This window comes from Aeromonas sp. ASNIH7 (genome assembly GCF_002903485.1).
In the GTDB taxonomy this organism is placed as follows: domain Bacteria; phylum Pseudomonadota; class Gammaproteobacteria; order Enterobacterales; family Aeromonadaceae; genus Aeromonas; species Aeromonas caviae.
The window spans coordinates 801,199-858,869 of sequence record NZ_CP026226.1 but is presented as its reverse complement, the minus strand read 5'-3'; the positions used below and the strand labels follow the sequence as shown (position 1 = coordinate 858,869).

49 protein-coding genes and 1 pseudogene (2 of these 50 only partly in view) are annotated in these 57,671 nt (G+C 62.0%); 29 read left to right on the top strand and 21 right to left on the bottom strand.

Going from position 1 to position 57,671, the window contains the following annotated elements; translation table 11 throughout:
• The 3 genes from C2U47_RS03815 to ptsG all read left to right on the top strand — a co-directional run.
• A protein-coding gene (locus C2U47_RS03815; protein ID WP_309295041.1) for a maltoporin crosses the window boundary here: on the top strand, positions 1-298 show its end. It extends 1,022 nt beyond the left edge of the window; 298 of the gene's 1,320 nt are visible here — the last part of the coding sequence; its start codon lies beyond the left edge, outside the window; its stop codon occupies positions 296-298.
• A gap of 91 nt (positions 299-389) precedes the next feature.
• Positions 390-1,355, top strand: a complete 966-nt coding sequence (locus C2U47_RS03810) for a MalM family protein (protein ID WP_193758865.1) — start codon at positions 390-392, stop codon at positions 1,353-1,355.
• 431 nt (positions 1,356-1,786) lie between these two features.
• The gene (gene ptsG, locus C2U47_RS03805) at positions 1,787-3,220 is read left to right on the top strand and encodes a PTS glucose transporter subunit IIBC (RefSeq protein ID WP_102948819.1); all 1,434 of its coding nucleotides are present in this window, start codon (positions 1,787-1,789) and stop codon (positions 3,218-3,220) included.
• 163 nt (positions 3,221-3,383) lie between these two features.
• Here ptsG and C2U47_RS03800 read toward each other — a convergent pair whose 3' ends face one another.
• The 4 genes from C2U47_RS03800 to map form a co-directional block, all read right to left on the bottom strand.
• On the bottom strand, positions 3,384-3,767 hold the full coding sequence (locus tag C2U47_RS03800) for a DUF3461 family protein (RefSeq protein WP_039039426.1): 384 nt from the start codon (positions 3,765-3,767) through the stop codon (positions 3,384-3,386).
• Positions 3,768-4,040: 273 nt separating this feature from the next.
• Positions 4,041-4,868, bottom strand: a complete 828-nt coding sequence (dapD, locus tag C2U47_RS03795; RefSeq protein ID WP_010673400.1) for a 2,3,4,5-tetrahydropyridine-2,6-dicarboxylate N-succinyltransferase — start codon at positions 4,866-4,868, stop codon at positions 4,041-4,043.
• A gap of 178 nt (positions 4,869-5,046) precedes the next feature.
• Positions 5,047-7,689, bottom strand: coding sequence for a bifunctional uridylyltransferase/uridylyl-removing protein GlnD (glnD, locus tag C2U47_RS03790; RefSeq protein WP_043152301.1), 2,643 nt, complete (start codon positions 7,687-7,689; stop codon positions 5,047-5,049).
• A 64-nt stretch (positions 7,690-7,753) separates the two neighbouring features.
• Positions 7,754-8,542: a type I methionyl aminopeptidase gene (map, locus tag C2U47_RS03785; RefSeq protein ID WP_043152303.1), complete on the bottom strand. Its 789-nt coding sequence runs from the start codon at positions 8,540-8,542 to the stop codon at positions 7,754-7,756.
• A gap of 358 nt (positions 8,543-8,900) precedes the next feature.
• On the opposite strand from map, the gene rpsB reads away from it, so the two are divergent.
• The 17 genes from rpsB (at position 8,901) to accA (ending at position 28,223) form a co-directional block, all read left to right on the top strand.
• Complete coding sequence (rpsB, locus tag C2U47_RS03780) at positions 8,901-9,629, top strand: 30S ribosomal protein S2 (protein ID WP_010673403.1); 729 nt, start codon at positions 8,901-8,903, stop codon at positions 9,627-9,629.
• Positions 9,630-9,733: 104 nt separating this feature from the next.
• Positions 9,734-10,615 (top strand): translation elongation factor Ts, encoded by an 882-nt coding sequence (gene tsf / locus C2U47_RS03775; protein WP_010673404.1) that lies wholly within the window; start codon positions 9,734-9,736, stop codon positions 10,613-10,615.
• Positions 10,616-10,686: 71 nt separating this feature from the next.
• Positions 10,687-11,421, top strand: a complete 735-nt coding sequence (gene pyrH / locus C2U47_RS03770; RefSeq protein WP_010673405.1) for a UMP kinase — start codon at positions 10,687-10,689, stop codon at positions 11,419-11,421.
• 95 nt (positions 11,422-11,516) lie between these two features.
• Positions 11,517-12,074: a ribosome recycling factor gene (gene frr, locus C2U47_RS03765; RefSeq protein ID WP_010673406.1), complete on the top strand. Its 558-nt coding sequence runs from the start codon at positions 11,517-11,519 to the stop codon at positions 12,072-12,074.
• 72 nt (positions 12,075-12,146) lie between these two features.
• The gene (uppS, locus tag C2U47_RS03760) at positions 12,147-12,923 is read left to right on the top strand and encodes a polyprenyl diphosphate synthase (RefSeq protein ID WP_039039427.1); all 777 of its coding nucleotides are present in this window, start codon (positions 12,147-12,149) and stop codon (positions 12,921-12,923) included.
• 27 nt (positions 12,924-12,950) lie between these two features.
• Complete coding sequence (locus tag C2U47_RS03755) at positions 12,951-13,808, top strand: phosphatidate cytidylyltransferase (RefSeq protein WP_029313939.1); 858 nt, start codon at positions 12,951-12,953, stop codon at positions 13,806-13,808.
• A gap of 67 nt (positions 13,809-13,875) precedes the next feature.
• Positions 13,876-15,072, top strand: coding sequence for a 1-deoxy-D-xylulose-5-phosphate reductoisomerase (gene ispC, locus C2U47_RS03750; protein WP_010673409.1), 1,197 nt, complete (start codon positions 13,876-13,878; stop codon positions 15,070-15,072).
• Positions 15,073-15,148: 76 nt separating this feature from the next.
• Positions 15,149-16,501, top strand: a complete 1,353-nt coding sequence (rseP, locus tag C2U47_RS03745) for a sigma E protease regulator RseP (RefSeq protein ID WP_043152308.1) — start codon at positions 15,149-15,151, stop codon at positions 16,499-16,501.
• A gap of 34 nt (positions 16,502-16,535) precedes the next feature.
• On the top strand, positions 16,536-18,959 hold the full coding sequence (gene bamA / locus C2U47_RS03740; protein WP_043152310.1) for an outer membrane protein assembly factor BamA: 2,424 nt from the start codon (positions 16,536-16,538) through the stop codon (positions 18,957-18,959).
• Positions 18,960-19,106: 147 nt separating this feature from the next.
• On the top strand, positions 19,107-19,619 hold the full coding sequence (locus C2U47_RS03735) for an OmpH family outer membrane protein (RefSeq protein WP_029313943.1): 513 nt from the start codon (positions 19,107-19,109) through the stop codon (positions 19,617-19,619).
• Between the two features lie 3 nt (positions 19,620-19,622).
• Positions 19,623-20,642: a UDP-3-O-(3-hydroxymyristoyl)glucosamine N-acyltransferase gene (gene lpxD / locus C2U47_RS03730; protein ID WP_039039449.1), complete on the top strand. Its 1,020-nt coding sequence runs from the start codon at positions 19,623-19,625 to the stop codon at positions 20,640-20,642.
• A gap of 24 nt (positions 20,643-20,666) precedes the next feature.
• A complete protein-coding gene (fabZ, locus tag C2U47_RS03725) occupies positions 20,667-21,128 on the top strand; it encodes a 3-hydroxyacyl-ACP dehydratase FabZ (RefSeq protein ID WP_010673414.1) in 462 nt (153 codons plus the stop codon).
• Positions 21,129-21,130: 2 nt separating this feature from the next.
• Entirely contained in the window at positions 21,131-21,922 is a 792-nt protein-coding gene (gene lpxA, locus C2U47_RS03720; protein WP_080988583.1) for an acyl-ACP--UDP-N-acetylglucosamine O-acyltransferase, read from the top strand.
• Positions 21,915-23,054: a lipid-A-disaccharide synthase gene (gene lpxB, locus C2U47_RS03715; protein WP_010673416.1), complete on the top strand. Its 1,140-nt coding sequence runs from the start codon at positions 21,915-21,917 to the stop codon at positions 23,052-23,054. The genes lpxA and lpxB overlap by 8 nt, the downstream gene beginning before the upstream one ends.
• Positions 23,055-23,132: 78 nt before the next feature.
• Positions 23,133-23,723 carry a ribonuclease HII gene (gene rnhB / locus C2U47_RS03710; protein ID WP_010673417.1) on the top strand — a complete coding sequence of 197 codons (591 nt, stop codon included), beginning with the start codon at positions 23,133-23,135 and terminating at the stop codon, positions 23,721-23,723.
• Positions 23,724-23,776: 53 nt separating this feature from the next.
• Positions 23,777-27,256 (top strand): DNA polymerase III subunit alpha, encoded by a 3,480-nt coding sequence (gene dnaE / locus C2U47_RS03705; RefSeq protein WP_010673418.1) that lies wholly within the window; start codon positions 23,777-23,779, stop codon positions 27,254-27,256.
• A 16-nt stretch (positions 27,257-27,272) separates the two neighbouring features.
• Entirely contained in the window at positions 27,273-28,223 is a 951-nt protein-coding gene (gene accA, locus C2U47_RS03700; RefSeq protein ID WP_010673419.1) for an acetyl-CoA carboxylase carboxyl transferase subunit alpha, read from the top strand.
• Between the two features lie 80 nt (positions 28,224-28,303).
• On the opposite strand, the gene C2U47_RS03695 is transcribed toward accA, so the two are convergent.
• Together C2U47_RS03695 and C2U47_RS03690 are read right to left on the bottom strand one after the other, a co-directional pair.
• Positions 28,304-29,695, bottom strand: coding sequence for an MATE family efflux transporter (locus C2U47_RS03695; RefSeq protein WP_010673420.1), 1,392 nt, complete (start codon positions 29,693-29,695; stop codon positions 28,304-28,306).
• A gap of 106 nt (positions 29,696-29,801) precedes the next feature.
• Entirely contained in the window at positions 29,802-30,707 is a 906-nt protein-coding gene (locus tag C2U47_RS03690; protein ID WP_010673421.1) for a LysR family transcriptional regulator, read from the bottom strand.
• A 496-nt stretch (positions 30,708-31,203) separates the two neighbouring features.
• Between C2U47_RS03690 and C2U47_RS03685 the strand changes: the two genes are divergently transcribed.
• On the top strand, positions 31,204-32,496 hold the full coding sequence (locus C2U47_RS03685) for an HAAAP family serine/threonine permease (RefSeq protein ID WP_029313944.1): 1,293 nt from the start codon (positions 31,204-31,206) through the stop codon (positions 32,494-32,496).
• 125 nt (positions 32,497-32,621) lie between these two features.
• Positions 32,622-33,902: an L-methionine/branched-chain amino acid transporter gene (gene yjeH / locus C2U47_RS03680; protein ID WP_029313946.1), complete on the top strand. Its 1,281-nt coding sequence runs from the start codon at positions 32,622-32,624 to the stop codon at positions 33,900-33,902.
• A gap of 43 nt (positions 33,903-33,945) precedes the next feature.
• Here the strand turns inward: yjeH and C2U47_RS03675 are convergent, their stop codons facing one another.
• The 4 genes from C2U47_RS03675 to C2U47_RS03660 all read right to left on the bottom strand — a co-directional run bounded on the left by C2U47_RS03675 (position 33,946) and on the right by C2U47_RS03660 (position 39,214).
• Positions 33,946-34,482: a GNAT family N-acetyltransferase gene (locus C2U47_RS03675; RefSeq protein ID WP_010673425.1), complete on the bottom strand. Its 537-nt coding sequence runs from the start codon at positions 34,480-34,482 to the stop codon at positions 33,946-33,948.
• 72 nt (positions 34,483-34,554) lie between these two features.
• On the bottom strand, positions 34,555-36,282 hold the full coding sequence (locus C2U47_RS03670) for an ABC-F family ATP-binding cassette domain-containing protein (protein ID WP_010673426.1): 1,728 nt from the start codon (positions 36,280-36,282) through the stop codon (positions 34,555-34,557).
• A 351-nt stretch (positions 36,283-36,633) separates the two neighbouring features.
• The gene (locus C2U47_RS03665; RefSeq protein ID WP_010673427.1) at positions 36,634-37,071 is read right to left on the bottom strand and encodes a PliI family lysozyme inhibitor of I-type lysozyme; all 438 of its coding nucleotides are present in this window, start codon (positions 37,069-37,071) and stop codon (positions 36,634-36,636) included.
• 112 nt (positions 37,072-37,183) lie between these two features.
• Positions 37,184-39,214, bottom strand: a complete 2,031-nt coding sequence (locus tag C2U47_RS03660; protein ID WP_010673428.1) for a M13 family metallopeptidase — start codon at positions 39,212-39,214, stop codon at positions 37,184-37,186.
• Positions 39,215-39,343: 129 nt separating this feature from the next.
• Here C2U47_RS03660 and tilS point away from each other — a divergent pair, with 129 nt between their 5' ends.
• Positions 39,344-40,678, top strand: coding sequence for a tRNA lysidine(34) synthetase TilS (gene tilS, locus C2U47_RS03655; RefSeq protein WP_010673429.1), 1,335 nt, complete (start codon positions 39,344-39,346; stop codon positions 40,676-40,678).
• Between the two features lie 42 nt (positions 40,679-40,720).
• Here the strand turns inward: tilS and C2U47_RS03650 are convergent, their stop codons facing one another.
• Positions 40,721-41,647 carry a GGDEF domain-containing protein gene (locus tag C2U47_RS03650; RefSeq protein WP_039039444.1) on the bottom strand — a complete coding sequence of 309 codons (927 nt, stop codon included), beginning with the start codon at positions 41,645-41,647 and terminating at the stop codon, positions 40,721-40,723.
• Between the two features lie 193 nt (positions 41,648-41,840).
• Here C2U47_RS03650 and C2U47_RS03645 point away from each other — a divergent pair, with 193 nt between their 5' ends.
• A complete protein-coding gene (locus C2U47_RS03645; RefSeq protein WP_010673431.1) occupies positions 41,841-43,793 on the top strand; it encodes a monovalent cation:proton antiporter family protein in 1,953 nt (650 codons plus the stop codon).
• 27 nt (positions 43,794-43,820) lie between these two features.
• On the opposite strand, the gene C2U47_RS03640 is transcribed toward C2U47_RS03645, so the two are convergent.
• From C2U47_RS03640 to C2U47_RS03615, 5 genes and pseudogenes are all read right to left on the bottom strand, one after another.
• A complete protein-coding gene (locus C2U47_RS03640) occupies positions 43,821-44,981 on the bottom strand; it encodes a patatin-like phospholipase family protein (protein WP_010673432.1) in 1,161 nt (386 codons plus the stop codon).
• A gap of 117 nt (positions 44,982-45,098) precedes the next feature.
• Positions 45,099-45,956: an alpha/beta hydrolase gene (locus tag C2U47_RS03635; protein ID WP_010673433.1), complete on the bottom strand. Its 858-nt coding sequence runs from the start codon at positions 45,954-45,956 to the stop codon at positions 45,099-45,101.
• 72 nt (positions 45,957-46,028) lie between these two features.
• Positions 46,029-46,610, bottom strand: a complete 582-nt coding sequence (locus C2U47_RS03630; RefSeq protein WP_010673434.1) for a TetR/AcrR family transcriptional regulator — start codon at positions 46,608-46,610, stop codon at positions 46,029-46,031.
• A 159-nt stretch (positions 46,611-46,769) separates the two neighbouring features.
• Positions 46,770-46,873, bottom strand: a pseudogene (locus C2U47_RS23605) (LuxR C-terminal-related transcriptional regulator); the annotation flags it as partial.
• Positions 46,874-46,991: 118 nt separating this feature from the next.
• The gene (locus C2U47_RS03615; protein ID WP_010673435.1) at positions 46,992-47,636 is read right to left on the bottom strand and encodes a response regulator transcription factor; all 645 of its coding nucleotides are present in this window, start codon (positions 47,634-47,636) and stop codon (positions 46,992-46,994) included.
• A gap of 158 nt (positions 47,637-47,794) precedes the next feature.
• Between C2U47_RS03615 and C2U47_RS03610 the strand changes: the two genes are divergently transcribed.
• On the top strand, positions 47,795-48,421 hold the full coding sequence (locus C2U47_RS03610) for a glutathione S-transferase (RefSeq protein WP_010673436.1): 627 nt from the start codon (positions 47,795-47,797) through the stop codon (positions 48,419-48,421).
• 63 nt (positions 48,422-48,484) lie between these two features.
• Here the strand turns inward: C2U47_RS03610 and C2U47_RS03605 are convergent, their stop codons facing one another.
• The 5 genes from C2U47_RS03605 to C2U47_RS03585 form a co-directional block, all read right to left on the bottom strand.
• Positions 48,485-50,608 carry an alpha-amylase gene (locus C2U47_RS03605; protein ID WP_010673437.1) on the bottom strand — a complete coding sequence of 708 codons (2,124 nt, stop codon included), beginning with the start codon at positions 50,606-50,608 and terminating at the stop codon, positions 48,485-48,487.
• Between the two features lie 206 nt (positions 50,609-50,814).
• Positions 50,815-51,981, bottom strand: a complete 1,167-nt coding sequence (locus C2U47_RS03600; protein WP_029313951.1) for a membrane protein — start codon at positions 51,979-51,981, stop codon at positions 50,815-50,817.
• Positions 51,981-52,352: a GtrA family protein gene (locus C2U47_RS03595; protein WP_010673439.1), complete on the bottom strand. Its 372-nt coding sequence runs from the start codon at positions 52,350-52,352 to the stop codon at positions 51,981-51,983. Before C2U47_RS03595 ends, C2U47_RS03600 begins: the two co-directional genes overlap by 1 nt.
• On the bottom strand, positions 52,349-53,407 hold the full coding sequence (locus tag C2U47_RS03590) for a glycosyltransferase family 2 protein (RefSeq protein ID WP_010673440.1): 1,059 nt from the start codon (positions 53,405-53,407) through the stop codon (positions 52,349-52,351). Before C2U47_RS03590 ends, C2U47_RS03595 begins: the two co-directional genes overlap by 4 nt.
• Before the next feature lie 57 nt (positions 53,408-53,464).
• Complete coding sequence (locus tag C2U47_RS03585) at positions 53,465-54,010, bottom strand: hypothetical protein (RefSeq protein WP_010673441.1); 546 nt, start codon at positions 54,008-54,010, stop codon at positions 53,465-53,467.
• A gap of 309 nt (positions 54,011-54,319) precedes the next feature.
• Here C2U47_RS03585 and C2U47_RS03580 point away from each other — a divergent pair, with 309 nt between their 5' ends.
• The 4 genes from C2U47_RS03580 to C2U47_RS03565 all read left to right on the top strand — a co-directional run.
• A complete protein-coding gene (locus C2U47_RS03580) occupies positions 54,320-55,087 on the top strand; it encodes a substrate-binding periplasmic protein (protein WP_010673442.1) in 768 nt (255 codons plus the stop codon).
• A gap of 91 nt (positions 55,088-55,178) precedes the next feature.
• Entirely contained in the window at positions 55,179-56,660 is a 1,482-nt protein-coding gene (locus tag C2U47_RS03575) for a L,D-transpeptidase family protein (protein ID WP_029313953.1), read from the top strand.
• Positions 56,661-56,808: 148 nt separating this feature from the next.
• A complete protein-coding gene (locus C2U47_RS03570; RefSeq protein WP_010673444.1) occupies positions 56,809-57,354 on the top strand; it encodes a DUF882 domain-containing protein in 546 nt (181 codons plus the stop codon).
• A gap of 103 nt (positions 57,355-57,457) precedes the next feature.
• Positions 57,458-57,671: the 5' portion of a hypothetical protein gene (locus C2U47_RS03565; protein WP_010673445.1), read on the top strand. 38 nt of this gene lie beyond the right edge of the window; the window shows 214 of its 252 coding nt (coding positions 1-214); the start codon lies at positions 57,458-57,460; the stop codon falls past the right edge of the window.

The following is a 57,671-nucleotide window of genomic DNA, read 5'->3' as shown; positions in this document are numbered from 1 at the left end:
GTCTGCCGTTGTTCGCCCCATGTACAAGTGGGATGACTTCAACAAGACCATCTTCGAAGGCGGCTACTTCAAGGACAAGAACAAATCCACTGATGGATCTTCTCTTGAGGACTCTGGTTACAAGCTGACTCTGGCTCAAGCCTGGTCCGCCGGTTCCAGCTTCTGGGCTCGTCCTGAAATTCGTGTGTTTGCCTCCTACGTTGGGCTTGACGATAACGATATGGCTGGTAAGCCTTTCGATAGTAAAACTTCTAAAGACACTTGGAACTTTGGTGTTCAAGCGGAAGCTTGGTGGTAAGCACTTCTTTCAGTTAAGTTAGTCACTGCCCCCGTATGGGGGCAGTTTTGTTTCGCCGGGTAACGGCAACCGGGTTATGGAGATAAGAAGAATGAAACTGGTAAAGATGTCTATCGCAGCCGTGGTTACTGCGCTGTTGGCCGGTTGTTCCGGTAGCATGGTGGTCCCCATGCAGGATCACGCATCCATTCTGAGCAATGCCGAACAGGCCAAGCAGGCGCTTTCACAGGCGACCAGCTGCTGCAATGCTTTCAACGACTTCAACTATGTGACCTTGCCGGAAGGCGATACCCTGCTGGCCCTCGACGGCAAGCAACCCAGTTTTCAGTTTGACGAGGGGATGAGCTACTTTGCGGCTTATCGCCTGCCAGCCAACACAGGCAACCTGGCCATCAAGGTCGCATCTCAGGTAAGCAAGACGGTACTGGTGCCGCAAGTGATCATGCTGGATGCCCAGTTCAAGGTGACACGGGTGCTGGGTGAGTCAGTGTTCAGCTACCAGCCAGCCCACCTGCTGAATAACGATCGGATTGAAGGCAATATCTTTGTCGATCGCAGCATGCCGGGCAATCCGGCTGCCGAAACCTATATGATTGTCTATGCCCCGGCCAGCGAGCTGGCGGGCAGTACCACCATATTGCACCCGGCGAAAGCCTTCGCCCGTGCCAACCAAACGGTTGAGCCAGCAGTGCCGGATCCCGTGATCCCGCATTCACCATGGGGGCTGGTACAGATCGAGGTGGTCGATATGGCCAAGGGGCAGGGCCTTGAGGCTGTGTTCAAACCCGAGTACGCAGACAAGGTCGCGATGAGCCAGGCCGCGCCAGCAACTGCCGCAGTGGCTGCCAGTGCGGTGACGGCAACTGCGGTTGCTGCCAAACCCGTGCCCGCCATGTTGACCGAGACCGAAGCCTTCTATCAGTCCCAGATTGAGAAAGCGGTGAAAGCCGGTGATATCGACAAGGCGATGCAACTGGTCAATGAGGCCGAGCGTGCCGGCTCGACCAAGGCGAAATCCGTCTTTATTGACGCGGTCAAGCGTTCGCAGAAAGGCTGAATATTGCCCAGTCTTTAAAAGATAATATTTATTTGAGGCCTCCCTTGTTGGAGGCCTTTTTAATCGGTAGACTAAAATAGAAAAAACAGCAAATGGTTACATTAAGTTACATTGCGTTTCTTTCGGCATTAATATGATTGGTTAAAATACAATGCGAAACAGCACTTTTCATATTTGTGGCGTAGCATGAGAATGCCGAAATATATCTGTAATCTCCCCGAATTTCCCCTCAGAATTATCTTGTGATCTCCCCTCCAAATTTTTTATTCCTTTGCGCCTGATGGAAGAAATTTCAGATCTGCTGGGTTATATTCAACAGGTCAAAATAAACAACCCCCAATCGAATTCATGCCGATGAAGATGATGCTCGTGATCGTCTATCAATTGGACTGAACCGTTTACGGGAAGACAATTCATTCAGGAGCGCACACATGTTTAAAAATGCTTTCTCTAATCTGCAAAAGGTCGGTAAGGCGCTGATGCTGCCAGTATCGGTCTTGCCAGTTGCAGGTATTCTGCTGGGGGTGGGCGCCGCTCACTTCAGCTGGTTGCCAGAAATTGTCTCCCAATTGATGGAGCAAGCTGGTGGTTCCGTATTTGGTCAGATGGCCCTGCTGTTCGCAGTGGGTGTTGCCCTCGGCTTTACCAATAACGACGGCGTATCTGGTCTGTCAGCCATCGTTGGCTACGGCATCATGACCGCCACCCTGACTGTGATGGCGCCTGTGATGGGTGTCGAGAAGATCGATACCGGTGTGCTGGGTGGTATCCTCGCCGGTGGCGTGGCTGCCTGGGCGTTCAACCGCTTCTACAAGATCCAGCTGCCAGAGTATCTGGGCTTCTTCGCTGGCAAGCGCGCCGTGCCCATCATCACCGGTTTTGTTTCCATCGGTCTGGGTGTCGTGCTCTCCTTCATCTGGCCGCCTATTGGTGGTGCCATCGGTGCCTTCTCCGACTGGGCTGCCAACCAGAACCCGGTCCTGGCCTTCGGCATCTACGGCGTGGTTGAGCGCTCCCTGATCCCGTTCGGTCTGCACCACATCTGGAACGTGCCGTTCTTCTATCAGGCTGGTACCTGCGTCAACGCCGCCGGTGAAACCGTACACGGCATCATGACCTGCTTCCTGACTGCTGATGACGCTTCCCGTGCTGCCGGTAACGGCTTCGGTCAACTGGCGGGTGGCTACCTGTTCAAGATGTTTGGTCTGCCTGCTGCCGCGTTTGCCATTGCGCACTCCGCCAAGCCGGAAAACCGCGCCAAGATCGTAGGTATCATGGCTTCTGCTGCCCTGACCTCCTTCCTGACCGGTATCACCGAGCCGATTGAATTCTCCTTCCTGTTCGTGGCCCCGGTACTGTACGCCATCCACGCTCTGCTGGCAGGTCTGGCCTATGTCCTGACCAACATGCTGGGTGTCGTTCACGGTCACACCTTCTCCAACGGCTTCATCGACTTCGTGGTGCAATCTCCGCGTGCCGACAACATGCTGCTGCTGGTGGGTCTGGGTCTGGTCTACGCGGTCATCTACTACGTGGTCTTCACCGTGGTCATCCGTGCCATGAACCTGAAAACCCCGGGTCGTGAAGACGAAGCTGCCCAAGAGTCCTCTGCCGGTCAAAGCAAGGACGAGATGTCTGCTGCACTGGTCTCCGCCTTCGGTGGCAAAGAGAACATCGCCTCTCTGGACGCCTGCATCACCCGTCTGCGTGTCGGTGTGAAGGATGTGGCCAAGGTTGACCAGGCTGGTCTGAAGAAGCTGGGTGCCGCCGGTGTGGTGGTGGCGGGTTCCGGTGTACAAGCCATCTTCGGCACCAAGTCCGACAACCTGAAAACTGAAATGGACATCTGGATGAAGAGCAACTGATTGTCGCTCCAATATCCGAGTTCCGAAAAGGGAGGCGCAAGCCTCCCTTTTTGCTGGGTTGCGTTTGGTGGCGGGACATGTGCGGGGGCTTTCCTGGCGGCGCCAGCATGGTGTGACCCAATGAAAAAGGCGCCCCTGGGCGCCTTTGCTGCATCAGACCGGCTTAAAGCTTTTCGAGATCCCGTTCTATCTCGCTGATCTTGTTCTGCACCACTTTTTCCAGATGACGCAAGTCGCGCAGTATTTTCTGCTTGATGTCCGGATCGGCGGAAGGCTGGCCGCCCTGGGTCAGATTGTCCAGCTCATCCACCACGTATTTGAGGTTGGCGTTGATCTCGGTGACATCTTTGTACTCATGGGTCCCCGAGTCGACCAGCATGGTCTTGCGCTGGCGGGGGTATTTGAATTTGACGCTCTTGGCGAAGAATTCACCCTTCTGCTTCTTGAAATAGATCTTGAGGATGTCGTGGTTGGCTTCCTGGCGCAGGGTGTAGCTGTCCACCGAGGTGGGTTCCTGGATCCCCAGGCTCTTGAGATTCTCGTACATCGGGCTTCCTTGGTTTGAAACGATCCTGACCCCTCTATCTTACCCGAGTCCGGACGCCTTGCCTGTGACAGGCGCGCCAAATTCAAATTGGTGTCAAAAAGGTCTTCTTTAATCAATGAGCCAAGGGGAGGGGTGAACGCCTTGCCAGCACTGCCATAAGCGGTATCGTCTCATGGGGGGTGCAGTGCTGGTGGGGCAGGGGAGTTGGCGTCCACCCATGAGAGCGGGCATGAAAAAGGGCACCAGAGGTGCCCTTGATGACATCGGCGTGGATTACTCGTCGATGGAGCGCAGCAGGGCGTTGATGCCGACCTTGGCGCGGGTCTTGGCATCCACCTTCTTGACGATGACGGCGGCGTAGAGGCTGTACTTGCCGCACTTGGAGGGCAGGGAGCCGGAAACGACCACGGAGCCGGCCGGGACGCGGCCGTAGTGGATTTCACCGGTTTCGCGGTCATAGATGCGGGTGGACTGGCCGATGAAGACCCCCATGGAGATGACGGAGCCCTCCTCGACGATCACCCCTTCAACCACCTCGGAACGGGCACCGATGAAGCAGTTGTCTTCGATGATGGTCGGGTTGGCCTGCAGTGGCTCCAGTACGCCGCCGATGCCGACGCCGCCGGAGAGGTGCACATTCTTGCCGATCTGGGCGCAGGAGCCCACGGTGGCCCAGGTGTCGACCATGGTGCCTTCATCGACGAAGGCGCCGATGTTGACGTAGGAGGGCATCAGCACGGTGTTCGGGGCGATGAAGGAGCCTTTGCGCGCGGTCGCGGGCGGCACGACGCGTACACCGGCAGCCTTGAACTGCTCTTCGGTGTAGTTGGAGAACTTCAGGGGAACCTTGTCGTAGTACTGGGCATCGTCGCCCTTGATGATGCCGTTGTCGTTGATGCGGAAGGAGAGCAGCACGGCCTTCTTCAGCCACTGGTGGACGACCCACTCGCCGGCAATCTTCTCGGCAACCCGGGCTTTGCCGGAGTCCAGCAGGTCGATGGCTTCCAGAATGGCGGCCTTGGTGGCGGCATCGACGGAGCCGGGGGTGATGGAGTCACGGCGCTCGAAGGCCGCTTCGATGGTCTGTTGCAACTGGGTCATGACAGGTTTCCTTTATAAAATTCTGTTTGTTGTATCACACTTTTCCAATCGTTTTTAAGGGCTCTCGCCGATTTCTTCAGAATTAGGGCGATTTATTGTACTTGAGTGGTCCAACCATTTGTTCTGATTGAGGAATCAATACGTCAAAAAGCCTCTTTCGAGGCTTCATCCGAGCGTGTCAGGCGCTCTCGCCAAGCGGTTCCTGGGGGTTGAGCTGATTGACCAGCCTCTCCTCGAGGGCTTGCTGCTCCTCCGGGTTCAGCGGCTCTCCGGCCAGGGTGGTGAGGCTGAAGAAGTCCTCCACCCGCTCACCGATGGTGGTGATCTTGGCGGCATGGAGGGAGAGGCCGCACTGCTGGAACACGGCACCGATACGGGCCAATAGGCCCGGAGTGTCCAGGGCCGTCAGCTCCAGCAGGGTGTGGCGGTTTTCCCCCTTGTGGGGCAGGAAGACCACCCTGGTCGGCACGCTGAACTGGCGGTGGCGTCTGGACAGGGGCTTGCTGCGCAGCACCAGCTTGCCCGGCTCCTGAAGGGCTTTCTCCAGCGCCTTCTTGATGGTGGCGGTACGGTTGGGGCTGATGGGCTCGCCGTTCGGTTCCAGTACGATGAAGGTGTCGAGCACGTAGTCGTTGCGCGAATTCATGATCTGGGCGTCGTGGATGCTGAGGTTCTTCTGATCCAGTGCCGAAGCCACGGTGGCAAAGAGGTTGGGGGTATCGCGGCAATAGATGAACACCTCGCTACCGCCCCGTATGGGATGCTTGCCGATGAGCACCAGGGGGGCCGGGTTGTCACCGTGGGCGATGATCTTGCGGCAGTGCCAGGCGATCTGCTCCGGGCTGTGGCGCAGGAAGTAATCGGCCTTGAAGTCGTTCCAGAGGGCGGTGACCGCCTCCTGTGGCACCTCGCGCTGGGTCAGGATCTGCCTGGCCTGGCGCTGGTTTTCACGGATCTTGAGGCGCATGTCCGGCGGGTTTTCCAACCCCTGGCGCAGGGCCTTTTGGGTGGCGAAGTAGAGTTCGCGCAGCAGTGTGCCCTTCCAGTCGTTCCACAGACTGTCGTTGGTGGCACAGATGTCGGCCACGGTCAGGCAATAGAGCAGGTCGAGGTGCAATTCATCCCGCACCTTCTGGGCGAAGTCGGTGACCACGTCCGGGTCGTAGATGTCGCGGCGCTGGGCGGTGACCGACATCAGCAGATGGTGGCGCACCAGCCAGGCGACCAGTCGGCTCTCGTAGCGATCCAGCCCGTGCAACTGGCAGAACTCCAGCGCATCCACGGCCCCGAGTTCGGAATGATCGCCACGCCTGCCCTTGGCGATGTCGTGGAAGAGGGCGGCGATGCTGAGCAGCTCGGGCTTGCGCAACTGGGTGAACACCTCGTGGCAGAGCGGGTGAGTCTGGCGGCTGGCTGGATTCGGGAAGCGATGGATGTTCTGCAGCAGCCGATGGGTGTGCTCGTCCACCGTGTAGGCGTGGAACATGTCGAACTGCATCTGGCCGACGATGAGGTTCCACTGGGGCAGGTAGGCCGCGAGGATCCCGTACTTGTGCATCAGGGTGAGCGGCTGGCCGATGCCGTTGGGGTGGCGCAGGAGCGCCATGAAGAGACGGCGGCACTCGGGTAGATCTTGCAGCCAGCAGTTGAGGGTGCGTCTGGCCTCGCGCAACTGGCGCAAGGTGGCGGAGTGGATGCCGGCAATCTCCGGGTGCTGGGCTATCTGGTAGAAGAGTCGCAGGATGGCGGCAGGATCCCGGCCGAACAGCTCGGAGTCCACCGCATCGATGAGGCGGCCGCGCAGCTGGAATTCGTCGCTGATGCGGCGCACGTCCATGGCGGTGTTGCCAAGAATGGCCTCGTCAAAGAGTTGCAGCAGCATCTCGTTGAGCTCGGCCACCCGTCGCACCGTCTGGTAGAAGCGCTTCATCATCTGCTCGACCGGGCCGTTTCCTTCCCCCTCGAACCCCAGCATCTGGGCCACGGTGCGCTGGCGGTCGAACAAGAGGCGGTTGTCCCCCTTGTTGATGGCCATGTGCAGGGCGAAGCGCACCTTCCACAGGAAATTCTGACAGTCGAGCAGCTCCCGGTACTCGGCCCGGTTGAGAAAACCGTGGCTGGTCATCTCGAACAGGGTGGTGGCGCCGAAGTGGCGTCGGGCGACCCAGGCCAGGGTCTGGATGTCGCGAAGACCCCCGGGATTGTTCTTGAGATCCGGCTCCAGCTTGTAGGCGGTGCCGAGAAACTGCTGGTGGCGCAGGGCCTGCTCTTCGCGTTTGGCACGAAAGAAGGCTTCGCTCGGCCAGAAGTGCTGGGGCTGGGTGGCCGCCTGCAACTGCTCGAATCCCACCAGGCGACCCGTGATGTAACGGGCCTCGATGAGGTTGGTGGCAACCGTGATGTCGTTGCGACCCTGCTCGATGCACTCGGCCACGTTGCGCACCGCCTGGCCCACCTCCAGCTTGAGATCCCACAAGAGGGTGATGAACTCGCCGATGCGAAGCCCCAGCACCTCGTCCAGTTCATCTCCTTCGTAGAGGATCAGCAGGTCGATATCGGAGTGGGGATGGAGTTCGCCGCGGCCATAGCCGCCTACCGCGATCAGGGTGAGCTCGGTCCTGTCGAAGCCGAACTTGTGCCAGAGCCTGGTCAGCAGCGCGTCCATGTATTCGGAGCGGGTGGCCACCAGTTCGATGATGTTGTCACCGGCGTCGAAGCGCTCATGCAGCCAGGCGAGAAAGCGGCTCAGATACTCCTTGCAGTTGTCACGGGTGAGCTGATCGTCTGGGAGCAGATGGGGAGAAAGCAGGCTGGCATCCATGGCATGTCACACTCTCGGTCGGGCCGGGTAAAGAGCAACCCCGGCGCGCGGCCGGGGTTGAATGTCAAACGTGGTGGATAAAACGCTCGATAGTGTCGTCGGGGCGCAGGGTCAGGACCTCGCAGCCATCCTCGGTCACCAGCAGGGTGTGCTCCCATTGGGCGGAGTCGCCGCCGTCCTTGGTGGTCACGGTCCAGCCATCCTTCGGATTGACCTTGCAGTGGTACTTCTTGCTGTTGACCATGGGCTCGATGGTGAAGCACATGCCCGCTTTCAGCTCCAGCTTGCCGCCGTTGCGGTAGTGCAGGATCTGCGGCTCTTCGTGGAACTCGGCACCGATGCCATGGCCGCAGTAGTCGCGTACCACGGAGAAGCCGGCCTGCTCGACGATGGGCTGGATGACGGCGCCGATCTCGGTGATGCACATGCCCGGGCGCACCCGCTTGATGGCGGCATAGAGGCTATCCTGGGCCACCTTGCAGAGCTGGCGGCGCAGGGGGGTGGTCTGGCCCACGATGAACATGGCGGAGGTATCGCCGTGATAACCATCCTTGATGACGGTGATGTCCAGATTGATGATGTCCCCTTCCCGCAGCTTCTTGTGGTTCGGGATGCCATGGCAGATGACATCGTTCACCGAGGTGCAGATGGACTTGGGGAAGCCGTGGTAATTGAGCGGCGCGGGGATGGCCTGCTGCACGTCGACGATGTAGTCGTGGCAGAGGGTATTCAGTTCGTCTGTGGTGACGCCCGCCTTGACGTGGGGGGCGATCATGACCAGCACGTCGGCGGCCAGCTGGCCGGCGACACGCATTTTTTCAATCTCTTCCGGTGTCTTGATTTTAATGGACATGGGATCTCTCTTGGGGCCTGATTGCGCATCCTGCCGATGCCCAACAACCAGGTAATGAAAAATAGATGCGTTTGCAATCAGGGCGAAATTTTATCCCCAACCCCCGTTTACTTCCAGTGTGATCGTCATCGCAACGTCATCAGGCGGTCGCACCATGGTCCGGGATCCATTTTTAGCACCCGGGCTGGTGGTGTCATGACCAAAGTTATGGTATAAAGCGCGCCGGAATGGGGAACTCGTGTCCTCATACCATCACCCTTACTCAACAACACACACACATCGACACATATGCCGGGGTGCCTTAACGGGTCGGTTATATGGGATGTGTGGAGGCCTAACCCCAATACAGAGGTATAAAATGGCTAAAGTTTCTATGCGCGACATGCTGCAAGCCGGCGTTCACTTCGGTCACCAGACTCGTTACTGGAACCCGAAAATGAAGTCCTACATCTTCGGCGCCCGCAGCAAAGTTCACATCATCAACCTGGAAAAAACCGTTCCGATGTTTGACGATGCCATGAACTTCATCAGCTCCGTAGCTGCCAAGAAAGGCAAGGTACTGTTCGTAGGTACCAAGCGTGCCGCGTCTGAAGCCGTCAAAGAAGCCGCTGAGCGTTGCGACCAGTTCTATGTTAACCACCGCTGGCTGGGCGGCATGCTGACCAACTGGAAAACCGTTCGTCAGTCCATCAAGCGCCTGAAAGATCTGGAAACCCAGAGCGAAGACGGTACCTTCGACAAGCTGACCAAGAAAGAGGCGCTGATGCGTACTCGCGAAATGGAAAAGCTGGAGAAGAGCCTGGGTGGTATCAAGAACATGGGCGGCCTGCCTGACGTTCTGTTCGTTGTCGATGCCGACCACGAGCACATCGCTATCAAAGAAGCCAACAACCTGGGTATCCCGGTAGTTTCCATCGTTGATACCAACTCCAACCCGGACGGCGTTGACTATGTCATCCCGGGTAACGACGACGCTATCCGTGCCGTACAGCTGTACCTGAACGCTGCTGCTGACACCGTTCTGGAAGCCCGCGAGCAGGACATCGTTGTTCAAGCCGAACAAGATGGCTTCGTTGAAGCTGAGTAATTGATAAGGACTGAAAAGCCCTTATTAACCAAGCTGATGTAATTGGTTAGCAGGGGCCCTTGTGGCCCCTGTTTCTTGTCAATTCAAGACCGAGGATACTGGACATGGCAAACATTTCTGCCGCCCTGGTAAAAGAACTGCGCGAGCGCACCGCCGCTGGCATGATGGATTGCAAAAAAGCGCTGGAAGAAGCCAACGGTGATATCGAGCTGGCTATCGAGAACATGCGTAAATCCGGTCAGGCCAAGGCCGCCAAGAAAGCTGGCCGTATCGCCGCTGAAGGTGTGATCTTCGCCCGTACCGAAGGCAACGTTGCCGTCATGATCGAGCTGAACTGCGAGACTGACTTCGTTTCCAAGGATGCCGGTTTCCTGGCCATGGGTCAGAAGATCGTCGAGATCGCTGCCACCCAGAAAATCGCTGACGTTGACGCGCTGAAAGCCGCCGACTTCGGCAACGGCGAGTCCGTCGAGCTGACCATCACCAACCTGATCGCCAAGATCGGTGAGAACATGAACCTGCGTCGCGTGATGCTGGTTGAAGGTGACAACCTGGGCACCTACGTTCACGGCTCCCGCATCGGTGTTATCACCAAGCTGGTTGGCGGTACCGACGAGCTGGCCAAAGATCTGGCCATGCACGTTGCTGCCAACAGCCCGCAATTCGTCAAACCGGAAGACGTGTCTGCCGAAGTCGTTGCCAAAGAGCGCGAAATCCAGATCGACATCGCCATCAACTCCGGCAAGCCGAAAGAGATCGCCGAGAAGATGGTTGAAGGCCGCATGAAGAAGTTCACCGGTGAGGTTTCCCTGACTGGTCAACCGTTCGTGAAAGATCCTTCCATGACCGTTGCCGAGCTGCTGAAGAAAGAAGGCGCTGACGTTGTTTCCTTCACCCGTTTCGAAGTGGGCGAAGGCATCGAGAAGCAAGAGACCGACTTCGCTGCTGAAGTAGCAGCCCAGATCGCGGCCGCTCAGAAGGCCTAATCGAACCGGTTTTTCCGTTTCCCCAGACCGCGACTTATGTCGCGGTCTTTATATGACCAGGAATCAGTGACATGAGTACCAATCCCAAGCCTGCATACAGACGTGTTCTTCTGAAGTTGAGTGGTGAAGCCCTGCAAGGATCCGAGGGTTTCGGCATTGATCCGGCGGTGCTGGAACGGATGGCCCAAGAGATCAAAGAGCTGGTTGAGCTGGGTGTTCAGGTCGGTCTGGTCATCGGTGGCGGCAACCTGTTCCGTGGTGCCGGCCTTGCCAAGGCAGGCATGAATCGCGTGGTGGGTGACCACATGGGCATGCTGGCGACCGTCATGAACGGCCTGGCCATGCGTGATGCCCTGCATCGTGCTTATGTGAATGCCCGCCTGATGTCGGCCATCTCCCTGCAAGGGGTCTGCGACTCCTACAGCTGGGCCGAAGCCATCAGCCAGCTGCGCGCCGGCAAGGTGGTGATCTTCTCTGCCGGTACCGGCAACCCCTTCTTTACCACCGACTCGGCAGCCTGCCTGCGCGGTATCGAGATCGAAGCCGACGTCGTGCTGAAAGCCACCAAGGTCGATGGCGTGTTCACCGATGACCCGGTCAAGAACCCGGATGCCGTGCTCTATCAGGAACTGAGTTATGATGAAGTTCTTGAAAAAGAACTCAAAGTGATGGATCTTGCTGCTTTTACCCTGGCCCGCGACCACGATCTGCCGATCCGGGTGTTCAACATGAACAAACCGGGCGCGCTGCGCCGCGTGATCATGGGTGAGCCGGAAGGTACCCTGATCCACCAGGCCAGCAAGTAAGGCAAGTGTGAGCCCTAGGCTCGCTTGTCCATTACGCCAGTCAACAAGATAGATACGAGCCGCCCGTCGGCTCGTTCGCCAAAAGGAAAACCACTGTGATCAACGAGATTAAAAACGACGCCAAGGACCGCATGGGCAAAAGCGTAGAGTCGCTGAAGACCCAGATGTCCAAGATCCGTACCGGCCGTGCTCACCCGAGCCTGCTCGACGGCATCCAGGTGGAGTATTACGGTGCTGCCACTCCTCTGAAGCAGTTGGCCAACGTGGTGGCAGAAGATGCCCGTACTCTCTCCATCTCCATCTTCGATCGCTCCATGATCCAGGCGGTGGAAAAAGCCATCCTGACCTCCGATCTGGGCCTGAACCCGTCCAGCAACGGCCAGACTCTGCGCGTGCCGCTGCCGCCGCTGACCGAAGAGCGTCGCCGTGATCTGACCAAGATCGTCCGTGCCGAAGCCGAAGGTGCCCGGGTTGCCATTCGCAACATCCGTCGCGATGCCAACGCCGACCTGAAAGCCCTGCTGAAAGAGAAAGAGATCTCCGAAGACGACGACCGTCGCGCCCAGGAAGAGATCCAGAAGCTGACCGATACCTTCATCAAGCTGGTGGATGACGCCCTGGTTGTGAAGGAAAAGGAGCTAATGGAAATCTAAGCCTCCGACAGGTATATTACGAGCGCCGTGTAGTGCCCCTGCACGGCGCTTTTGTCTTTGTGGGAGAAATGAATGTCGCTTTTGGCAGCGCTAGGCGATAGCGCCAGCTCGTCCTTGCCCCGTCACGTCGCCATCATCATGGATGGCAATGGTCGCTGGGCCCAGAACCGCGGCAAGATGCGGGTTTCCGGGCACAAGGCGGGCGTGAAATCCGTGCGTGAGGCCGTGGCCTTTGCCGCCCGTGCCAAGATGGAGGCGCTGACCCTGTTTGCGTTTTCCAGCGAGAACTGGCGCCGTCCGGAAGGGGAAGTCAACGCCCTGATGGAGTTGTTCATGACGGTGCTGGGTCGCGAGGTGAGCAAGTTGCACAGCAACGGCATTCGCCTTCGGGTGATTGGCGACACTGCCCGCTTCAGCGAGCGGCTGCAGGCCAAGATCGCCAAGGCCGAGGCCCTGACCGCCAACAATCAGGGATTGACCCTCAATATCGCCGCCAACTATGGCGGTCAGTGGGACATCGCCCAGGCGGCCCGGACCCTGGCACGGGCCGTGGCGGCGGGTGAACTGGATGCCGAGGCGGTCGATGAGGCGGCATTGGGTCGTCATGTCTGCATGGCTGATCTGCCCCCCGTGGATCTGTTGATCCGCACTGGCGGGGATCATCGCATCAGCAACTTTGTCCTGTGGCAGCTCGCCTATGCCGAACTCTATTTTACCCCGGTCCTGTGGCCCGATTTTGACGAGGCCGAGTTCAGTGGGGCAGTTGCCTCCTTCGTTGCTCGCGAGCGTCGCTTCGGGTGTACGGGTGAACAGATCCGGGAATTGATCGCCGCGCAACAGACCGGCTAAACCCCGCTCCCAAGAGAGAGGTTTCTTTTGCTAAAACAACGAATTATTACCGCATTACTGTTAGTACCCCTAGTGTTGGGGGCGCTGTTTTTTCTGCCGTTGAAATTCTTTGCCCTGCTCGCCGCCCTGGTCTTTCTGCTGGCCAGCCGTGAGTGGAGTGCCTTCGTCACTGCCCAGCCGCAACAGTGGTTGCCGCTGGTGTTCTGTCTGCTGCTGGGGGCCAGCCTGTTTTGGGTGCCCGTGGAGCAACTCTGGATCCCCCAACTGCATCCGCTGGTGATGGGCGTGCTCTGGACCGCTGTCAGCTGGTGGCTGCTGGGGCTGGTGCTGGTGCTGCGCTACCCGCAAAGCGCCAGGCTGTGGCGTGAATCCATCTGGCTCAAATCCCTGTTCGGTCTGGTGACCCTGGTTCCCTTCTTCTGGTCCCTGGTGGCCATTCGCGGTTACAACTTCTACCACGACCCCATGATGGGAGCCTGGATCCTGCTGTTCGTGATGGGACTGGTCTGGGCGGCAGATTCTGGCGCGTATTTTTTCGGCAAGGCGTTCGGCAAACACAAGCTGGCACCGGCCGTGAGCCCGGGTAAAACCATCGAAGGCATGCTGGGTGGGCTGTTTACCGCCAGCCTGCTGGCCATCGGCGTGACCTGGTTCATGGGCTTCGTGCCTGCCAAGATGGGCACCGTGCTGCTCTGTTCTCTGCTGGCGGTGCTGGCCTCCGTGCTCGGCGATCTGGCCGAGAGCATGTTCAAGCGGGAAGCCGGCATCAAGGATTCCGGCACCCTGTTGCCGGGCCATGGGGGCATTCTCGATCGCATCGACAGCCTGACGGCGGCGCTGCCCGTCTTCCTGCTCAGCTACCTGTTGCTCGGTCCGGAGTTTTGATGTTTCGCGCACTGATGATCCCGGGAGCGTCCCGCTCCATCAGTCTGTTACCCAATCAGGAGTCTTGATGCAAAACCTGGTGATCCTGGGAGCGTCAGGCTCCATCGGTCAGAGCACCCTCAAGGTACTGCGCCACAACCCCGGGCGCTGGCAGGTGCTGGCGCTGACCGCTGCACGCAGCGTGGACGCCATGCTGCGCGACTGTCTCGAATTCTCCCCCCGGTTCGCCGTCATGGTGGACGAAGGCGCCGCCAGCGAGCTGGCGGGTCGGCTCAAGGCTCACGGCAGCACCACTCGGGTGTTGTCCGGTCAGGCAGCCCTGTGCGACGTGGCTGCTCACCCCGATGCCCACAGCGTGATGGCGGCCATTGTCGGTGCGGCGGGTCTGGCACCCACCATGGCTGCCGTGCGCGCCGGCAAGCGCATTCTGCTGGCCAACAAGGAGGCGCTGGTGATGTCCGGAGCCTTCTTCATGGAGGCGGTGCGAGAGCACGGCGCCGAGCTGCTGCCCATCGACAGCGAACACAACGCCATCTTCCAGTGCCTGCCGGTCGACGTGCAGCGCCAGCCCGGTTTCTGCGATCTGGCCGGGGCGGGGATCAGCAAGATCCTGCTGACCGGCTCCGGCGGACCTTTCCGCTATGCCGATGTGGGTGAATTGCACCATGTCACCCCGGCGCAAGCCATTGCCCATCCCAACTGGTCCATGGGGGCCAAGATCTCGGTGGACTCCGCCACCATGATGAACAAGGGGTTGGAGTACATCGAGGCGCGCTGGCTGTTCAATGCGGCCCCCGAGCAGATCCAGGTGGTGATCCACCCCCAGTCCGTCATTCACTCCATGGTGCAGTACAAGGATGGCTCCGTGCTGGCCCAGCTCGGCAACCCGGACATGTGCACCCCCATTGCCCACGCTCTGGCCTATCCGGAACGGATCGAGTCCGGTGTGGAACCTTTGGATTTCTTCAGTGTCGGAGAGTTCAGCTTTATCCGGCCCGACTATGAGCGCTATCCCTGTCTGGCGCTGGCCATGAGCGCGTGCCAGCAGGGGCAGGGGGCGACCACCTCCCTCAATGCCGCCAACGAGGAGGCCGTCGCGGCTTTTCTTGCAGAGCGGATCGGATTTATGGATATTGCCAGAGTCAACGAATCCGTCATGGCCGAGCTGGGCAGTAGTGCTGCCGGCTCTCTGGCGGATCTCATCGCCCTGGACGGTACGGCCCGAGCCCGTGCCCAGCAACTGATAAAGGAGCTTGCCGTATGAACGGACTGTGGTGGCAGCCAGCCCCTCTCCATGCTCTCGAGCGCAGGACTGGACATGACCGCGAGGTACGCGGCTGATGGGCGGGGTTCTGTGGAATATCGGCGCCTTCATCGTGGCCCTCGGGCTGCTGGTGGCGGTGCATGAATTTGGCCACTTCTGGGTGGCTCGTCGTTGCGGCGTCAAGGTGGAGCGCTTCTCCATCGGCTTTGGCAAGGCCATCTGGCGTCGCCTTGGCAAGGATGGCACCGAATACGTGCTGGCCCTGATCCCCCTTGGCGGTTACGTCAAGATGCTGGATGGCCGGGTCGACGAACTCAAGCCGGGGGAGGAGGCGCAGGCCTTCAACCACAAGAGCGTCTGGGCCCGGATGGCCATCGTCGCGGCCGGCCCCATGGCGAACTTCGTGTTCGCCCTGTTCGCCTTCTGGCTGATGTTCATGATAGGGGTGCCGAGCGTCAAACCCGTGGTGGGCGAGGTGCGTCCCGCCTCCATCGTGGCAGAGGCCGGCATCCTGCCAGGCATGGAGATCGTCGGCGTCGGCGGCGAGGAGACCGGTGACTGGGAGAGCGTCACCTACGCCCTCATCAGCCACCTTGGCGATGACTCGGTCCAGCTCAAGCTCAAGGCGGCCAACACCAGCTATGCAGTGGACAAGACCCTGCAGCTGGCAGGTTGGAAATTCGATCCGGACAAAGAGTCACCCATCGGGAGCCTCGGGATAGTGCCCCTCGGTGGCAAGGTGCTGCCCGTGGTGGAGGCCGTGGTGCCATCGAGCGCCAGCGAGAAGGCCGGCCTTCAGATAGGGGATCGCATCAAGGGGGTCGATGGAGAGGCCATCACCGAATGGACCCAGTTTGTCGAGCGTGTCCAGCAGTCACCGGCGCAGCCGCTGCAGGTGACGGTGGAGCGCGGGGGCAGCGAGATGACCCTGACCCTGACCCCGGACGGGAAGAAAGTGAAGGGCCAGCTGGTCGGTTTTGTGGGCTTGTCGCCGCAACTGGTTCCATTACCGGATGAGTATCGAACTCTGTTACAGTATGGGCCTTTGCAAGCCCTGTGGCATGGGGTCCAGAAGACCTGGAGCCTGATCACCCTGACCTTCGACATGATAGGCAAGCTGATCGGTGGCATCGTCTCTTTGGACAACCTGAGCGGCCCCATCTCCATCGCCAAGGGGGCCGGCAGCAGCGCCGATTACGGGTTGGTCTATTTCCTCGGATTCCTGGCGCTCATCAGCGTCAACCTGGGGATCATCAACCTGTTCCCCCTGCCGGTGCTCGATGGTGGCCATCTGGTCTATTTCCTCATCGAGGCGATCACCGGCAAGCCGGTATCGGAAAAAATTCAGGAAGTTGGGTTCAGGATAGGCGCCGCCATTCTGATGTTACTGATGGGCATTGCGCTGTTTAATGATTTCGCTCGCCTCTGAGGCCAGAGCATCAACAAGGACACATAAGAACAAAATGGCTGTTAAAAAAGCATTGGTGTTGAGTTGCCTGCTGGGGGCCAGCTTCCTGGCTCAGGCTGCCCCGGCCTCTTTTGTGGTGCAAGACATTCAGGTCGAGGGCCTGCAGCGGGTGACCCTGGGTGCCGCCCTGTTGAATCTGCCGGTGCGTGTCGGTGATTCCGTCGACTCCGTGTCCCTGGCGAACGCCATCAAGAAGCTCTATGCCTCCGGCAACTTCGAGGACGTCAAGGTCTATCGCGAGGGTCAGGTGCTGCAAGTGGTGGTCAAGGAGCGCCCGACCATCTCCAGCATCGAGTTCTCCGGCAACAAGGACATCAAGGAAGAGCAACTGACCCAGAGCCTGGAATCCTCCGGGATCCGCGTGGGTGATCCGCTGGATCGCACCGTGCTGAGCTCCCTCGAGAAAGGGCTGGAAGATTTCTACTACGGCGTGGGCAAGTACTCCGCCAAGGTCAAGGCCATCGTCACCCCGCTGCCGCGCAACCGAGTCGACCTCAAGTTCACCTTCGTGGAAGGGGAAGCGGCCAAGATCCAGCAGATCAACATCGTCGGCAACAACGTCTTCCCGGAAGAGAAGCTGCTGGCCCAGCTCTCCCTCAAGGACGACGTGCCCTGGTGGAACTTCACCGGCGATCAGCGCTACCAGAAGCAGAAGCTGGCCGGTGACATCGAAGTGCTGCGCTCCTACTACATGGACCGCGGCTACATCCGCTTCACCCAGGAGTCCACCCAGGTCTCCATGACCCCGGACAAGAAGGGGGTCTATGTCACCCTCAACGTCAAGGAAGGGGAGCAGTACAAGGTTTCCGGCATCCAGCTCAAGGGCGACCTCATCGACCGCGGCGGCGAGATGAAGGGCCTCATCCCCATCGAGGCGGGCAGCGTCTACTCCGCCAGTCAGGTGACCCATACCGAAGAGGTGCTCTCCAAGTTCCTCGGCCGTTACGGCTACGCCTATCCGAAAGTGGTCACCTTCCCCCAGATCAACGACCAGACCAAGGAAGTGGAGCTCATCGTCAACGTTGAGCCGGGTCCCCGGGTCTATGTGCGCAACATCAACTTCAGCGGCAACGTCACCACCAAGGACGAAGTGCTGCGTCGCGAGATGCGCCAGATGGAGGGCACCTGGCTCTCCTCCGACAACGTCGAGCAGTCCAAGACCCGTCTCAACCGCCTCGGCTTCTTCGAGACCGCGGAAGTGGACACCAAGCGGGTGCCGGGCAGCGATGACCAGGTCGATCTGGACTTCAAGGTCAAGGAGCAGCCGGCGGGGTCCATCAACGCCGGTATCGGCTACGGCACCGAGTCGGGTCTGAGCCTGCAGGCGGGTCTGCAGCAGGACAACTTCATGGGGACCGGCAAGAAGATCGGCATCAACGCCAGCACCAACGACTACTCCAAGAGCGTCGACCTGAGCTATAACGACCCCTACTTCACCGTGGACGGGGTGAGCCTGGGCGGCCGTCTCTACTACAACAAGTTCAGTGCGGCCGACGCCAACATCGTGGACTACGAGAACACCACCGTCGGTTTCCGTCTCTCCAGCGGCTTCCCGGTCAACGAGAACAACCGTCTCGACTTCAGCCTGGGCTACGAAAACAACAAACTGTCCCAGCCCAACCCCTATGTACAGGTGGACGAGTTCTGGAAGGTCTACAACGGCAATCTGGATGGCGACAACCGCATGGTGTTCAACACCGTGGACGTCACCGCCGGCTGGACCCGCTCCACCCTCAACAAGGGTCAGTTCCCGACCTCCGGTGACCGCCAGCGGGTGAACGCCAAGGTGACGGTGCCCGGCATGGATCTGCAGTACTTCAAGCTCAACGCAGAAGATGCCCACTACTTCCCGTTTGATGCCGATCACAAATGGGTCATGCTGGCCAAGGCCCGTGCCTCCTACGGCGATGGCTACGGCACCAATGGCGATTACGAGCACGTCCTGCCGTTCTTCGAGAACTACTACGCCGGTGGTTTCGATACCCTGCGCGGTTTCAAGAGCAACACAGTCGGTCCGAAGGCGCTCTACTACTACAACCTGAGTGGTAACGACGTCATCCAGGGCACTGACAGCTCGGTCGGGGGCAACGCCCTGGCGGTGGCCTCGCTGGAAATGATCGTGCCGACGCCCTTTGCCTCCGAGACCTATCAGCCCCAGCTGCGGACCAGTTTCTTCATCGACGCCGGTTCCGTGTGGGATACCCACTTCGACTACAGCCAGTATCAGAACCGTTGCTTCAGTGGTTGCAACTATCTGATGGACTACTCCGACCCGAGCAACATCCGGATGTCGACCGGCCTGTCGCTGCAGTGGCTCTCTCCCATGGGCCCGCTGGTGTTCGTGCTGGCAAGACCAATCAAGAAATACGAAGGGGACGACACCCAAGTCTTCTCCTTCAACATCGGCCGTACCTTCTAAGGGGAGCGGACGCCCCCCCGCCATGGCGGGGGGAAGCATGATGGGTCGCGCGTTTGCGTGCCTCACCAGGTAACAAGACGATCTCGTGGATCGCTTGCACAATCAGGTAAATCAGGTAGCCCTCGACCGAGGGACCAAGGAGTAAGTGTGAATAAAGCGTTGAAAGTAGCTGGTTTGAGCTTTGCACTGATGGCTGCCGGCATGGGTTCTGCCTTCGCTGAGACCAAGATTGCCGTGGTCGACATGGGCGAAGTCTTCCAAAAGCTGCCCCAGCGTGAAGCCGTTGCCAAGAAGCTGAAGGGCGAGTTCGAGCCGCGCATGCGTGAACTGCAGAAGCTGGAGTCCGACGGTCAGGCACTGGTCGAGAAGTTCAAGAAGGACGAAGCCTTCATGAGCGCCGAACAGAAGAAGCAGAGCCAGGAGAAGCTGGCCAAGCTGCAAATGGAATTCAACCAGAAGCGTCAGGCGTTTGAACAGGACAACGGTCGCCGTCAGTCCGAAGAGCGCAACAAGATCCTGACCAAGGTGCAGGCTGCCATCGACGCCATCGCCAAGAGCAATGGCTACGATCTGGTGCTGGAGCGCAACGCCGCCCCGTATGCAGCCAGCAAGCTGGACATCTCCGGCCAGGTTATTTCTCAGGTTAGCAAGAGCAACTAATTGATGGCATTCACTCTCGCACAGCTGGCCCAGCAACTGGGGGCCGAGGTCCATGGGGATGGGACCCGGGAAATTCGCAAGGTCGCGACACTGGAAAAAGCCGGGGAGGGGGAGATAGCCTTCCTGTCCAACAAGAAGTACCGGCATTTTCTGGAGCAGAGCAAGGCCACTGCCGTGCTCATCACCGAGGCAGACCTGCCGTTTTGCCCCACCAACGCCCTGGTGCTCAAAGACCCCTATGTGGGCTTTGCCCGGGTTGCCCAACTGCTGGACACCACCCCGCAGCCGGCCATGGATATCCATCCGAGCGCCGTCATCGCGGCGGACGTGCAACTGGGCGAGAGAGTGGCCATCGGTGCCAATGCGGTGATCGAATCCGGCGTCGTGCTGGGTGACGATGTGCGCATCGGCCCGGGCTGTTTCGTTGGCAAGGATACCCGACTGGGAGCGCGCTCCCGGTTGTGGGCCAACGTCACCCTCTATCACAACGTGACCCTGGGCACGGACTGTCTGGTACAGGCCGGCACCGTGATCGGGGCAGACGGTTTCGGTTATGCCAACGAGCGCGGCGAGTGGATCAAGATCCCCCAGCTCGGCGGCGTGACCATCGGCAACCGGGTCGAGATCGGTGCCTGCACCACCATCGACCGCGGTGCGCTGGAAGATACCCGCATCGCTGACAACGTCATCATCGACAACCAGTGCCAGATCGCCCACAACGTCGAGATCGGCTACGGCACTGCCGTGGCGGGCTCCACCGTGATGGCCGGTAGTCTCAAGGTCGGCAAATACTGTATCATTGGTGGTGCCTCCGTCTTTAACGGGCACATGGAGATCTGCGACCAGGCCACCGTCACCGGCATGGCCATGGTGATGCGTCCCATCACCGAGCCCGGTATCTACTCTTCCGGCATCCCCCTGCAAACCAATAAAGAGTGGCGCAAGACCGCCGCCCGGGTGATGCGTATCGAAGAGATGCACAAGCGGTTGAGCAAGCTTGAGAAAAAGCTGGATCAAGAATAATCACGATTGGTATAGGGTACTGTTTTGACTACTGAAAAGAAGAGCCTGGGCATCCAGGAAATCATGGATCTGCTGCCCCACCGTTATCCGTTCCTGATGGTGGACAAGGTGGAAAACTACGAGATCAGCGATGAGCGCAAGACCCTGCGCGCCATCAAGAACGTCTCGTTCAACGAGCCGATCTTCCAGGGCCACTTCCCGGCCAAGCCGGTCTTCCCCGGCGTGCTGATCCTGGAAGCCATGGCCCAGGCCACCGGTATCCTGGCCTTCACCATGGTGGGCAAGCCGTCCCCCAACGAGCTCTATTACTTTGCCTCCATCGACAATGCCCGCTTCAAGCGCCCGGTGGGCCCCGGCGATCAGCTGGTGCTGGATGTGGAGTTCCTGAAGGAGCGTCGCGGCATCGCCAAGTTCACCGGTGTCGCCACCGTCGACGGTGAAGTGGTCTGTACTGCCGAACTGATGTGCGCCAAGCGCGAGGTATAACCGTGATCGATCAGACTGCCATCATCCACGACACCGCCATCGTCCATGAGTCTGCCGTCATCGGCAAAGGGGTTGAAATCGGCCCCTTCACCGTCATCGGTGCCGAGGTGGAAATCGGTGACAACACCTGGGTGAGCTCCCACGTGGTGATCAAGGGCCCGACCAAGATCGGTCGCGGCAACAAGATCTTCCAGCACACCTCCATCGGTGAGGATTGCCAGGACAAGAAGTACGCCGGCGAGCGCACCTTCCTCGAGATCGGCGACAACAACGTGTTTCGCGAGAACTGCACCGTGCACCGCGGCACCACCCAGGACCAGAGCCTGACCAAGGTGGGTAGCGGCAACCTGTTCATGGTCAACGTTCACGTTGCCCACGACTGCATCATCGGTGACAACTGCATCTTCGCCAACAACGCCACCCTGGCGGGCCATGTGCACATCGGTGACTTCGTGATCTTCGGCGGTCTGTCTGCCATTCACCAGTTCGGCCGCGTCGGCTCCCACGCCTTCGTCGGCGGCTGCGCTGCCCTGAACAAGGACGTGCCGCCCTACGTGATGGCTGCCGGCAACTACGCCAAGCCGTTCGGGGTCAACTCCGAAGGCCTGCGTCGTCGTGGCTTCAGCGCCGAGGCGATCTCTGCCGTCAAGCGCGCCTACAAGGAGATCTTCCGCTCCGGCAAGACCATTGAAGAGGTGATGCCCGTGCTGAGCGAGATGGCCCAGAGCGAACCTGCCATCCAGCTCTATGTGGATTTCCTCAAGGACAACGAGCGCGGGATCATCCGTGCCTGATCCCATTCGCATCGGCATCGTCGCCGGAGAGACCTCCGGCGACATCCTGGCCGCAGGGCTGGTGCGCGAACTGCAAGCCCGCTACCCGGATGCGCAGTTCGAAGGGATCGCCGGGCCGCGGATGCAGGCTCTCGGCGTGAAGGCGCTGTTCGAGATGGAGGAGCTCTCCGTCATGGGCATCACCGAGGTGCTGGGCCGTCTGCCCCGCATCCTCCAGGTGCGCCGCGAACTGCTGCGCCACTTCATCGCCAATCCCCCCGACATTTTCGTCGGTGTGGATGCACCGGATTTCAATATCGGGGTGGAGCTGAAACTGCGCCGCGCCGGTATCAAGACGGTCCACTATGTCAGTCCCTCCGTCTGGGCCTGGCGTCAGGGCCGCATTCACAAGATCAAGGCGGCCACCGACATGGTGCTCGCCTTCCTGCCGTTCGAGAAAGCCTTCTACGACCGTTTCGATGCCCCCTGTCGCTTCGTCGGCCACACCATGGCGGACGACATTCCGCTGGTCCCGGATCAAGGGGCGGTGCGCGAGGCCCTCGGCATCGATCCCGCCCGTCGCTGGCTGGCGGTACTGCCGGGGAGTCGCACGGCGGAAGTGGGCTTCATGGCGCCGGTCTTCCTCGAGGCGTGCAAGCACCTGACGGTGCACAACCCGGATCTCGGTTTCATCGTGCCTCTGGTCAACCAGAAACGGCGCGAGCAGTTCCTCGCCATCAAGGCCGAGGTGGCCCCGGAGCTCGACATGGTGCTGCTGGACGGCCAGGGCCGCGAGGCCATGATTGCCGCCGATGTGGTGATGCTCGCCTCCGGCACCGCGGCCCTCGAGGCCATGCTGGTGAAAAAGCCCATGGTGGTCGGTTACAAGCTCAAACCCTTCAGCTACTTGCTGGCCCAGTGGCTGGTGAAGACGGATTATGTCTCCCTGCCGAACCTGCTGGCGGACAAGATGCTGGTGCCCGAGCTCATCCAGCACGAGTGCACCCCGGCCAACCTGGTGGAAGAGGTGAGCAAGCTGCTGGACCATGACAACAGCGAGCTCATCACCACCTTCACCCGGTTGCACGAGAAGATCCGCTGCAATGCGGATGTGCAGGCAGCGGAAGCGGTTGCCGCGCTGCTGGAGCGTTAGTGGGCTCTGCCTGTGTGTCAGGCGTGATGTTGTGCTGATACTGGCCCTGCGGGGCCGGTTTTGATTCAAGGCTATGAGATGACGATCGATATTCCCGAAGACAAGCTGATTGCCGGGGTGGACGAGGTGGGTCGCGGCCCCCTGGTGGGTGACGTGGTCACCGCCGCGGTGATCCTGGATCCTGCCAATCCCATCCTTGGCCTCGCCGATTCCAAGAAACTCTCCGAGAAGAAGCGGCTCGCCCTGTTTGGCGAGATCAAAGAGAAGGCGCTGGCCTATGCCATCGGCCGCGCCAGCCCGGCGGAAATCGACGAGCTCAACATCCTGCACGCCACCATGCTGGCGATGCAGCGCGCCGTGGCGGGGCTCAAGGTGACGCCCGAGCTGGTCTTCATCGACGGCAACCGCTGCCCCAGATTGCCGATGGAGGTCCGCGCCGTGGTCAAGGGGGACAGCCTGGTGGCCGCCATCAGCGCCGCCTCCATCCTCGCCAAGGTGACCCGGGACGCCGAGATGACCGAGCTGGACAGCCGCCATCCCGAGTACGGTTTCGCCCGCCACAAGGGCTACCCGACGGCGGAGCACCTCGCCATTCTGGCCGAACGGGGCCCGCTGCCCGAATACCGTCAGAGCTTCAAGCCGGTGCGCCGCGCCCTGGGGATCGAATAACCGATGCCGATCTGTCTGAACGATTTCTGCTTGCGCAATGAGAGGGCGTGACCATGGCTGATCCCCGTTTCATCCACCTGAGGGTGCATTCCGACTTCTCCATGGTCGACGGCCTGCAGAAGATCGGTCCCATCGTCTCCGCAGCCGCCGCCAACAACATGCCGGCCCTGGCCCTGACGGACCAGATGAACATGTGCGGCCTGGTGCGCTTCTACGGCTCTGCCCACGGCAAGGGGATCAAGCCCCTGGTCGGGGCGGATTTCTGGGTGCAGAGCGACGAGCTTGGGGACGAGCAGTTTCGCCTCACCCTGCTCGCCATGGACAACGACGGCTACCAGAACATCACCCTGCTCATCTCCCGCGGCTATCAGCGCGGCCATGTGCAGGGGCGCCCCGTCATCGACAAGGCCTGGCTTGGCGAACATGCCAAGGGGGTGATCGTCCTCTCCGGCGGGCGCGAGGGGGATGTGGGCAAGTTCCTGCTCAAGGGCAACCGCCAGATGGTGGAGCATTGCCTCGCCTTCTACCAGACCCACTTCCCGGATGCCTACTACCTGGAGCTGCTGCGTACCGGCCGCCCGGACGAGGAGGTCTACCTCCACATGGCGGTGGCCATTGCCACCGAGTTCGAACTGCCGGTGGTTGCCACCAACGAGGTGGTGTTCCTCACCGCCGATGACTTCGATGCCCACGAGATCCGGGTCGCCATCCACGACGGCTATACCCTGATGGACAAGCGCCGACCGCGCCGCTACAGCCCCCAGCAGTACCTGCGCAGTCAGGAGGAGATGGCGGAGCTGTTTGCCGACATCCCGGAAGCCCTGGAAAACACGGTGGAGATCGCCAAGCGTTGCAACGTGACGGTGCGCCTTGGCGAGTATTTCCTGCCCAATTTCCCCACCGGCGACATGACCACCGAGGACTTCCTGGTCATGAAGTCGAAGGAAGGGCTGGAGGAGCGGCTCGAATTCCTGTTCCCGGATCCGGCGGTGCGGGCCGAGCGTCGTCCCGAGTATGACGAGCGTCTCGACATCGAGCTCAAAGTGATCAACCAGATGGGCTTCCCGGGTTACTTCCTCATCGTGATGGAGTTTATCCAGTGGTCCAAGGACAACGGCATCCCCGTTGGTCCGGGCCGGGGCTCGGGGGCGGGGTCGCTGGTGGCCTATGCCCTCAAGATCACCGATCTCGATCCGCTGGAATTTGACCTGCTGTTCGAACGTTTCCTGAACCCCGAGCGGGTCTCCATGCCCGACTTCGACGTCGACTTCTGCATGGACAGGCGCGACGAGGTGATCGATCACGTCTCCGAGATGTATGGCCGGGAGGCGGTATCCCAGATCATCACCTTCGGCAGCATGGCAGCCAAGGCGGTGGTGCGGGACGTTGGCCGGGTGCTGGGCCACGCCTACGGCTTTGTCGATCGCATCTCCAAGCTGATCCCGCCCGACCCCGGCATGACCCTCGCCAAGGCGTTCGAAGCCGAGCCCAAGTTGCCGGAGCTCTACGAGCAGGACGAGGAGGTCAAGGACCTCATCGACATGGCCCGCCGCCTGGAAGGGGTGGTGCGCAACGCCGGCAAGCACGCCGGTGGCGTGGTGATCGCGCCTACCAAGATCACCGACTTTGCGCCGCTCTATTGCGACGACGAGGGGCATCACCCGGTCACCCAGTTCGACAAGAACGACGTGGAGTATGCCGGGCTGGTGAAGTTCGACTTCCTGGGGCTGCGCACCCTCACCATCATCGATTGGGCCCTTGGCATGATAAACCCCCGTCTTGCCAAAGAGGGCAAGCCGCCGGTGGACATCGCCGCCATCCCCATCGACGACAAGAAGTCGTTCGCCCTCTTGCAGCGTTTCGAGACCACGGCGGTGTTCCAGCTCGAATCCCGCGGCATGAAGGACCTTATCAAGCGGCTGCAGCCCGACTGCTTCGAAGACATGATCGCGCTGGTGGCCCTGTTCCGCCCGGGCCCGCTCCAGTCGGGCATGGTGGACAACTTCATCGAGCGCAAGCACGGCAAGGAGGCCATCTCCTACCCGGACGAGAAGTGGCAGCACGAAAGCCTCAAACCCATACTCGAGCCCACCTACGGCATCATCCTCTACCAGGAGCAGGTGATGCAGATCGCCCAGACCCTGGCGGGGTATACCCTGGGTGGCGCGGACATGCTGCGCCGGGCCATGGGCAAGAAAAAACCCGAAGAGATGGCCAAGCAGCGGGCGGGCTTCGAGGAGGGGGCGGTCAAGAACGGCGTCGACGGCGAACTGGCGATGAAGATCTTCGATCTGGTGGAGAAGTTTGCGGGCTACGGCTTCAACAAGTCCCACTCCGCTGCCTATGCGCTGGTCTCCTACCAGACCCTCTGGCTCAAGACCCACTTCCCGGCGGAGTTCATGGCGGCGGTCATGACCGCCGACATGGACAACACCGACAAGATAGTGACCCTGGTGGACGAGTGTCAGCGCATGGGGCTGACCGTGATACCGCCGGACGTCAACACCGGTCGCTATCGCTTCAGCGTCAACGAGGACGGCCACATCGTCTACGGTATCGGCGCGGTGAAGGGAGTAGGGGAAGGGCCCATCGAGGCGATCCTGGAGGCGCGGGATCGGGACGGTCCGTTCCGCGACCTGTTCGACTTCTGCAACCGGGTGGACATCAAGAAGCTCAACAAGCGGGTGATGGAGAAGCTCATCCTCTCCGGCGCCATGGACAGGCTCGGCCCCCACCGCGCCGCCCTGATGGCGACCCTGGAGGAGGCGATGCGCGCCGCCGAGCAGCACGCCAAGGCCCAGGCGGTGGGGCAGGTCGACATGTTCGGCGTGCTCACGGAGGAGATCGACGACGTCAAGAAGGCGTTCGCCAACGTGCCGCACTGGCCCGACAAGGTGTGGCTGGAAGGGGAGCGCGAGACCCTGGGGCTCTACCTCACCGGTCACCCCATCAACCAGTACAGCAGCGAGCTGCGGCGCTACACCTCGGGCCGACTGTGCGATCTGCATCCCACCTCCCGCGATACCGTGACCACGGCGGCGGGGTTGGTGATCGCGGCGCGCAGCATGGTGACCAAGCGCGGCAACAAGATGGGGATCTTCACTCTGGACGACAGATCCGGCCGTCTGGATGTGACCCTTTTCAGTGAAGCGCTGGAAAAATACGAAGAATTGATGCAAAAAGACCGTATTTTAGTGGTTTCTGGACAGGTCAGCTTTGATGACTTCTCCGGTGGCCTTAAAATGTCGGCCCGCGAATTGCTGGATATCAACGATGCGAGGGAGCGTTTTGCCAGGGCAATCCGCATCTCCCTCGATGAACAACGCATTGACGAGCGCTTTTTCCCGCGTTTGTGCGAGATTTTGGAGCCCGCCCGTGCCGGAGTCTGTCCGGTTCAGGTAAACTATCGTCGCCCCGGTTCCCGGGTGCGATTGACGCTCGGTACCGAGTGGCGGGTGACGCCCACCGATCAACTGATAGATGACTTGCGAGTCCTGCTTGGACGAGAGCGGGTTGAATTGGTTTTTGATTAGAGGATCTATTGTCCCTATGAGTCTTTTTCTGGATTTTGAACAGCCGATCGCCGAGTTGCAGGCACAGATCGATGAACTGCGCCATGTGAGCGAGCACAACAGTGCCGTGGATCTCAGCGAAGACATTCGCCGGCTGGAGAAGAAAAACGAAGAGCTGACCAAGAAGATCTTCGGCGATCTGGGTGCCTGGCAGGTATCCCAGATGGCACGTCATCCCCAGCGCCCCTACACCCTCGACTACATCGAGCAGATCTTCACCGATTTCGACGAACTGGCCGGGGATCGCGCCTATGCCGATGACAAGGCCATTGTCGGCGGCATCGCCCGTCTCGACGGCGAGCCCGTGATGATCATCGGTCACCAGAAGGGGCGCGAGACCAAGGAGAAGATCAAGCGCAACTTCGGCATGCCGCGCCCGGAAGGGTACCGCAAGGCCCTGCGCCTGATGGAGATGGCCGAGCGCTTCAAGATGCCGATCATCACCTTCATCGACACCCCGGGTGCCTACCCCGGTGTGGGTGCCGAGGAGCGTGGCCAGTCCGAAGCCATCGCCCGCAACCTGAAAGTCATGGCCGGCCTGACCGTGCCGGTGGTCTGCACCGTGATCGGTGAAGGCGGTTCCGGCGGCGCTCTCGCCATCGGCGTGGGCGATCGGGTCAACATGCTGCAATACTCCACCTACTCCGTCATCTCCCCGGAAGGGTGCGCCTCCATCCTGTGGAAGAGCGCCGAGAAGGCCTCGGTGGCGGCGGATGCCATGGGCATCACCGCCCAGCGCCTGAAGGAGCTGAAGCTCATCGACAACATCGTCGAGGAGCCCCTCGGCGGTGCCCACCGCGACGTGGAGAAGATGGCCAAGCACCTGAAAGCGCGCATCAAGCAGGATCTGGATGCCCTGCGCCCCCTCGACAGCGAGCAACTGCTGGAGCAGCGCTACCAGCGTCTGCTGGGTTACGGCTACTGCTGATCTGCCGCTTCCAATAAAAAGTCCCCGCATGCGGGGACTTTTTTATGGGCGACGTTTGTGGGGGGACGCCGGGGCGGGCCTCAGGGGGCGGTCAGCGCCCGTTGCATGGGGATGGAAGCACGCCCTCCGGCAGGGCTCAGGGCCCGCCACTCCCGCCACAGCAGCCAGCACAGGGGGGGCGTCAGCAGCAGCACGGTGGCGGGCTGGGCCATCAAGACCCCGTCGCGCCCCCACCAGAGGGGCAGCAGGAAGATGAGGGGCAGCAGCAGCACCGTCTTGGCCACGGAGATGACGAGGGCCTGGCGGGTGCGGGCCATGGCCTGCAACAGCACGATGCCGAACATGACGATCCCCTCCAGGGGCAGGGCAGCGAGGTTGAGGGTCAGGCTGCTGATGGCGGCGGCGAGCAGCTCTGCGTCCTGATCCCCGGTGTAGAGCATGGCGACCGGCTGCGGCAGCAGCTGGACAATCAGCCAGACCCCCAGGCCATAGACCAGGGTGATCTTGAGCCCCATCGCCATCAGGAACTGGAGGTCGCGATGGCGCCCGGCCCCCGCTGCCTGGCTCACCAGGGGCTGGATGCCAAACGCCAGTCCCTGCAGGATGACGATGAAGACCGCCTCCGTGTATCCCGCCACGGTAAAGCCCGCCAGATCCTTGACCGTGCCGTGCACCATCAGCTGGCTGTTGTGCAGCAGCAACAGCAGCCCCAGATTGAACTGGGCGATGAGGCTCGGCAGCCCGGTGAAGAGCAGGCCGGGCATGGCCGGGAAGCGGGGCACCAGCTGGCGCCAGGTCAGCCGCAACCGGGCGTGGCGGGTGAAGAAGTACCCCAGGCCGAGCAGGCTGACCATGGCCTCCGAGAGGAGGGTGGCCTGGGCCGTGCCGGTGAGGCCGAGCCCGAGCCGGCCCACCATGATGTAGTTGAGCAGGATGTTGAGGAGGGCGCCGCCGCTCACCAGTACCATGGCGAGGCGAGGGCGGCCGTCGTTGCGAAGCAGGTAGGGCACCGCCAGGTTGCTGGCGAGCAGCAGGGTGCCACCGCCAATCCAGGTGAGGTAGTCGCTGGCCTGCTGCCAGGTGTCGGTGCCGGGGGCCATTCCCAGGGCCTGCAGGATATCGGTGTGCCAGTGGTGCAGCAGCAGCGGCGCTACCGTGCCCAGGATCAGCAGCAGCCAGAGGGCGCTGACCAGAGCCTGGCGGGCCAGAGCGAGGTTCCTGGCGCCCTGCTGGAAGGAGATGGCGGTGGCGGCCCCCATGGCGATCATGGCGGCGAGGCCGATGAGCACCATGATGACCGGATAGACCAGGTTGATGCCGGCAAGGCCGGCGGCCCCCACGTAGTGGCCGACGAAGATGCCGTCTACCAGGTAGTAGGCGCCGGAGACCAGCATGGCCATGACGGAGGGGAGGGCATAGCCCCAGAAACGGCGGGCCATGGCCCGTTGACGCAGGCGGAAGTAGGCGGACATATCTGTACTCGGGAAAAGGGCCGGAATCGAGCAGACAGTCTAGTTTCTTATGGATTAATTGATAATCAGGCTTTCATTTGATGAATTGCTGAATACAGCTCATCAATCAACGGATCCTGTGATACTCCTTCAGCATGTCGATCAGGGCTCGCAGCCCTTGCCCCAGCTGGTGCCGGCCCGGATAGAAGAGGTTGAACCCGGCAAAGCTGGGGCTCCAGTCATCCAGCACGCTTACCAGCCGCCCCGATGCCAGGGCGTCGAACACCTCCCCTTCATGGCAGTAGGCGAGCCCGAGCCCCGCCTCGGCCGCCCCCAGGTAGAGCGCGGGCGTGCTGGTGGTGAGCGGGCCCGTCACTTCGATCTCCAGCAGTTCCCCCTTGGCGGCAAAGGCCCAGCGATAGTGGTGATGGGGAGTGAGCCGATAACCGATGCAGTCGTGCTGGCGCAGATCCGAGGGGTGGCGAGGGGTGCCACGCCGTGCCAGATAGTCGGGGGAGCCCACCACCAGATAGCGCTGCTGCGGGCCCAGGGGAACCGAGATCATCTCCTGGGGCAGCAGGTCGCCATAGAAGAGGGCGGCGTCGTAGCCATCCTCGATGAGGCGGGGCATCAGCTCCAGCTCCTCCACCTCCACCTGCATGCGCGGGTAGCGTACCAGATAGTCGATGAGCACCGGGGCCAGCACCTCCTGGATGGCGGCTCGGGGGGCACAGAGCCTGAGCCTGCCCACGGGTTCGCCCGCGTGGCGCGTCAGCTCCGCCAGCGCCGCCTCCAGTTGCCCCAGGGTTGGCAGCACCTGGGCCAGCAGCCGTTCGCCCGCCTCGGTCGGCACCACGGCCCGGGTGCTGCGATTGAGCAGTCTGACGGCCAGGCGACTCTCCAGCCCTTTGAGGGCATGACTCAGGGCCGAGGCGGAGACCCCGAGCTCGAGGGCAGCCTTGCTGAAACTGCGGTGACGGGCGACGGCGGCAAACACGGCCAGCTCGGCGAGATCGGTGCGGGAGAGGGTCATGGTCGGTACGCAGAAAAGGGGCGGACACAAAGGGTACGCCATGGGGCGACGGGAGACAATCGGGGGGCAACGAGGGGGTTGTGACGAAATTGTTGCGCGCTTCAAGGGTGAGGTGGATCACACCAAAAAGTTTATATGTTAAAAAAAAATCGCAATATGGCGATTCAAGTGTGATCTGAAGCGACGGAAAGGCGATTCCAATCAAACTTTGGTTGATTAATTCAAAAAAACGCTGTGATTAATAGGGCCTTTTAACTAGAGTCATCTCATCGGATGAGGTGAGCGTTATCCCGTTGTTAACGAGCGAGCACGATCCCCTCTGTATTACGACTCCCCGCCCGTGTTTGTTGCAATCAGGTTGCCACAGGGAGTGGCGGCCGGATGGCCGGGGCGGAGGAACAAACAGGACGAATAGCTGGAGTTCCAGGGAAAGGAACCGGGCCCAGGCCCACTGACAAGTTAAGATCCCACTTTCCTTGATGACAGGAACACCCCTATGTCTGACATGAACATTGCAGTTGAAGGCAGCTTGAGCAAAGCCTCCTCCCGTGGCATCAACAAGGCCGACGTGGTCTGGATGCTGGGTCTGTACGGTACCGCCATCGGCGCCGGTGTCCTCTTCCTGCCGATCAATGCCGGTGTCGGTGGCCTGTGGCCGCTGGTCGCCATGCTGATCCTGGCCCTGCCGCTGACCTTCTTCGCCCACCGTGGCCTGACCCGCTTCGTGCTGTCCGGCTCCACCCGTGACGGCGACATCACCGAGGTGGTAGAAGAGCACTTCGGCAAGACCGCAGGCAAGTTCATCACCCTGCTCTACTTCTTCGCCATCTACCCCATCCTGCTGATGTACTCCGTGGCCATCACCAACACCGTCGAGAGCCTGATGGTGCACCAGCTGGGCATTACGGCACCTCCTCGTGCCATCCTCTCCCTGGTGCTGATCCTGGGTCTGATGGCGATCGTTCGCCTGGGCGGCCAGGTCATCGTCAAGGCGATGAGCGTGCTGGTCTTCCCGTTCGTGGTCACCCTGATGGGCCTGGCGCTCTACCTGATCCCGCACTGGAACGGTGCCATCATCACCGAAGCCCCTGCGCTGGGTGAGGCCTTCAATGGCGACTTCATCAAGACCCTGTGGCTGGCCATCCCGGTGATGGTGTTCTCCTTCAACCACTCCCCGATCATCTCCTCCTTCGCGGTGGACAACAAAGGCCGCTACGGCGCCAACGCCGAGAAGAAGTGCAGCAACATCCTGCTGGGCGCCCACGTCATGATGGTGATGACGGTAATGTTCTTCGTGTTCAGCTGCGTGCTGAGCCTCTCCCCGGCTGACCTGGCGGCGGCCAAGGAGCAGAACATCTCCATCCTCTCCTACCTGGCCAACCACTTCGACAACCCGGTGATCGCCACCGTGGCACCGCTCATCGCCATGGTTGCCATCAGCAAGTCCTTCCTGGGTCACTACCTGGGTGCGCAAGAGGGCATGAACGGCCTGATGGCCAAGTCCCTGCGCGAGAAGGGCAAGAACGTCGACGTCAAGCAGCTGAACAAGGTGACCGCGGTCTTCATGATCCTGACCACCTGGGCCGTGGCCACCATCAACCCGAGCATCCTCGGCATGATTGAAGATCTGGGCGGCCCCATCATCGCCATGCTGCTCTTCCTGATGCCGATGTACGCCATCGCCAAGGTACCGGCCATGCGCAAATATGCCGGCAACCTCAGCAACGGCTTCGTCACCCTCATCGGCCTCATCGCCATGTCCGGCATCATCTACAAGCTGATTGCCTGATGACAGCGTTCATCCCTGTGAGAAAGCCGCCCCCCGGGGCGGTTTTTTTATGGGCACAAATGCTTAACAAAGCGGTGGTGGCGGCCTAACATGGCGGGATGTTTTTCTAGACGGGACAACAGGATATGTCTGGGTTGAAAAAGGATCTCGGGCTCTGGCAGGGGATGGGGCTGCTCGCCACCTCCCTGCTCGGTACCGGGATCTTCGTGGTACCAGCCACCGCCGCCTCGCTGGCGGGAGGGGCGTCGCTGTGGGCCTGGTTGCTGCTGATTGCTCTGGTGCTGCCCATCGCCTTTACCTTCGCCCGCCTTGGGCGGCGATATCCCCACGCGGGTGGCGCCCCCCATCTGATTGGCCTCGCCTTTGGCAACGGCGCCGAGCGCTTCTCTGCTTTCCTGTTTCTGGCGGTGCTGCCGGTGGGCCTGCCTGCCGCCCTCACCATCGCCGCCGGTTTCTGGCACGCCCTGTTCGACATGGGGGAGTGGACCCTCTGGGGCATCCAGCTGCTCACCCTGCTCGGGGTCTTTCTGCTGGGGCTGCGGGGGGCGCGCTCCTCCGGCAATCTGCAACTGCTCATTGCCCTGGCTATCCTGGGGCTCACCCTGCTCATCTGGTTCAAGGGGGATCTCAGCTGGCGCGATGCCGCCCAGCCTCTGCCAACGGCGAGCGAGTGGCCCGCCATGGGATCGGCGCTGGCGGTGATGTTCTGGTGCTTCGTGGGGCTCGAGGCCTTCGCTCACATGGGGGAGGAGTTCAAGCGGCCAGAGCGGGACTACCCCCTTGCCCTGTTGGGGGGCGTGCTGCTGGCGGGGCTCATCTACTGGGTGCACTCGCTGGTGGTGCTCAAATATGACCTCTACGGGGACGAGGCGACCAATGCCATCGCCATTCCGGCCCTGCTCTCCCTGCTGTTCGGCCCCACCGCCAAGTGGCTGGTGGCGGTGCTGGGCTATCTCTCCTGCTTCGCCAGCATCAACATCTACCTGCAAGGTTTTGCGCGCCTTATCTGGAGCATGGCGCGGGAGGGTAAACTGCCGGTCTCCCTCTCTCGCCTCTCGGCCCGGGGCGCTCCCCTGCATGCCCTTGCCTGGGTGCTCGCCATCTGTTTCGTCTCCATCACCCTGATCCTCTGGCTGCGTCTGCCCCTTGATGCGCTGATCCGCTACGCCAACGGCAACTTCGTGCTGGTCTATCTGCTCTGCATGGCGGCGGGCTGGCGCTTGCTGTCGGGGACCGGCAAGGGGTTGGCGGGCCTCAGCGTGCTGCTCTGCACCCTGGTGCTGCTGGCCCTCGCCACCCAGGTGCTCTATGCCCTTGTGCTGAGCCTGGGGTATGGCGGCTTCTCCCTGTGGCGGCGCAGACGCCGCCGCTCGGCGTCCGATGAGGGTGTCTGTGCCATCAAGTAACTCCCGAAAAAAAGCCCCGCAGCGCGGGGCTTGTTGTTGCGGGTCACAGGCTGGCGGGCAGGTCGCTGCGCAAGATGGCGTAGTGGCGCAGGGAGATGAAGCCATCCCCCTTGCGCTCGCACTCCCGCGCCGTGCCCTCGTAGTGAAAACCGGCCCGCTCCAGCAGGCAGGCGGAGGGGCGGTTGGGCTCCTCCACCACTGCCAGCAGCCGGTGCAGGTCGGTGGTGCGGTAAGTGAGCGGGAGCCAGAGTTGCAGCGCCGCGCTCATCACCCCCTTGCCCCAGTGTTCGGGATAGAGCCAGTAGCCCAGCTCGGCACACCGGTGAGTCGGGTCGGCATCGTTGTAGCCGATGGCCCCCTGCGGCTCGCCCGAGAGTCGGTCGCGAATGAGATGCCAGGCGCCACGGCCGGTGCGGGTCAGCTCGGCATACCAATTCATCTGTGCCCGGCATGCCGCCAGGCTGTCGTAGCTGACGCCGTAGTAGGCGACGATCCGGGGATCGGAGAGGCCGCGGAAGATATGGGGCAGATCGGTGTCGGTGACGGGATCCAGCCTGATGTGGGGTGGTGCTGATGTCATGATGACTCCTTGCGGCCAGCCGTGGCTGGCCGCGTGTGTTGCGTAACAAGAGATGGATGATCCGGGCTGGCGTCAGGCAAACCCGAGCCGCTCGGCCAGGCGCGCCAGCTCGTCACGCCATTGCTGCTGCAGGCGCGGGGTCTGGTGCCTGGGCTTGCGGGCCAAATCGGCGGCGAGCAGGGCATCGAGCTCATACCAGCGCGCCAGCAGCGCCTCTTCGTCATCCCCCGTGGCGGCCGCAGTCTGCGGGTCACCTGATTGAGCCGGGCTGCCCGCCTGCAGCAAGGGGGCATCGCCCAGCAGCTCGGCATAGGCCCGTTCGGCACAGTGGGCCTCCTGGATGCGCCCGTCCTTTATCAGCCAGAAGCGGTTGCAACTGCGCTCGATCAGCTCCCGGTCGTGGGAGACCAGCAGCACACCCCCCGGGAAGGCGGCAATGGCGTCGGCCAGCTCCTCCTTGCCCGCCAGATCCAGGTGATTGGTGGGTTCGTCGAGCCAGATCATGTGGTGGCTGCCGAGGGACAGGGCGAGGAACAGCAACCGTGCCCGCTCGCCCCCGCTCAGGGTGTGCACCTGCTGGCCGTGGCGGACATAGGGGAAGCCCGCCCGGATCAGCGCCTGTCGCCGCGTCACCTCAGGCAGAGGGGCCAGGGGGTACAGCGCGTCGCTCAGGGTGGCGTCGTCAGCCAGCTGCTGCAGGGACTGATCGTAATAGGCGATGCTCGCGCCGGGGTGGCAGTACCAGCCCGCCTGCAGGCTCTGCGCGGCCAGTTCGCGCCAGCACTGGCGCAGCAGGGAGGACTTGCCGGTGCCGTTGGCACCGAGCAGGGCGACCCTGTCTCCCGCCCGCAGCCAGAGCCCCTCGGCACGCAGCAGCGGCGGCAGTGCCGGTGCCGGCGATACGTCGAGGGCCTCCAGCCGCAGCAGGGTGTCGGCGGGCAGGCTCACTCCGCGCAGCTCGAGCCGCCAGGGGGCCAGCGCCGCCACCTGGCTCTGCTCCTCCTGCAGGCGGGCGATGCGTTTTTCCATGGACTTGGCCTGGCGCACCAGCTTCTCGTTGTCATGCTCCCGCCCCCAGATGGCGAGGCGCTTGCTGCTGGCGCTCAGGCGGTCTATCTCCTTTTGCTCGTCCGCCCGGCGCAGGCGGGCCTGCTCATCCTCGGCAGCCAGCGCCGCCCTGGCCTGGCTGCAGGGCAGGGCGAAGCGGTGCAACTGGCCGTCTCGCAGGATCAGGGTCTGATCCGTGACGCTGTCCAGCAGGCGACCGTCGTGGGAGACCAGCACGAAGGCGCCGCGCCAGCCCAGCAGAAACTGCTCGAGCCAGAGCAAGGCGGGCAAGTCCAGGTGGTTGCTGGGCTCATCGAGCAGCAGCAGGTTGGGTTGGCGCAGCAGGGCGCGGCCTATCTGCAGCCGGCTGTGCTGGCCACCGCTCAGTGCACTGACCGGCAACGTGGCCTGGGCCTCCAGCTGCAGTTCGGCCAGCAGCTTGTCCACCTGCCATTCGGCGGCGGGATCGTTGCCCAGGGCATCCAGCAGCACGGCGCGGGTGCTGAGGGTGGAAAGCTCGGCTGGCAGTTGCTGGGCCACGAACTCGCAGCGGCAGGCGGCGGCCTGCACGATCCGGCCGGCCTGGGGCGTGCGCTCGCCCGCCAGCAGCGCGAGCAATGTGCTCTTGCCGCAGCCGTTGGCGCCAATCAGGCCGAGTCGGTCGCCTGCGCGAATGCCGAGTTCGAGGTGATCAAATAAGGGAAGGTGCCCCGCACTCATCTGCAGGGAATGGGTACTCATCAGGGTTGTCATGCTCTTGCTCTCTTAAATCGCGGGATGGGAAATCCCTGTCATCAGGAGCGCTGGCGACAACGGCAGAGTCGAGAAAGGTCTCGGTATGGAAGGGAGTCGGCTTTGCTCGAACCCGCTATCGCAGCGCGATGGTATGCAGGCAAGAGCACTTGAATGTGCCGAACAGGCGAGCCGAGAACATCGGACACGCTTGGATAACCATTTTTTACCTCCTTGTGTTTCGTTATGGCAGGGTGCGGCGATTATAGGCACAGAAAAAAACAGTCGTCCATCCGCCCTGTGGGGGGCCGTGGGCACCGCATCGGGAGGCGCGGGGTAAAAAACGCCCCGTGATTCGGGGCGTGAGGGTTGTCAGTCGCGGGGGGTCTTGAGGGCCTCAATCACATCGTCACTGGGGGCCAGTCCCTCCACGTGGTTGAAGCTCTCCAGCCCCTCCTGGGGATTGATGGTGAGGGCGTCGGCGCTCAGGTAGCTGCCGCTGCCGGCGCTCTCCACCACGACGATGACTTCAGGCTGCTTGTCGCCGTTGAGATCCAGCAACTTGATCTCCTTGATGCTGCCATCGCGCGGCAGCACCTTGCCGTCGATGAACTGATCCAGCGGAAACTGCGGGTTGGCACCGGAGTAGAGGCGCACGTCGTAGCTGCCGGTGGAGGCGGGCTCGCCGCGCCCTTCGCTGACGGTCACCACCTGGCCGGAGGGGAGTGTCAGCTGTTTGAAGAAGCCGTCCGCCGCCTGGCTGGCGAGGGGCAGGGTGAGCAGGCCGAGAGTAAGGAATAAGGCTTTCATGAAGAGGACCCTTGTTGCTGCTTGTGTGTCTGTGACGGGCAGGGGACGCTTCCCTGCCACGTCGGAAGCGGGCAGGGGGCCGCTGGTCGGCCGCCCCCTGCCCGGGTTGTCATCACCATATCTTGACCCGTTTGGCCGGGTCCAGATAGAGCTTGTCGCCGGGCTGGATCTTGAACGCCTCGTAGAAGGCGGGGATGTTCGGTACCACGCCGTTGACCCGGTATTCCGGCGGCGAGTGGGGATCCGAGGCGAGCAGCATCTGCATCAGCTCGGGGCGATACATGCCCTTCCACACTTGGGCCCAGCCGAGGAAGAAGCGCTGCTCGCCGGTAAAACCGTCCAGCACCGGGGCCTCCTTGCCATCCAGGGAGAGCAGGTAGGCCTTGTGGGCGATGGTGAGGCCGCCGAGATCGCCGATGTTCTCCCCCAGGGTGAACTGGCCGTTGACGTACTGCCCCTTGATGGGCTCGAAGCGGTTGTACTGGGCCACCAGCCGGCTGGTGCGAAAGCGAAACTCCTTGAGATCCGCCGGCGTCCACCAGTCGCGCATCACGCCGTCACCGTCGGATTTGGCCCCCTGATCATCAAAACCGTGGCCCATCTCGTGGCCGATCACCCCGCCGATGGCGCCGTAGTTGACCGCATCGTCCGCCGTCATGTCGAAGAAGGGGGGCTGCAAAATGGCGGCCGGGAAGACGATCTCGTTGTTGCTCGGGTTGTAGTAGGCGTTCACCGTCTGGGGCGACATGTGCCACTCGTCCCGATCGACCGGCTTGCCGAGGCGCGCCAGGCTGTCGGCGTATTCGAAGGCGCGGGCCCGCTGCAGGTTGCCCACCAGATCGTCGGGGCGAATGGTGATGGCGCTGTAGTCCTTCCACTTGTCCGGGTAGCCGATCTTGGGTCTGAACTTGGCGAGCTTCTCGAGAGCCTGGGTCTTGGTGGCCGGGGACATCCAGTCCAGCTCTTGGATGCTCTGGCCGTAGGCGGTGCGCAGGTTCTCCACCAGCTGCTCCATACGGGCCTTGGCCGCTGGCGGGAAGTAGCGCTCGACATAGAGCTTGCCCACCGCCTCCCCCAGGTTGTTGTCCAGCACCCCGAGGGCCCGCTCCCAGGGGGCGCGCTGCTTGGGCGTGCCGCTAAGAGCGGTGCCGAAGAAGGCAAAATTCTGGGCATCGGTCTGGCTGTCGAGGTAGGGGGCGTAATCGGTGATGAGCTGCCACTTGAGGTAGGCCTGCCAGTCAGCGACCGGGGTCTGCTGCATCACCTCGTTCAGGGCCGAGAGGTAGGTGGGCTGGCCGATGACCAGGCTCTGTTGCCCCGCAAGGCCGGCCTGGGCCAGGTAGGCGTCCCAGTCAATGGCGGGGGCGAGGCGCCCCAGCTCGCTCACCGGTCCCTTGTTGTAGTTCTTCTCTCTGTCCCGCAGGGCCACGTTGTCCCACTGGATCTGGGCGAGCCTGGTCTCGAGGGCCAGGATGCGTTTCGCCTTGGCCTGGGCATCCGTCTCACCGAAGCGGGCCAGCATGGCGGCGATGTGCTGCTCGTACTTGTGCAGCAGTGCCTGGCTGTTGGGGTCGCGCTTGAGGTAGTAGTCCCGATCCGGCAGGCCGAGGCCGGCCTGGTAGAGGTAGACGGCATAGCTGTCAGGAGCCTTGGCGTCGGCGTCTATCCAGAAACCGAAGGGGGAGCCGCCACCGGTGCGGGCGCTCTGGGCGAAGGTGCGGGCGAGATCCTGCGGCGTGCTGATCTGCTCTATCTCGCTCAGCATCGGCAGCAGGGGCGTGGTGCCCTTGGCGTTGCGGGCGGCCTGATCCAGATAGCTCTGGTAGAGGTCGTGGATCTGCTGGGCAGGGGTGCCGGCGGCGGCCTTGCCATCCAGCCCCTCCACCAGCACCCGCACGTCCGCCAGGGATTTGTCCCGCAGCAGGTAGAAGGCACCGTCGGCGGGCCTGTCATCGGGGATCTTGGCCGTGGCGAGCCAGTGGCCGTTCACGTAGCGGAAGAAGTCGTCACCAGGCTTGACGCTGGTGTCCATGTTGGCCAGCGCAAGGCCGGAGTGTTTGTCCGGTTGGTTCGGTGCCTGACTGCAACCGGCCAGCAGGGCCAGCCCGACGAGGGTGGCCAGGATGTGTTTCTTGTTGTTCATTATGGTTTTATTCCAATTCGGGTTATATGGCTTCCTTGCCCACGCAGGGAGCGATTCACTCTAGCAGCCGGGTTAGCGCTTGATAAGCCCGACTCTGCTAAGATCGGCCTGGTCGTATTGGGGAAGCCTATGATTTCTCGTATTTATTCTCGTTTTTGTCAGACCCTGCCCGCGCCGGAAGGTTCCTGCGGTCTGCTGGTGGCTTTCAGCGGCGGGCTCGACTCCACCGTCTTGCTGGTGCTGGCGGCCCGTTTTGCCCGCGCCCACGGCCTCGCCCTGAACGCCCTGCACGTTCATCACGGCCTGAGCCCACATGCCGACGACTGGGTGACTCACTGCGAAGGGGTGTGCCAGCAACTGGCGGTGCCCCTCATCGTGGAGCGGGTGCAGCTCTGTCGGGGCAACGGGGAGAGCCTGGAGGCCCAGGCGCGGGCGGCGCGTTATGAGCGACTCGCCGCCCACCTGGGGGAAGGGGAGTGGCTGCTCACCGCTCACCATCAGGATGATCAGCTGGAGACCCTGCTGCTGGCGCTCAAGCGGGGTGCCGGTCTGCGCGGACTGGCGGGCATGGTGGCGAGCCAGCCTTTTGCCGCAGGCCATCTGTTGCGCCCCTTGCTCGACATGAGCCGGGCCGAGCTGGCGGAAGCCGCGCAGTCACTTCCTTATGGCTGGGTTGAGGATGAGAGCAACGAGGACCCGAGCTATGACCGCAACTTCCTGCGCCAGCAGATCATCCCCCTGCTCAAGGACCGCTGGCCCGCCATGGCCCGGACGACGGCGCGCACCATGGCCCTGTGCGCCGAGCAGGAGGCGCTCATCAGCGAGCTGGCCGAGGCGGACTGGCAGGCGGTGGGTGAGGGAGAAGGGCTGCGCATTGACGGACTCCTCTCCCTCTCCCCCGTGCGGCGCAACAACCTGCTGCGCCACTGGATCCGCCGCCAGGGGGGAGAGATGCCCTCCCGCGAGCTGCTGGGCCTGCTGTGGCAGGAGGTGGCGCTGGCGCGCGATGACGCCAACCCCAGGCTGAGCCTGCAAGGGTTGGCGTGCCGCCGCTATCAGGGGCGCCTGTACCTGGTGGCGCCGGATCTCGCCCCCCGCGAGGAGGTGCTGCCCATCCGGATGGAAGAGACGCTCACCCTGCCGGACGGGCTCGGGCAGTTCAGGCTCTGGAGAACGGATGGCGAAGGGTTGCGGACACCGAGGGGGGACGAGCCGCTCTCGGTGCGTTTTCAGGTCGCCCCCGGCGTCATGCTGAAACCGGTGGGGCGGGTGGGCAGCCGGCGGCTCAAGAAGCTGCTGCAAGAGTACGGGGTGCCCTCCTGGCAGCGGGGGCGCATTCCCATCCTCTACTACGGTGAACAGGTGGCACTGGTGGCCGGGCTCTTTGTCTGCGACGGATTTCTGGCGCCAGAAGAGGGGGTGGCGTGGGAGTGGCGGCCCCCCGTCACCCCGGATGCAGATTGACATCGCAGAGTGACAGGGGGCCGGGAGGGGAAGGGTGATGCCCTATTCGGGCAGGCCGGAGCCCCCGGCTTTCTTGCGGGCGTAAAGATGAGTATCGGCCGTCTCGTAGAGGCGCTGCACATCCATGCCCGACTGCCAGCTGGCGGCTCCCAGGCTGCACCCCACCGAGAAGGCGCTGAGCTCCTTGTGGCTGTGGAGCACATGTTGCAACCGCAGCCAGACCGGGCGCCAGGCCTCGGGGTCCGCGGGTTGCAGCAGCAGGGCAAACTCGTCCCCGCCGAGGCGAAACGCCTGATCCGTCCCGCGAATGCACCCCTGCAGCAACTGGGCGAAGCGGCTTAGCACCAGGTCGCCCACCGGGTGGCCCCAGGTGTCATTGACCTGTTTGAATCTGTCGAGATCCAGCAGCACCAGCACCAGGCCGTGGGGTTCCCGGCTGTGTTGCTCCACCGCCCGGCCGATGGCCTCGTCGAAGTAGGCGCGATTGCCAAGCCCGGTCAGGTGGTCGAGCCGCACCTGCTGTTCCAGCCGATCCAGCCGCAGATAGAGGGGCAGGGGGAGACTGAACAGCTGATGATATTGCTCAAGCAACCGCCTCTGGCCGTCGCTCAGAGGGTGCTCCAGCTCGTAGTGCAACTGGCCGAGCAACTGCTCGTGTCGTCCCCGTAGCTCGAAGCGATAGGCATGCAGGGTCAGCCTGGCCTGGGGCGGGTGCGAGATGAGGGGATGGGGCTGGCCACAGTCGAACTGGAGCGAGTGGATCCGGACAATGTTTGCCACCCGCTCGGCAAAGATTGCCAGCAGGGCGTCAAGATCCCGTTGCCCCAGCAACTGCTCTATCTGCTGATAGCGGTCCTGCCCGGTCAAGGGCGCAAGCCGCTCCATCTGCTGTACCCACTGCTCTATGCCATGTCCGAAGCCGTTCAATGACGATGTGTTTTCCACGTTACAGCCCTTACACCTCTCCATTCATTGCACAGGCTCCTGCAAGCCCTGTGCCTAAAATATGTCCGATGAAAAACAAGGGGGCTGGCTAGGCTTAACGGGATGAAACGGGAGGGGAAATTCCTGCCGCTGAGCGAGTGGCGTGCCATATGGGGAGCGGGCGCTGTGCTTGCTGTGTCAGGGAAGAGGGCGCCGGGCAGATGAAGGAGAGGGATGGGTGTACGCCGATGTGTTGATCCTGCTGATCTTCGCCGTTGTGCTGGTGGCCATTTTCCGGCGCCTCGGCCAGCCGGTGATCCTTGCCTATCTGTTTGCCGGCATGCTGCTCGGCCCCCACGGCGTGGCCATCGTCACGGGTCAGGCCATGATGCAGACCATAGGGGAGCTTGGCATCGTGTTCCTGATGTTCTCCCTCGGGCTCGAGTTCTCCCTGCCGCGTCTGCTCGCCATGCGCAAGCTGGTGCTGGGGGTCGGCAGCCTGCAGGTGCTGCTCACCTCACTGCTGTTTTTCGGGCTCGGCTGGTGGTGGGGGCTGAGCCTGGCCCAGGCGCTGGTGGTGTCAGGCACCCTGGCGCTCTCCTCCACCGCCGTGGTGATCAAGCAGCTCGGCGAGCTCAAGCAGCTCCATACCCGGCGAGCCCAGCTCGGGGTGAGCGTGCTGCTGTTCCAGGATCTGGCCGTGGTGCCCCTGCTGGTGATGATCCCCATCCTGGCCCAGCCCGAGGTGCAGGGTAGCGCCCTGCTGGCGGAGGTCGCCTGGGCCTCCCTCAAGGGGTTGTTTGCGCTCTCCGTGCTGCTGGCGGTGGGGAAGTGGCTGCTGCCCATGCTGTTTTTCGAGGTGGCGCGCGCACGTTCAGACGAACTCTTCGTACTGAGTGCCCTGCTGGTGGCATTGCTGGCGGCCTCCCTGACCCAGTGGATGGGGCTCTCCATGGCGCTCGGTGCCTTCCTGGCGGGCATGATGCTGGGGGAGTCCCACTATCGTCATCAGCTCGAAGTGGACATCAAGCCGTTTCGCGACGTGTTGATGGGGCTCTTCTTCATTACCATCGGCATGACCATGGACTGGGCGCTGGTGGCGGACGCCTGGTGGCAGGTGCTGGCCTGTGTGACGGGGCTCATCCTGTGCAAGTCGCTGCTCATATTGCTGGCGGGCCGTCTGATGGGGGAGCGCAAGCGCGACGCCATGGCCGCTGGCATCATGTTGAGCCAGGTCGGGGAGTTCGGTTTTGTGCTGCTGGCGCTGGCGAGTCATCACGGCTTGCTGGATCACCAGCTGGTCTCTCTGCTCATCGGCATCGGTGTCATCTCCATCGCCCTCACCCCCTGGCTGGTGTTGCGGGCGCTGGGGCTTGCCCACTCCCTCACCGACAGTGCCCTGCTCTCTCGCGCCGAGGTGGCCCAGTCGGGCCTGAGCAAACACCAGCACGTCATCATCGCCGGGTTCGGACGCACCGGCCAAACCTGTGCCCGCTTTCTCAAGCTCGAAGAGATCCCCTTCCTGGCCCTGGATCTCGATCCCGAGCGTGTGAGCGAGGCGAAGCTCGCGGGGGAGCAGGTGGCGTTCGGCGATGCCAGCCGGCGCGACATCCTGCTGGCGGCCGGTCTGTTGCGGGCGCGGCTGGTGATCATCACCTTCGACGATCAAAAGCGGGTCGATGCCATGCTGACGCTGATCCGGGAGCTGGCGGGGGAGATCAAGGTGCTGGTGCGTACCCGGGATGACAGTTTCCTTGAACACTACAAGCAGGCCGGCGCCTTCGAGGTGATCCCCGAATCCCAGGAGGGAGCCCTGATGCTGGTCTCCCACCTGCTGCTCAACTGCGACATTCCCATCGGCCGGGTGATCCGGCGCATGGAGCACGAGCGCAGCAGCCAGTATCGCTTTCTGCACGGTTTCTACTGGGGCGGCAAGAGTGCGGGCAATTTGGAGACGGATCAACAGCTCGAGCGGCTGCATCCCGTGCTGCTGCACGACCAGGCCTGGGCGGTGGGACACAGGGTACGGGATCTCGCCCTGGGAGAGGTGCGCATCAAGGCGATTCATCGCGGGGAGCGCAGCCTGGATCCCAGGCGCGAGCTGGTGCTGGCGGCGGGAGATACCCTGGTGCTTTTCGGCACGGCCGTGGCCATGGAACAGGCCGAGCAGCGCCTGCTGGAGGGACGCTAGGATCTCCTTGCCATGGGATAAGGCCCCTCAGGCCTCTTCGCGAAACTGCTGTTGCCTCCCGCTGCCCGGCAGGTCGAGGAAGGCCTCGATGCGCTGGCGGTGATCCAGCGCGTCCTGGTATCCCAGCTTGATGAGCCGCTGGCAATAGCCGGGGTCAAACATCAGGAAGCTGGCCAGGCTGCTGCTCTCTTCGCCGTTGACCCCGAGCACTCGCAGCAGACGGCGCAGCTGGGTCGGCAACCGTGGGAGGTATTCGAGGGCGATGAGGTCGAGATCCTGGCTGGGGCGGATCACGCAGGTCTCCACCTGGCGCAGTTTCAGTCGACTGCGCTCCCGTGCCGGAATAAGGGAAAGGGTCTGGTTGATGCGCCCGAGCCGCTCCAGATCCGAATTGAGGGTGTCGGAGAAGACGGTGTTGAGCAGATGGCTCGCGATGTTGGAGCTGGTCAGGTGCCCCTGGCGGGGAGTCGGGTTCTCCCTGTGAGGGGAGTCCAGGGTCACCAGCAGGATCCGCTCCGCCCCCAGGTGGATGGCGGGGCTGAGCGGGCTCAGCTGATGGATGGAGCCATCCCCGTAGACGCGATCGCCGATGGGGGTGGCGGGAAAGACAAAGGGCAGCGCCGACGAGGCCAGCAGATGATCCGAGGTGAGCAGGGTACGCAGGCCACGTCGTCTGGCGCGCTCCCAGGGCTGATGTTCGGCCCGCCCCTGGAAGAAGGTGGTGGAGAGGCCGTCATCGTAGTCGGAGGCCGTGATGGCGATGGCCTCCAGGCTGCCGTAGAGGATGTTGTCATCGATGCGGTGATAGTCGATGAGCTGATCCAGCAGACGGCGCAGGGGGGCGTTGTCAAACAGGTGAAAGGCTCGGTTGCTCTGGGGGGTGATGAGGCCGGCCGAGCCCTGATAGAGGGTGCGCCACAGCAGTTGGCAAGGGTGGAAGTCGAAGATGTGGTGGGTCTCGAATCGTCGCCAGACCCACTCCAGCTTGCGCACCCCCAGATGGAAACAGGAGGCGTAGCACGCCAGCGCCGTGATGTTGAGAGCCCCCGCCGAGGTGCCGCACAAAATGGGGAAGGGGATGCCGATGTTGCGGGGGTAGAGTTCGGCCACCGCCTTGAGTGCGCCGACCTGATAGGCGGCGCGGGCACCACCACCAGTCAGCAGAAGAGCAGTATTGGGTCTGGCCATGAGGGTGTGCCTTATCGTGATCGCCAGGGCGGGTTGCCACCGCGCAATTCAACTATAAGACGTTGTATACCGGATAAAAATGGGCCGCACGCTCAATTTTTGCGGCCCGTTTCATTTTCAGTTTGCCAAGGGCGTCTGGCTCAGTTGATCGAAGGCGGCGAAGGCTGGAGGGCTTGCCAGAATACGGCCATGGCCGAGCCCCCGGGTGCTCACCAGCCGGGTGCGGCCATCCTGGGCCGCGCGCAGGGAGTCCCGGTGGGGGGCGAAGCGGTCTTCCTCATCGTGAACGATGAGGGCGGCGCCGCTGCGCCGGGCGAGCCGGCCAAGGGGGTCAACCGTGCTGAGCGGGTGCTGGTATTCGTGTTCTATCTCCTTGACCACCGCATCGAACAGCCGGATGGAGTAGCCGGAGCGCGCCACCATGCCGTAGAGCTGGGGCACGTAGTCGAGTACCGGGGAGATGAGCAGCAGCGGCAGCGCATCGATTGCCGGGTGACGGCTGCTGAGGGTGACAGCACCCCCCATGCTGTGGGTGATGACGCCCTGGACGGGGCCGACCCGCTCGAGGATCTCGTCGAAAGCGCGCACGAAGCGGGGCAGGTGACCCCTGTTCCCTTCGCTCCGGCCGTGGGCGGGGTGATCGTAGGCGAGCGCCGTATAGCCCTGGGCGGCGATGTGGCTCATCAGCGGATAGAACTGGCTGGCACTGCCTGACCAGCCGTGCATCAGCAGCCAGACCGGCCCCTGCCCGAGCCGGTAGCTCATCAGGGTCCCTTCACTGGTGTGGATGGCCTGCTCGACCAGGCCAGTCGGGGCTGCGACGCCCCGGGTCGCCCGCTGCGGGGTGAGCAGCAGCTTGCTGGCGGTGCGCTTGGCGTGGGTGGGCGCCAACACGTGATGCAGGCGGGTGCCGAGGCCCAGCAGCAACTTGCTCGGGCTGAAGCGGCGTGTGTTGAAGTAGATCTTGCTGCTCATGGTCATCCTGTGTCTTTTGTGTGCGAACGGTCGTGCTTTTTTGCGAGTTTTTAAAAGGAAGAGCCCGTCGGGTCAGCGCCAGCTGGTCAGCAATTGTTCCACCTCGGGCCAGAAGTGGCGGGCCGGATCCTCGCTGAGCGCCAGGGCATGGAACACCTGATCCCCGAGATAGAGGCCATAGAGGCGATAGACGGCGCGCCAGGGATCGAGATCGCTGCGCCACTCCCCTCTGGCCTGCCCCTGCACTACCTGGCGTGCCAAGTAGTCGAGCCAGAAACGGACCAGCTCGCGTGCCGCCTGCTGGACCTCACCCTCCTGGGCGGAGGTCCAGGCATCGAGGAACATGCAGCGGCCGGCAAAACTCTGGTTCCAGGCCAGCCAGGCCTGCAACAGGGCGAGCAGTTTCTCCTGCTGGGTGGCGTACCCCTGTTGGCGCACCGGCTGGATCACCCGCTCCCGAAATACCTCGGCGGAATGGGTGAGCACGGCGATCTGCAGGTTGTCACGGGACTGGAAGTGGGCGAACAGACCGCTTTTTGACATCTCGCAGGCCGTTGCGAGGGAGCCTATGGTGAGGCTCTCCAGCCCCTGCTGGCTCGCCTGCTCGAATGCAGTCTGCAAAATGGTGTCGCGGGTCAGACGTCCCTTGCTCATCCGGCTCTCCTCTCTCTGGGCTGGCAGCATAAAGTACGACCGTGCTAATTGTCGAGCCGCAAATGGTGCAGGGAGGCCGTTTCCGGCTGCCGCGGGGGGCAAGAGAGTCTTCTGGGAGGCGGGTGTGGCTGGCTTGTTACGAGCCAGCCGGGGACGAGCTCAGTCGTCCTTGATGCCCATTTGCTGCAGGGCGATGACCGCCTGGGTGCGGTTCTTGACCCCGAGTTTGCGGAAGGCGGAGTGATATGGGCTCTGATGGTGGCAAGGGGCTCAACTGTCCTTGATATCCATCTGCTGGAGGGCGATGACCGCCTGGGTGGGGTTTTTGACCCCAAGTTTGCGGAAGGCGGAGTGATATGGGCTCTGATGATGGCAAGGGGCTCAACTGTCCTTGATATCCATCTGCTGGAGGGCGATGACTGCCTGGGTGCGGTTCTTGACCCCTAGTTTGCGGAAAATCGCGGTGATATGGGCCTTGATGGTCGCCTCGGAGACGTTGAGCTCCCATGCGATCTGTTTGTTGAGGCTGCCATCCCGCAACATGATGAGCACCTTGTATTGCTGGGGGGTGAGGCTGGCCAGCTTGGTGGCGAAATCGGGCCCTTCGCTGGGCTCGGGATGGAGGGAGATCCCCTCGGGCACCCAGTTGTCCCCCCCGATCACCGTATTGAGGGCGCTGACCAGCTCTTTCATGGGGACGGACTTGGGAATGAAGCCGAGCGCGCCCAGGCGCAGCACCTGCTGGATGATGGCGGGATCCTCGGAGGCCGAGACCACGACGATGGGGAGATCCGGGTGATGTCCGCGCAGATAGGCCAACCCCTCGAAGCCGTTGGCCCCCGGCATCTTGAGATCCAGCAGCAGCAGGTCGACGTCGGGATGTTCATCGAGCAGGTGGCTCAGGCTGTCGATGGAGTCAGCCTCCAGCAATCTGGCGTCGTCGATGGCCATGTGCACCGCTTGATAGAGGGCGCCCCGAAACAGGGGGTGGTCATCTGCGATGACGATGGTAAATTGGCTGTCCATAGCTCACATTGTTGCTAACTGATTGTTTTGAAAAATCAAACTAGCACTGCTACCCAAGTGGGTCAAACCCGCCAGTACGCAAATGTGAGGTGGTCATCGGATGTCGTGCCACGGGGCCGGCGGGATGGCCAGTAAACAACCCATGCAGGAGGCAATCGATGGGATCCCTGGTTTTGACGGTGGGCACGGGCTCCACCTGGGCAATGAGAACGGCGCTGGTGCTGGCCATGAGCGGGCTCAAGTGGCAGGAGCAGGTCTTCGATCTGGAAGATGCCAAGGAGCTGCAACGGCTCAAGCGCACGGCCCCCGCCGGCCTGGTGCCCTGGCTCGACGACGGTGAGCTGCGTATTCACGACTCTCTGGCCATCGCCGAATATCTCCACGAGTGCTGCCCGGAGCGTCACCTTTATCCGGTGGACAAGGCCGAACGGGCCCTGGCCCGCAGCCTGTGCGCCGAGCTGCACGCCGGTTTTCGCCAGATCCGCACCCTGCTGCCCTTCTTCCTGGGGGCGCCCACCCAGAGTGAACCGCCGGTGGAGGTCATTGACGAGCTGGCCCGGTTGCAGACCCTCTGGTCCCAGGCGCGGGGGCCCTTCTATTTCGACGAGGCGAGCATTCTGGATGCCTTCTATGCGGTGATGGCCTATCGACTGGCAAGCTATGGCATTTCGCTGCCCGGTCAGGCTGGCGCCTATCAGCAGGCCTTGCTGGCCTGGCCCCTGTGGCAGGAAACCCTGCTCAGGGCGAGGTTGCAGTGGCCAAAGGCGGCCCGCCAGTCTGATTGATGCGGGCGTCGGCAAGACAAAAAAGGGGAGCCATCGGCTCCCCTTTTTATTCAGGCCAGGTCGCTATTTCTGCCGACCTGCGAAGACCACGACCACTTTGTCTTCTCCTTTCTCCCGCACGAAGCCGTAGGGGGCATCGGAAATCTTCTTGTGGCTGCCCGCCGCGATGGCAGGGTGGGCGGCACGGAACTGGCCGAGCCGTTGCCAGTGCTTGACCAGCTCCGCCTTCTCGCCACTCGCCAGCTCCTGCCAGTTCATGTCCGAGCGCACGCTCTGATCGAACACGCCGCCATCCTTGGCAAGCCCCCGGCCGGACTCGTCGCCATAGTAGATCTGGATGCCCCCCGGCAGCAGCATGAAGCTGTTGGCCACCCGCCGTTGCAGCGCCACGTCCTGGTAGTCGCCGAAGAAGAGCTTGGTGTCGTGGGAGCTGATGTAGCTCAGCACGTTGAACTCGGGATCCTGGTTGATGCGGCTGGCATAGCTCGCATAGGTGGGCTCTGCCCCCGCCATGCACTGGGCCTGGGGCAGGGCGAATTCACGCTGGTAGTCGAAGTTGATCAGGGAATCGAAGCCGTGCTGGTACCAGAAGTCCTTGGCGACCCCGTGATCCCACACCTCGCCCACCATGTAGAAGGGAAGGTCATCGAGGGCCTTGCCCGGGTTGGCGGCCTTCCACTCCTTGAGCGCGTCGGTGCCCGCCTGCTTGAGCCTGGCCCAGACCGCGGGCTCCAGGTGCTTGACGGTGTCGGCACGGAAGCCGTCGATGCCGAAGCGGCGCACCCAGTCGGTGTGCCAGGCAATGAGGTAATCGCTCACGGTGGCGTTGGGCAGGGCCTTGGCCCTGGTGTCTTTTTTGGCAGCGAGCAGCGGTGGCAGCCCCACCGATCTGGTGGATTCGGTCAGGAAGTCCGGCAGTCCCGCCACCGAGCCGGTGACGTCGTCGGTGCCGGGTTGCGGGTAGCCGGGCAGGCCGGCCCGCACCCAGTCAGGGCCCCACCACTTGTCCCAGTGGGATGACTGGTAGTCGATGAACTGGTTGTAGCCATGCCAGTTGAGGCCGCCGCTCGGGCGCCATTCGTTCCAGCGACTCGGCAGTTTGCCGGTGTTCTGGGTGAGATCGGTGAGCCCCAGATCCTGCAAGTCGGCGAGGGTGGCGTAGCCTGCGTGGTTCATCACCACGTCGAGGATGATCCGCATGCCGCGCTTGTGGGCCTCGTCCACCAGGGTTTTCAGGCTCTCTTCGTCGCCGTAGTTGGGATCTATCTTGGTGAAGTCGAGCGCCCAGTAGCCGTGGTAGGCGTAGAAGGGGAAGTTCCCCTGTTCGCCACCGCCGATGAAGCCGTGGACCTGTTCCACCATGGGGGTGATCCAGATGGCGTTGATGCCGAGTTGCTTGATGTAGTCGAGCTTCTCGGTCAGCCCCTTGAAGTCACCGCCATGCCAGGTGGCCACTTCGTCCTGACCATCCTTCTGACGACCGAAGCTGTGATCATTGGCGGGATCGCCGTTGTGGAAGCGGTCGGTCAGCAGAAAATAGACGCTCGCCTGATCCCAGCTAAAGGGAGCAGGCTTGGCGGCCTTGACCGGCTCGAGCAGCAGCAGGCCGCCGCTCTCCTTGCTCGGTGTCAGGGTGATCTTGCCGCCCTTGACCACGGCTTCCTGTCCCGAGTAGGCATCCCGCAACCGGGTGCCGTCGGGCCAGACTCCCTTGAGTGATGTCGTGACCGGGCCGCCATCCCAGCTGATGCAGGGCTCTTCCGGAGGCTGGCGTTTGAACTCGCTCTTTTTGGTTGCCCGCAACACCTTGAGGCTGGGGGTATCGGGGTTGAAGGTGAACTCGTAGTCCCCCGCCAGCATCACCCTCAGATGGAAGTCTGTCCCCTTGTTGCACTTGTCCATGGGCTGGGCGGTGCCGAAGGGAAGGGGCTTGGCCTCGGTTGGCCCGAAGCTGGTGCCGCAGCTGTTGCCCGCATCGCTGATGCGGATCTGGTGGCTCCCCTTGTCCAGTCTGTGGGTCAGGGTGACGGTGCCCTTGTCCAGCGTCAGCGCCTCGGCCACCGGTTTGCCATCCACATGGAGATAGACCTCGGGGGCGGCCATCGCCTGACCGATGAACAGCGGTGTGGCGAGCACGGCCAGCCACAGGGGTGATGGGCGAAGAGCGGGGCGCGAAGAGAGACGCATAAGCCATTCCTTGAGCAGAGTGTGAGGAGCAGGGTCCGTTGAGGCACTCATTCTAGGGCGCGCTGGGGCAGGCTTGGACCGGTAAAATACCGATTTGTGACGTCAGTTCAAATGGTTACGTTTTCAAGAATGGAAAAGTGTGAACCGGGTGTCGCGGCCATGAAAAAGCCGGTCAGTTGACCGGCTTGTAGGCATTCGGGGTGGCGTCACACGGTGAAGAACTTGAAGTTGACGAAGGCCACCGCGATGAAGGAGGCAACCATGCCGCTGATGCAGAGCACCGCAGGGCGGATGGCAGGCCAGCGATGGGCCAGCAGCACGATGGCCAGCAGAGTCGGATAGAGGCCGAACATGTAGCGGGGCATGGCGTTGAGACCGGTCATCAGGGGGATGGTGCAGCAGATGAACATCAGGGTCGCTTCGGCCCAGCGTTTCTGGCTGAACAGGTAGCCATTCAGGCACCAGCCGAAGATCACCATGATGGAGAGATAGGCCTTGCGCCCCCCCAGCTCGAAGCCGCTCAGCCACCAGTCCAGGGGGCTGTCCATATAGCGGCCCCAGGCCACCTGTATGTGCTTGAAGGCCAGGGCATCCCCGGTGAGGTGATAGAGATAGACCATGTAGGAGAAGAGGCCGAGGGGAATGAGCCAGAGGGTGAACACCACCTTGAAGGCGCGCTCGGTGAAGCGGAAGAACTCGCGCCAGCCGTAGGCCTGCAGGGCCAGGATCAGCACCGGGAACACCATCATCACCCCCAGGTTGCGGGTGGCGGAGATGAAGATGCCGAGGAAGGCGACCATGAGCCACTGTTCGCGGTAGGCGAACAGGAACATTCCCAGCATCAAGGCCATGAACATGGGCTCGGTATAGCCGGAGACGAAATAGGCGGAGAAGGGGGAGAAGGCCAGCAGCCAGACCCCGAAGCGGGCGGTGTCGTCCCCCAGCTTGAGCTGGCGCAGCACCAGCAGCATCAGGGGCAGGCTGATGAAGAAGGCGATGTTGGCTACCAGCATCAGGCCGATGAGGCTCTCCATGTCAAACAGGCTGGAGAGACCGCCGGCCAGCATGGGATAGAGTGGCATGAAGGCCCAGTTCGCCGCATTGCCCTTGCTCAACCAGCGTGGATAGAGGTCGTAACCATTCTCGATGATGCGCTGGAACCAGACGCAGTCGAACTGGCAGTAGGCCTGCAGCGGCCCGATGTCGGTGGCGCCATAGAGCTGGACGCCGAAATAGCCCATGCCATAGAGCGCCACCCGGCTCAGCACAAAGGCGGCGACAATCATCAGCCAGTCGCGGCCGCTGATGCGCAGTGACGGGCGATAGGGGAGTGCAGCCCCGGTTGACGGGGCGGTATTGGTCATATCATTCATCAGGCAAAAACCCAGATACGGGAGAGAACGTAGGTGAGCACGGTGACGGTCAGGGTGGCGATCACCACCGGCAACAGGCCGGAGAGACCGGCAAACAGCAAACCGCTCAGGATGAGGTTACGCACCGCCAGAGAGAAGAGGGCAACCAGCAGGAACTTGCTGGCGGCACCTTGTTTCTGAAAGGTGATGTAGCGATGGCCGAAGAACGAGAACCAGAACGCCACGGCAAAGGCCAGGGTCGTGACCAGGTGCTCGGAGATGGCCGGCCAGGTATGAAACAGGGCGATGGAGGTACCCAGATCGACGAGGGTGGCCCCCCCGCCGACAAAACCGAAGCGAACCAGCCGCCAGAATTCCTCGCGGGAGATCATTGAGACGCCTGCTCCTGCTGATCATCAGCGGCTTTCGCGGCGGCCTTCTTGCCAGCGCTCTTCTTGCTGGTGGTGGGCACTTCCTGCTTCTGCTCTTCATCCTGCTTGGCGTACTGGCCGTAGACCCCTTCGATGAGGTAGACGGGGCGCTGTTTCACCTCGACGAACATGCGGCCGATGTACTCGCCGATGATGCCCAGCGACAGCAGCTGGATGCCGCCGAGGAACAGCATAACCGACATCAGGGAGGCGTAACCGGGCACGTCGATGCCGAAGAAGAGCACCTGGGTGATGATCTTGAGGATATAGAGGAAGGCGATGAAGGAGACACCGACCCCGATGTAGCTCCACACCCGCAGCGGCCAGCTGGAGAAGCTCATCAGGCCGTCAAGGGCGAAGTTCCACAGCTTCCAGTAGTTGAACTTGGTTTCGCCGGCATGGCGGGCCGGGCGCTCGTAGGGGACGCCGACGGCGCGAAAACCGGCCCAGGCGAACAGCCCCTTCATGAAGCGGTTGCGCTCCGGCAACTGCTTGATGGCCTCGACCACCTTGCGATCGATGAGGCGGAAGTCACCGGCGTTCTCCGGCAGCTTGGTGCTGGTGGAGAGGGCGTTGAAGAAGCGGTAGAAGCCACCGGCGGTCAGGCGTTTCATCGGGGTATCGGCGCTGCGATCCACCCGGATGCCGTAGACGGTGTCATAGTCGCCGGTCTGCCACAGCTTGACGAACTCCAGAATGAGAGAGGGGGGATCCTGCAGGTCCACGTCCATGGGGACGATGGCGTCGCCCTTGGCCTGGTGCAGGCCGGCGGTCATGGCCGCTTCCTTGCCGAAGTTGCGGGCCAGGTTGACCAGGGTCACACGGGGATCCCGGGCGATGGCCTGCTCGACCACCTCACGGGTGCGGTCACGGCTGCCATCGTTGACGAACACGATTTCAAGCTGGTCTTTGAGCGGGGCCAGTTCGGTATCTATCGCGCTGATGAAGGCGTCTATGCTCTCTTCCTCGTTGTAAACGGGAACGACCAGAGAGAGTCGAAAATCGGCACGGGACATGGGAACTTCCTTATTGAAAGAATTATTTTACGGAACAGATGCTTGGGGCATTCCGCTTCACTGAGCCACGGTCAGTCGCACGGACTGGACGTTGAGCGGTGTCGGGGCGGAGAGCGCCAGGAAGTTGGGACGCTTGGGATCGGCGGTCAGGGAGTCGCCCGGCAGGCTGAGGCGGATCTCGTTGATGCCCGCCTTGGCCAGCTTGACCGTGGTGGTGAAATCATGACCCAGCGCCACCTTGAGCAGGGCACCAGCCTGGGGGCTGTTGATCCTGGCCTGGATGGTGAGCTGCTCCGGCTGGGCTTGCTGCTTGGGCAGCACGAAATAGAGACCGCCCTGACCGCTCAGCTCGGTGCCTTGCTCGCTGGGCTTCTTGGCCCAGCCTTCGCTTGAGAGGAAGCGGCTCGGCTTGGTCAGGTTGAGTTCGTTGCCGGGCTGGTAGGTCATGCTGGAGTTGTGCTCCCAGAAACGGGTCTTGCCTTCCAGGTAATAGAGCTTGTAAGCCAGGCTCACGTTGGGGTGAGCGGCCAGATAGAGGGTATAAAGGTAGAAACCGCTCAGTGCCAGGATGGCAGCCAGAAAACCGAACTTTTTGTAGGTCATATTACTCACTCGACGCCCGACAGATTGATAGGCAGATTTCGCGCATATGCTAATCCAATTGCAAAAAAAGCATAGTGGATCACAAAAATATATTTGCTCACATATTAACCCTCAATCACCCTGCTTACAAAGGGGCTTTGGGGTCGTTTGCTTCCTCTTCTTGATTGTGGCTTTTTCGGCGCCAACCTGTCTGCCGCCACCTGGGGCGCATCAGGCAAACGGCTGATATTGTGCTTTGTTGTGGCAGGATCTGTCGCCATTTCACCCGGGCAGAATTAAGATGGCCTGTCCCGTCGTCAAGGATGACCCATGAGACTCTTCTCTCTGTGTGTGCTCTGCTGTCTGCCCCTCCAACCGTTGTGGGCGCAATCGTTCTGCTCCTCCCCCCTTCGCGTCGGTTTCGATGACTGGCCCCCATACCACTATTACCAGCAAGAGGGCGCACGTCGGGAACTGCGTGGATTTGCGGTCGACTACCTCAATGCCGTGTCGAATCGGCTGGGGTGTCGTCTGGTCTATGTGGAGCGTCCCTGGAAGCGGGGGTTGCACGATCTTGAGCGGGGTCGGCTGGACATCGTGATGGAGGCGTATTTTGCCGATGAGAGGGCGCGTTATGCCTGGTTCTCCATCCCCTACAACCCGGGCCGGACATCGCTCTGGGTACGCAAATCCGGTACCGGTGAGGAGTCGGATCTGGCGAGCTGGCTGGCCCACGGGCATCGCCTCGGTGTGACCAGGGACTACTATTACGGCCCGGAAATCACCAAGGTTCTGCAGCGATACCGCAACCAGGTGAGCGAGGTCAACGATGTGCAAAACTATCGCAAGCTGCTGCTTGGGCGGATAGACGGTTTTCTCGGGGATAGTCTGGCCACGCCCTGGGGTCTGAAGAGAGAGGGGCTGTCGGATGCGGTCGTCCCCCACACCATGGCGATCCATGAGACGCCCACCTTTTTCATGTTGAGCAAGAAGACCCTGTCCGGGGAATTCGTGGAGCGGTTCAACGAGGCGATAGTGGCCGTCGGTGACAGCGGGGAGCAGGAACTCATCTGGCGTCGTTACACCTCCGTCCGCTAGCAAAGTCGCCAGCATTCACGCATCATGGGGACCTGACCGTCGCGCCTGACAGGCCGAAATGAACCGATTTGAGGCAAGCGTGGTAAGAAGCATGGGTAAGAAGTATTGGTTGGCATTGGCGAATCTCATCTGGCTGGGCTGCTGGCCGGCCAGTATGGTTCATGCCAGCACGGAACAGACGGTAGTGGCCAGTCCCAGCATTCAGCATGACTGGTATCAGAACGAGGTGGCCGAGCAGGCTCGTCATGAGCTTGAACAGCAGTTGCAGGAAGCGGTGCTGGCCCAGTTGCATCCGGATTTCTACCGCCTCTGGCAGCAGTTGCAAAAGACCCCGGCGGATCGACGCGGTGCCCTCTACGATGAGGCCTTTGGCAAGCTGGCCCGGTTCCAGCAGGCCTGGCGAGGGATGGATCTGGTCGCGCGCGAACAGATGCAGACCCTCAAGCTGGATCTGAACCGCCCCCTGGCCCATGCCCCCCAGGGAGACAATCTGCTGGAGCAGGTCAGGCAACTCAGGCCACAGGTGGCGGAATACGACGCCGTGCGCGAAGAAGTGCGCAAGCTGCTGGCCATGCCCATGGCCAAGCACTGGCCCACCCTCTCCATGTCGACCCTGCGGGCCGGGGAGAGCTCGACCGAGCTCGGCCAGATCCGCTCCATCCTGAACGAACTGGGGGACAGTGCCCCAACTCACCAGGACAGCCTCTACGATCCCGAGACCGAACAGGCCATCAAGCAGTTCCAGCGCCGCCACGGCCTGACGGCCGACGGCATCATCGGCCGTCAGACCCGCAGCTGGCTCAATACCGGCCCCGAGGTGCGCGCCAGCCTGCTGGTACGCAACCTGTGGCGCCGTGATCTGGTGGATCACCTTGCCGGTCGCTATGTGTTGGTCAACATTCCGGACTACCGCCTGAGCGTGGTGGAGTCTGGCAGCGAGGTCTTCACCAGTCGGGTCATCGTCGGCAAGGAGCAGCGGGCCACCCCCATCCTCGCCAGCGAGATCCGCTCCATCGTGCTGAACCCGGCCTGGCACGTGCCGCGCTCCATCCTGAGCAAGGACATTCTGCCCAAGCTCGGGCGCGATCCTGCCTACCTGGATCGCGAACAGTTCGAGGTGATCGACGGCGAGGGCAATCCGGTGCAGTTCAGCGAAGATGGCTGGCACCATGCGCTGGCCTCCGGTTTCCCTTACCGGTTGCGGCAAAAGCCGGGGGATCACAATGCCCTGGGTCGCTACAAGTTCTATCTGCCCAACAACGATGCCATCTATCTCCATTCCACCCCGCGCAAGGCGCTGTTCGAGCAGGGGGCCCGTGCCTTCAGCTCGGGTTGCATCCGGGTGGAACACGCCGACGATCTGGCAGAGCTGCTGCTGGCGGACTCCCGCTATCAGCCGGACAAGGTGGCCAGTATCCTGAAAGAGACCCAGACCAAGTGGCTGCCCCTGAGCAACCCTATCCCGGTGTTTACCGTCTACTGGAGCAGCTGGATTGATGAAGAGGGACGTCAGCAACTGCGCAACGATATCTACGGATTCGACAGAGTCAGCTATCAAAGCCGCTTGCTGTGATCCTCGCCACAGAGTGAAAAGCCCGGCCCGTGCCGGGCTTTTTCATGGGTGAATGGGGTTTGACAGCGCTTTTTCTGGCAGGTAGTTTCGGCCCTTGTATCAAATTCATTCACCTGTGTGACTTCACCATGAGATGGACGGACAACGGATGCTGGGACAAGGGATAAGCCGACGCCGTCTGCTGCTGGGGGCGGGTTGCCTGATGGGGACCAGCCTGCTGTCGTTCCCTGCGCTGGCGAGCCGCAGCACTTCGGGACGGGAACTGAGTTTCTTCAACCTCAATACCGGCGAGCGGGTACGCGCCAGTTATTGGGAAGATGGCCATTATCTGAGCGACGGGCTGGCGGAGCTCAACCATATTTTCCGTGACTACCGTCGCAACGAAGTGTTCAACATCGACAGAAAGCTGTTCGATCAGCTCTTTCTGCTGCAACACAAGCTGGGACGCCACGGCGAAATCCAGCTCATCTCGGGTTATCGCTCCCCGGCCACCAATCAGCAGAAGCGGCGCAAGAGTCGCGGCGTCGCCAAGCACAGCTACCACACCCTGGGGCAGGCGGTTGACGTGCGCATCCCCGGCGTGCAGCTGGCGCACCTGCGCAAGGCCGCCCTGAACCTCAAGGTGGGCGGTGTGGGTTATTACCCTTCCGACAACTTCGTGCACCTGGACACAGGCCCCGTTCGCAGCTGGTGAGTCGGGATTTCCTCAAGGGTTGAGTGCCGATTGTGTCTTTTTGCCGCTGGCATTGAGGGGAACCAAGCTGCTAGGCTCTGGACTCCAGCCAGAGGAGAGAAAGATGAAGCAGATTGTGATCGGGGGGCTCATCGCCCTGTTGTTGACTGGTTGCGGCAAGCTCAACCGCGAGAGCTACGACAAGCTGAAAGTCGGGATGAGCTATGCCGAAGCGAGTGCCATCCTCGGCAAGGCCGAGCGTTGCGACGATGCTCTCGGCACCACGAGCTGTGTCTGGGGAGGGGAAGGCAAGAATATCAAGGTGCGTTTCATCGCCG

Excerpts from the sequence above, each read along its gene's own strand:
- C2U47_RS03810 (WP_193758865.1), top strand. The coding sequence starts at position 390 with ATGAAACTGGTAAAGATGTCTATCGCAGCCGTGGTTACTGCGCTGTTG.
- ptsG (WP_102948819.1), top strand. The coding sequence starts at position 1,787 with ATGTTTAAAAATGCTTTCTCTAATCTGCAAAAGGTCGGTAAGGCGCTG.
- C2U47_RS03800 (WP_039039426.1), bottom strand. The coding sequence starts at position 3,767 with ATGTACGAGAATCTCAAGAGCCTGGGGATCCAGGAACCCACCTCGGTG.
- dapD (WP_010673400.1), bottom strand. The coding sequence starts at position 4,868 with ATGACCCAGTTGCAACAGACCATCGAAGCGGCCTTCGAGCGCCGTGAC.
- glnD (WP_043152301.1), bottom strand. The coding sequence starts at position 7,689 with ATGGATGCCAGCCTGCTTTCTCCCCATCTGCTCCCAGACGATCAGCTC.
- map (WP_043152303.1), bottom strand. The coding sequence starts at position 8,542 with ATGTCCATTAAAATCAAGACACCGGAAGAGATTGAAAAAATGCGTGTC.
- rpsB (WP_010673403.1), top strand. The coding sequence starts at position 8,901 with ATGGCTAAAGTTTCTATGCGCGACATGCTGCAAGCCGGCGTTCACTTC.
- tsf (WP_010673404.1), top strand. The coding sequence starts at position 9,734 with ATGGCAAACATTTCTGCCGCCCTGGTAAAAGAACTGCGCGAGCGCACC.
- pyrH (WP_010673405.1), top strand. The coding sequence starts at position 10,687 with ATGAGTACCAATCCCAAGCCTGCATACAGACGTGTTCTTCTGAAGTTG.
- uppS (WP_039039427.1), top strand. The coding sequence starts at position 12,147 with ATGTCGCTTTTGGCAGCGCTAGGCGATAGCGCCAGCTCGTCCTTGCCC.
- ispC (WP_010673409.1), top strand. The coding sequence starts at position 13,876 with ATGCAAAACCTGGTGATCCTGGGAGCGTCAGGCTCCATCGGTCAGAGC.
- rseP (WP_043152308.1), top strand. The coding sequence starts at position 15,149 with ATGGGCGGGGTTCTGTGGAATATCGGCGCCTTCATCGTGGCCCTCGGG.
- bamA (WP_043152310.1), top strand. The coding sequence starts at position 16,536 with ATGGCTGTTAAAAAAGCATTGGTGTTGAGTTGCCTGCTGGGGGCCAGC.
- lpxD (WP_039039449.1), top strand. The coding sequence starts at position 19,623 with ATGGCATTCACTCTCGCACAGCTGGCCCAGCAACTGGGGGCCGAGGTC.
- rnhB (WP_010673417.1), top strand. The coding sequence starts at position 23,133 with ATGACGATCGATATTCCCGAAGACAAGCTGATTGCCGGGGTGGACGAG.
- dnaE (WP_010673418.1), top strand. The coding sequence starts at position 23,777 with ATGGCTGATCCCCGTTTCATCCACCTGAGGGTGCATTCCGACTTCTCC.
- accA (WP_010673419.1), top strand. The coding sequence starts at position 27,273 with ATGAGTCTTTTTCTGGATTTTGAACAGCCGATCGCCGAGTTGCAGGCA.
- C2U47_RS03695 (WP_010673420.1), bottom strand. The coding sequence starts at position 29,695 with ATGTCCGCCTACTTCCGCCTGCGTCAACGGGCCATGGCCCGCCGTTTC.
- C2U47_RS03690 (WP_010673421.1), bottom strand. The coding sequence starts at position 30,707 with ATGACCCTCTCCCGCACCGATCTCGCCGAGCTGGCCGTGTTTGCCGCC.
- C2U47_RS03685 (WP_029313944.1), top strand. The coding sequence starts at position 31,204 with ATGTCTGACATGAACATTGCAGTTGAAGGCAGCTTGAGCAAAGCCTCC.
- yjeH (WP_029313946.1), top strand. The coding sequence starts at position 32,622 with ATGTCTGGGTTGAAAAAGGATCTCGGGCTCTGGCAGGGGATGGGGCTG.
- C2U47_RS03675 (WP_010673425.1), bottom strand. The coding sequence starts at position 34,482 with ATGACATCAGCACCACCCCACATCAGGCTGGATCCCGTCACCGACACC.
- C2U47_RS03670 (WP_010673426.1), bottom strand. The coding sequence starts at position 36,282 with ATGACAACCCTGATGAGTACCCATTCCCTGCAGATGAGTGCGGGGCAC.
- C2U47_RS03665 (WP_010673427.1), bottom strand. The coding sequence starts at position 37,071 with ATGAAAGCCTTATTCCTTACTCTCGGCCTGCTCACCCTGCCCCTCGCC.
- C2U47_RS03660 (WP_010673428.1), bottom strand. The coding sequence starts at position 39,214 with ATGAACAACAAGAAACACATCCTGGCCACCCTCGTCGGGCTGGCCCTG.
- tilS (WP_010673429.1), top strand. The coding sequence starts at position 39,344 with ATGATTTCTCGTATTTATTCTCGTTTTTGTCAGACCCTGCCCGCGCCG.
- C2U47_RS03650 (WP_039039444.1), bottom strand. The coding sequence starts at position 41,647 with ATGGAGAGGTGTAAGGGCTGTAACGTGGAAAACACATCGTCATTGAAC.
- C2U47_RS03640 (WP_010673432.1), bottom strand. The coding sequence starts at position 44,981 with ATGGCCAGACCCAATACTGCTCTTCTGCTGACTGGTGGTGGTGCCCGC.
- C2U47_RS03635 (WP_010673433.1), bottom strand. The coding sequence starts at position 45,956 with ATGAGCAGCAAGATCTACTTCAACACACGCCGCTTCAGCCCGAGCAAG.
- C2U47_RS03630 (WP_010673434.1), bottom strand. The coding sequence starts at position 46,610 with ATGAGCAAGGGACGTCTGACCCGCGACACCATTTTGCAGACTGCATTC.
- C2U47_RS03615 (WP_010673435.1), bottom strand. The coding sequence starts at position 47,636 with ATGGACAGCCAATTTACCATCGTCATCGCAGATGACCACCCCCTGTTT.
- C2U47_RS03610 (WP_010673436.1), top strand. The coding sequence starts at position 47,795 with ATGGGATCCCTGGTTTTGACGGTGGGCACGGGCTCCACCTGGGCAATG.
- C2U47_RS03605 (WP_010673437.1), bottom strand. The coding sequence starts at position 50,608 with ATGCGTCTCTCTTCGCGCCCCGCTCTTCGCCCATCACCCCTGTGGCTG.
- C2U47_RS03600 (WP_029313951.1), bottom strand. The coding sequence starts at position 51,981 with ATGAATGATATGACCAATACCGCCCCGTCAACCGGGGCTGCACTCCCC.
- C2U47_RS03595 (WP_010673439.1), bottom strand. The coding sequence starts at position 52,352 with ATGATCTCCCGCGAGGAATTCTGGCGGCTGGTTCGCTTCGGTTTTGTC.
- C2U47_RS03590 (WP_010673440.1), bottom strand. The coding sequence starts at position 53,407 with ATGTCCCGTGCCGATTTTCGACTCTCTCTGGTCGTTCCCGTTTACAAC.
- C2U47_RS03585 (WP_010673441.1), bottom strand. The coding sequence starts at position 54,010 with ATGACCTACAAAAAGTTCGGTTTTCTGGCTGCCATCCTGGCACTGAGC.
- C2U47_RS03580 (WP_010673442.1), top strand. The coding sequence starts at position 54,320 with ATGAGACTCTTCTCTCTGTGTGTGCTCTGCTGTCTGCCCCTCCAACCG.
- C2U47_RS03575 (WP_029313953.1), top strand. The coding sequence starts at position 55,179 with ATGGGTAAGAAGTATTGGTTGGCATTGGCGAATCTCATCTGGCTGGGC.
- C2U47_RS03570 (WP_010673444.1), top strand. The coding sequence starts at position 56,809 with ATGCTGGGACAAGGGATAAGCCGACGCCGTCTGCTGCTGGGGGCGGGT.